Below are 57671 nucleotides of genomic sequence, written 5' to 3' on the forward strand. Positions count from 1 at the left end.
GATTGCACCAGAATATGATGGTGGAGTTGTACATGTTTTAGATGCTTCTCGTTCTGTACCTGTTACTAGTACTTTGATTGGTGAGGACAAAAAGATTTCACAAGCTTTTAAAGACAAAACCTATGCTGAATATGATAAAGTTCGTGAAGGATTTTTAAGTAGAGGTCGTAAAAAAGTATATTTACCTTTAGCAGAAGCTAGAGCAAACAACTATAAATTAGAGTTTAATACTGATACAGTTTATACTCCTAACAAAACCGGTGTACAAGTAATAAATGATTTACCATTAGAAGAATTACTTCCGTTTTTTGATTGGACACCCTTTTTCCAATCATGGGAATTACACGGTAAATTTCCTGCTATTTTAGAAGATGAAATTGTAGGAGAGCAATCGAAAGATTTGTACAAAGATGCAAAAGAAATGCTTGATAAAATAGTTAAGGAAAAATGGTTTGTAGCGAAGGCTGTTTATGGTTTATTTCCAGCCAATACCGTAAATTCTGATGATATAGAAATCTATACAGATAATTCTAGAGTAGAGACTATACAAACTATGTTGACGTTACGTCAGCAATCTAAAAAAGCAGCAGGTAAACCACATATTGCTTTGTCAGATTATGTAGCTCCTAAAGAAACTGGTATAGAAGATTATATTGGAGCTTTTTGTGTAACAGCAGGTTTTGGAGTAGAAGAAAAGGCAGAAGAGTACAAGCAAAATTTAGATGATTATAACAGTATTATGGTAAAAGCATTGGCAGATAGATTTGCCGAGGCATTTGCTGAATACTTACACGATAAGATTCGTAAACAAGATTGGGGATATGCCAAAGGAGAAGATTTATCTAATGAAGAATTGATAAAGGAGTCTTATCAAGGAATTCGTCCTGCTCCAGGCTATCCATCTTGTCCAGATCATACCGAAAAAACACAATTATGGGAGCTTTTAAGCGTTAAAGAAAATATTGGGGTAGAATTAACCGATAGTTTAGCGATGTTCCCAACAGCATCTGTTTCTGGTCATTATTTTGCGCATAAAGATGCTCGTTACTTTGGATTGGGTAAAATTACCAAAGAACAAGTACATGATTTTGCGAACAGACGTGGGTTAAGCAATGCTGAGGCTGAAAGATGGTTAAGTCCGAACATGGCAGAGGAATAAAATTTGTAAGTATAAAAACGATTGATAGACCTATAAGCAAAAGCGATTATATAAAACTTTGATTAGTTGAATAATTGTATATTTTTGTTAGAATAAAAGAATAAAGTAAAACTTAAAAAAATAAATTATGGCATTAGAAATTACAGATGCAACGTTTGAAGAAGTAGTATTGCAATCAGACAAGCCAGTATTGGTGGACTTTTGGGCAGCTTGGTGTGGACCATGTAGAATGGTAGCTCCTATTATTGATGAATTAACTGAAGAATATGAAGGAAAAGCTGTTATAGGGAAAGTAGATGTAGATGCAAACCAAGAATTTGCTGCAAAATATGGAGTCCGTAACATTCCTACTGTATTAGTTTTTAAAGGAGGAGAAGTAGTAGATAAGCAAGTAGGAGTAGCTCCAAAAGCGACTTATGCAGCTAAAATTGATGCAGCTATTTAATCTTTCTACATTTAGATATAAAAAAAGATTACCTACTGGTAATCTTTTTTTATATCTAAAATTCTGGTTTTAAGTAAACTATCATTTTTAATAAAAAAAACATTAAAAAAAGCTTAAAAACCCTTTGTGCAACTGTGATTTAGTTGTATATTTGCCACCGCTAACAGCAACGGTCTGGTAGTTCAGCTGGTTAGAATACCTGCCTGTCACGCAGGGGGTCGCGGGTTCGAGTCCCGTCCAGACCGCAAGAGAAAAGTCAATCTCTTCCAAAACCTTATAAACACTATGTTTATAAGGTTTTTTTATTTGTGTTGATTTGAATGAAAACCAAAATATTTCATATATTAGGTCAGTAATTCGGTTAGTACAAATATAGAACTTAAAATTACTAACCTCTTTACCTCGAAAAGATACTATTAGTTTGATTTGACTTTCGTCCAATGTTTAACCACAAAAGACGATTACTATGGTATCATCAAACACTTATTCATTACTTACCTGGTTATATACTCAAAAAGTAGAACCTGGTTTTGCAACTATTTATTTTAGAATTACTATCAATTCTAAACGAGCCAACATTAGTTTAAACAAGAAAGTTAAAATTGATTCATGGGATAATTCTAAGTCTAAATTCAAAGGAAATTCAAATGAAGCGAGAATTATAAACCAATATTTAAAAGAGGAAGAGTCTAAAATTGCAAAAGCATACCAGGAACTAGAATACGAAGAAAAACTAATTACAGCACAATTAGTAAAAGCAAGGTATCTAGGTACTGACCAAAAACACAAATCTTTACAAGATTTGATTACTTATCACAATCAATTTGTGGAGAAAAAAATTCATAAGGACACTTTACGTAGTTACAAAACATCTCAAAAGTATTTATGGTCCTATATTAATGAAAAGTTAAATACATCGAATATTTACCTAAAAGAATTAGACTATCAATTTCTTTTAGGCTTTGAAACTTATCTAAGAAGCTACCAACCTACAAACGGTCAGTTAAAAATTCAGAATAATACAGTCATGAAACACATTCAAAGACTTCGTAAAATGATAAAGATGGCGGTTGAATTGGAATGGATTAACAAAGACCCTTTTATTAGATTCTCTCCTACTATCGAAAAGAAACAAAGAGAATATTTAACGGAAAACGAATTGAATAAAATTCAAAACTATCATTCAAAAATAGAACGACTTCGTTTGGTAAAAGACCTGTTTTTATTTAGTTGCTATACAGGTTTATCTTATATCGATATCAGAAATTTATCTCCAGATAATATTGCAAAAGGAATTGATGGTAATAATTGGATTATCACCAAAAGACAAAAAACAGGAATTTCTGTAAAAGTACCTTTGTTAGAACCTGCTGAAAAGTTGATAAAATCATCTACCGAAAACTACCGAAAAATTGATTTCAATAAAATCTTTCCAACCATCTCTAATCAAAAGGTAAATAGCTACTTAAAAGAGATTGCAGATTGTTGTGGCATTACTAAAAATTTAACCTTTCACATGGCTAGACATACCTTTGCTACTACAGTTACTTTATCTAATGGTATTCCTATTGAAACCGTATCTAAAATGTTAGGACACACCAAGCTTACCACAACACAGATTTACGCAAAAATTATAGACAAAAAAGTGAGTGAAGACATGAGTATTCTTAGAAATAAATTCTCAGAAAACTCACATTTGGCACGAAAAAACAAAGTTTCATAACACTCAATTTGAGTGTTTTACATAAATTTTAATCATTTTTAACTGCGTGATTTCTCAGGCAGGATATTATTTATTTGATTAATAAAATAAATTCATAGTCTTTAAAAATTTAGATACTATGAAAAGGATTTTAGATTTAGTTAAAAATTATGAAAACACGATTAAGAAAATTGAAAGTAAACATCTTAAAAAAGAAGATGAACTAAAATTAAAACTCAAAGAAGCTAAGAAACACTTGCATCAAATAAGAGTTTACGTTAGGACTTTATCATTTAAAAACACTCAAGAAGAAATAAACTTTTTTAAAAACATCAAGCCTAGTATTTGTGGAGAGATTAAATTTTTAAAATTACAAATGGCTTATAAAACTGAAAAGCCATTTGTTTCCGTAGAAAAACAAAAGAAATACATCCACAGAGAGCTTAGGAGGTTAGAATCTAAAAAAAAGAAAAACATCAATTTTTATAGGTATATAAAACAAGGCCAAACAGCTTTGGATGATAAGTACTTTATTAGAGGAAATGAGCAATTGGCTTTGTTTTCACAAACAGATTATCCAGATATAGATCCTGAATTTACCACCTCTCATGATTTATTAGCAAGTGAGGTTGTTACTTATCATTTACTTTCAAATTATTTTAAACAAGAGCTTCATTGCTTGTCGAATCTTGAAGCGGGTTGTTATGATACATTATCAAATAACCTTATGACAAATAACTTCACTTGGACAGCTTCAAAAACAGACTTAGTTGAGCTTATATATGCTTTAAAAATTTCAGGTGTAATTAATAGTGGAGATACGCCTATAAAAGAAATTACTCAAGCCTTTGGAAAATTATTTAATATTGAATTAGGTAGTTATTACAAAACGTATTCTGATATTAAAAACAGAACTTCTAATCAAACGAAATTTTTAGACCAGTTGGCATTAAATCTAGTTAAAAAGCTTGAATTGGATAATATTTAAAAAACGTAAGTTTTTGGAACTTACGTTTTCACCTTTTTTTTTTTAAAATCTGCATTAGACAAAAACCTCAACCCTTATAAACGTTGAGGTTTTTTGTTTTAAAATAAATTTATAGTAAGTTCCAAAAACTACCGAATAAAATCCATCAAAGCTTTGCAATTTTGAAAAATGAAAGTCAAATCAAACTATTAGTGAACCATTAAAATTGCAAATTATGCCAAAAGAAATTATTACTACAGATGATTTAAGAGATTTTAAATTAGAAATGTTAGAAGAGTTTAAAAAAATATTTAAATCTCACGCTTCTACTAAAACCAAGAAGTATTTAAAGTCTAACGAAGTTATGGAACTACTTCAAGTGAGTCCAGGAACACTTCAAACATTACGCATCAACGGAACGTTACCCTACACCAAAATAGGCGGGATTATCTATTATGAAGCTGAAGAAATTCAGAAAGTCATGGACAAGAATAAAGTCAATCATTGAGATTATGTCAGAAGTCAATTACATAAAACACTTAAAAGTTTTTTATGATAAAATAATTGATGACCAACGCTTTAATCCAACTCACATTAGTCTCTACATGGCTTTGTTTCAATTATGGAATGTGAATAGGTTTCAAACTCCTTTTTATGTAAACAGAAATGAAGTCATGATTATGGCTAAAATAGGTTCAAAAACAACTTACCACAAATGTATTCGTGATCTAAATAAATGGAAATTCATAAAATACAAACCTTCACAAAATCCATTTAAAAGTAGCGAAGTCAACATGTACAATTTTTGGACTAGTAATGGACAAGTACTGGGACAAGATGTGGGACAGGTAGTGGAACAACCTGTGGGACAAGCACTGGTATCTTATTATAAACATAATAAACATATAAAACGTAATAAACATTATAAACAGGAAAATCAAAATTCTGATTATTTAAAAGTTGAAAATGACAAAGATTATAGCCAACCGTTATGAACTATTTTTCGGAGTTCTGAACTCGTTTCAGAAAACAAAAAATAAAAGTTCCGTCCGATTTAAGTAATCTAAATTTTTAATCAAAAGACAACAAAATTTTGTAAAAATGACATACAAGGTTATTTCGTAAAAATGGATTTGAAATTTTCGTAAAAGAAAAAGCTGTTTGAGCCCGAGTACTCGGGTGAGTTCTTTTTCTTTAGAAAATGAGAATAGCATTTTAGAAATGTTCTTGAAGTCTTGACTTTTTGGTTCGTTTTGTGTCAAGACAAAATGAACGTAGAGAAATAAAACTTTAAAAATTTTAAAAAGAACTCTATGCACCCACACATCATACACGAAAAAGAAACCCTATTCGAATTAGGAACCATAGAAAACAACATCATTCACTACGATTTCGATAAAATCGTAGGCTACCTCAACTACAAAGGAAGATTAACCTTTGGAAAAAACTTTAAAATCTACGAAGATGATATGTTTTTACTTTACAAGCTTTGCTTGTATTTTATCAGAGATTATAAAAACTGTGAAAAATACGGTTTAGATCCCCACAAAGGAATTTTACTTTCTGGTCCCGTAGGTTGTGGAAAAACAAGTTGGATGAAATTATTAAAACATATTTCTCCAAATGTAATTAACTATGAAGTCATTCCTAGCAGATTCTTAACCTTTCAATTCAATAGCAAAGGTTTTGAGGTTATTGAGAAATACGGTTCTGGATTTTCATTTTGTTTTGATGATTTAGGTGTTGAACCCGATGGAAAACACTTTGGACAAGATTGTAATGTCATGGGAGAAATATTACTCTCCAGGTATGATTTATTCATCCAAAACAAAAAATTAACCTTTGCTACTACAAACCTCAATGCAGAAGAAATTGATGAACGTTACGGTTCTAGAGTTCGTTCTAGAATGCGACAACTTTTTAATCTAGTGGCTTTTGATAAGAATTGTAGGGATAAAAGGTAACCTCAATTTAATGTTTAATAAAAAACGATACATCTAATAATTGATGTATCGTTTAATCTAATTAAAAATATTAAGAGGGTATCTTATTTTATTATTTTAGAAAAATAAGTTTTCTTAGAATCAGTGTCAGTCACTTTAAGAATATAAATACCATTTGCATAGTTGCTAAAGTTTATTTTTTTAGATGTGGTTGTTATAATTGCTCTTCCACTTAAATCGTATACATCAGCTTCAACTTTCCCTGTATAATTGATGTTTAAATCGTTCACAACAGGATTTGGGTAGACAGATATTTCATCAGAATTGTAAATGTTGTTTGATGATAAAGTAACACCTGTATCAACCAAACTCTTCAAGGTGTTTTCAGTTAGTAATTTAACATTATTGTTATTTCCTGTTCCAGGAGCATACCAATCATAAACACCAGACCCATACCAAACAATAGTTCCGTGTCCTCCTGTTCTTGGATTGAACTGAGCTCCTTGGATTTCGTTTCCATCACAATTGTCTAGTAATATTTCTGCATTTAAAGTACTTTCAAATTCAGTTCTACGATCAGCAATTGTTCCACCAATATCATCATAAATTCTTCCAAAATCTAAATTGTATTGACAAGCACGGTTTTTCTTTTCAGTGTCAGCTGATAAAAACTCAATCGATAGTGTAGAAAAAGAACAGGTAGCAACAGTAGTTGTAATATCTGAAATATATGAACTAGAAGAATCACCACTCCAATTAGCACCCCAAGCATCTGCGGTATTTGCAGCATTAACTGTAACATCTCCAAAAGTTTGGTTTGGTCTATATTCCCATGGATTAGTTAAACCATCAAAAGTTCCAATAACCTCTAAAGCTTTTCCTGCATAGTTTCCTAAAAAGATATTTCCTCCAGCTTCATAAAAAGAACGAATACTACTAATAAAAGCATCTTCTAAAGCAATACATGCAGCATCACCACCATTCCATTCAAAACCAGTTTCTTTAATTACACAATGTCTTGTTACACCATCTCCTTCAGTAGTTCCCCTAGGCCATTCATTTAAACGTTCAGGATAAGTTGCACCATCACTTTGTATCCAAATAGCATCATAACTACTGATGTCAGCACCTTCAGCTACATCTTGAAATGAAAAATATGTTCCACTAATATCTGCTTGAGACGGAATAAAAACATCCATAAACCATACAGCGGCAGCTCTATCGTCATCATAAGTGAATCCATCAGCAGCTGCAGGAATATTATCATTATAAGTAGGAGCTTGTCCTAAAAAAGCGATGCTCTTAGATTGTGCTTTTAAATTGTAGCATTGTAATAAAAAAGAGACAGCAATTAATTTTAAAGTAATTGTTTTCATTTTAGAATAATTTAAAGTTTATTAATAATAGTTTGTGTTATATTCTAAATTATTGACAAATAAATGATGATTGTTTTGTGTTTGTTTCAAACTAATAAGGATTTGATAAGTAGTTCAAAGAGATGTAAAGACTCCTTGTTTTATATAGGTTTCAACGGTGACTTAAATCGAATTTTATTTTTTTAATTATGATTATGTAACTAGTACTTATGGTATAGTTACAGTATATTTTATATGTTGGTACTAAGAGTAAATGGTTACATAATTAAGAGAGCAATAAAAAGATTACAAATGACAGATTTAATAAAGTAGCAGATGAAACATATTATTTTAAAACGCAGAAAAAGTTCTAATGATTAGGTGTTTAAACATAAAAAAAGCATCTAAGTTTATTTTTAGATGCCTTTTAATATTAAAACTTAACAATTGTTTTATTGTTTTTGAGGGTTTAAAAAGTGATAAATATCTTCTTCTTTGATTTCTGGGTTGGCCCCTTCGTGTCCTGCTACAATAGAACCTATGGCACAAGCAAAATCAATTGCTTTTTGTGGATTTCCATTACTTAGTAATTGTGTTATCAACGAAGCTAAAAAAGAATCTCCAGCACCTACTGTATCAATTACTTTTATTAAAAAACCAGCATTATAATACAAAATACCTTTCCATAACAATACTGCTCCATGTTTCCCTTTTGTAACACAAATAGAATCAGTATTTGTGTATTGAGAAATGAAGTGAATATTTTCTTCAATAGATTTTGAGGTTGAACCTAGTTCTGCAGAAATTTCTAACAATTCTTCATCATTAAACTTAATAAAATCAGCATGACTCATTAAGTTTTTTAAAGTATCTATTTTGTAATGTGAAGCTCTTAAGTTTACATCAAATACTTTATAAGATTTATTGTTTTTTAACAAGTTGTAAAGCGTTGTTCTGGAAACTTCATCACGACAAGCCAAACTTCCATACAAGAAAACATCAGAAGAGGAAACAATATTTTTTAGACTTTGGTTAATTTCTATTTTATCCCATGCTGATGGATGCTCAATAGTATAGGTAGCAGAACCACTCTTACTAAGTTCTACTGTAACAACTCCAGTGTCATAGTTGTTTTTTATAATAATTCCCGAAGTGTCTATTCCATGATTATTAATATAGTCGACAAGAGTACTTCCATCCTTATCATTACCCACAGCACTAATCATAGTTACAGGAAAACCAAAAGATTTAATTCTTAAGGCTAAATTTAAAGGGGCTCCACCAATTTTTTTAGCAGTTTTAAAAACATCAAACAATACTTCGCCGTAGCTAACAAATTTTAGGTCTTTATTATGAAACATATTAATAAGGATTTTTTATGGTTAAGTTTGAGAATACAGTTTGATTGTTTTCACTAAAAAAACTCCATTTTTTTCCTGTAACATCATATAATCTATTGCTAAATGCAACCTCATCGTTAATATAAAGCACACAAATATCTTCATTTGTGGTAATGCTGACTTTGTATTCAGTATTAGCAGTAAAATTAAAAGGGACATGGTTTAGATATAAATCATTTCCATCATTAACATTGTAAGCTGCTACTCTGTTAAAACCAGGTTCAAAAGCAATTTTAAAAGCAGTATTACTTTCTGTTTCATGATTTAATAATACTCCAAAATCTCCATTAGATTGCATCTCAATTTTAAATTCAATATGATTTGATTTTTTTAAGCTATTAAAAGAAATAATTGCATCACTAGAAGTTCCATCTAAAATAAAAGTATTATTGTTTTGAGTAACAGTACCCATTATATTTTCTACAGTTAATGTTGCATTGTTTGTGTAAACAGGAGCAATGCTTTCAAGTTGTTTAACACTTAAAGTACCATCGTTGTTTTGAATAAGTTCATGTGTAACAATATTACCTCCCCATTCTTTATTTCCTGTATTATTTTCTGGTGATTTTCTAGCAGTCCAACCAAATAAATAACGTTTGTTTCCATCTGAAGCAGTTTTGGCTGCATATAAATAGCTTCCATCAAAACGATCTAAAGTAGGAGTTGTCCATGGTCCGTTAGGAGAGTTTGCTATTCTATAATGTGTACCTGTATGACTACTCCAGTTTTCTGAAAAGATTAAATACCAATAGGCTCCCATTTTAAAGATATCAGCACACTCTAACATTAAATAGTTTTCTTGTGGTGTGGTAGTGTAAATAGGATTTTGTACTGTCCAATTGTTTGTTGCAGGATCATCAGAAGTAAATAATAAAACGACAGCTTTTCTGGCAGGGTCTGTTTGTGTAGACATCAACATCCAATATTTCCCATCTTCTTCATTATAGAATACATGTGGGTCTCTAAAATCAAAATCAGTATAACCAGTAGGAGCAGTTATCTTAAAATCGTCAATTTTAGTCCAATTTTCTAAATCTGTACTCGTAGCACACAAAACACTTTCTCTAGGGTTATTTTGAACAAAAGGAGTGTTTCCATTATGTCCTGTATAGTAAAAATAATAGGTGTCTCCAACTTTAACCACAGAACCTGTTCCTACTCCAAAGTCAGGCTCATCTGAAGCTCCATAAGGAATCATTCTACCTTTATAATTAAACTCTGTAAAATTAGTTGTTTCAAAATTATGTATGTCATGAAACCCTTTACCGGCAGGTTTTGTTTTGGCATCGTGTAAAAAGAATAAATTAAACTTACCATCATTATAATAAGGCATAATATCTCCTACATAACCAGAGGTGTAATATGGATCTGTTTCTCCCAACCATTGTTCTGGTGGTAGTGGATATACGTTTGTTTGAGTCTCTGGATCTACAGGGACTTGAGTAAATGCGTCATCATCATTTGAGCAAGCCAAAATGGTAAACACGGATAGGTATGTAAATATTTTATTAGTTAAGTTCATCTTTTTAAATTTTAATTATCTGCTAAATAGTTTAGACTATTTGCTGTTAAAAGTTTGATATTATCAATAAAACCATTGGCTTGACTTGGTGTTCCACTGCTGTCATCTTCATTATACCAATCATAAGCACCCATAGAAATAACAACTGTTTTAATATCAGAAGTACCTCCAGGGAATTCAGCAATGGTTACACGACCGTTTAATCCATCATCCCATGCTTCACTAGCTAGATTATTTCCTCCAGTTTGATCTCTCCATCCAGCACCATCATTATATCCTCCCCACTCTGGTAAAAACCACCATGCAGTATGGTTTAATCTAAATGTTCCTGCTTCTAATAAATTGGCTTTTCCTGTAGCAAAAGTGTCTAACCCCAAAAAGATAGGATGATCTTCATGACTTACAAATGACATTCCCCATGAATTACCATCTACAAACCCATTTGGCGGAAAATCTCCAAAAACATTATTAGGCCCTTTACCTGAAGGAACAATATTCAATGCTTCTACATATTGAGAGGCAAATGTGGTTAATAATAAGTTACCTCCATTAGTTTGATATGTTTTTAATGCAGTTGTAACACTAGCATCTAAAGCAATAGTTGGTAGACTAGTAGCTTCATCATAATGCCACCAAATAACATCAATACCTTCTAAAGAAGCTCCGTTTTTAATATCTGTAAAAGAAATGTACTGAGCTCCTGCGTAGTTGGCAAACAACCAGTTTGATGCAGCAATTTCGTCTAAATTTGAGATTGCTTGTTTAGAAGCTGATGTTCCTAAAAAGGCAATGACTGGTCCGCTAAGAGGAGTGGTGATATTTACTGTATATTCTTCTGTCAATCCTGTTGAAATGACATTGAATTTTACTGGACTAGAAAAATCAATAGTGCTACCAGAGGTAATACTGGCAGTCACTCCTTCAGATAATTCAAGGGTAGGTTGCAATGCTGTCAGGTCAGTACCTTCAGGCATGGTAAGCGCAATAACTTTGGAGTTGTGATTGATACTTGCTGAAAGTTCTCCAATCTTAAAACTTGTAATGGGTTTTTGAGTACTAACGTTAACCGCATATTTTTTAAAGATATTTCCACCATAAACATTATAAGTAACAGTATTGCTAAAATCAATACTAGTTCCTAGTTCAGGGATAATAGTAGTTCCGTTTGGAATAAAAATTTCTGGAGTAATAGCAGTAATATCTGTTCCATAAGGTAGCGTAGCTGTTATCTTACTTTCTTTATTATTGATTTCTGCACTGATATTATTTACAGTAAACGAATTAATGTTTACAGAAACATTGGTAACAAAAGCAGATTCATCAAAGTTGTCTTCACAAGCTGATAAAAGACTCACTAAAAATAGAAGGGCACATGACAGCAATCCTATTTGTTTATTTATTATTTTTTTCATCGTTTAGCTTTTTTAGAGTTAGTATCTTTTGTTTTGTTTGTATAGACCTTGGCTGAAATTAATTTGTGCCAATGGAATAGGGCAGAACTCTTCTTTGTTCTTGTCAAAACCAGCATCTAGGTAATATCCTCTTTTTGTTTTCTCTTCAGCATAGTATGCGTTTAATGTTTCTGAAGCAACTCCCCATCTAACCAAATCAAAAAATCGGTAACCTTCCATGGCAAATTCTAACCTACGTTCCCAACGTAAAGCTTTGCGAGCAAAATCTTGACTCCACACACAGTTTACCCCATCTTCATACTGACTAATTAAATTGTTTGAAGTATAGCTACTTGTTAAAGTTGTACTTGCAGCAGCTCTTGCTCTAATTTGGTTGATGATTGGTAAAGCATCATTGTGTTGTCCCATTTCTATCAACGCTTCAGCTCTAATTAATAATACATCAGCATAACGAATTAGGATTCTGTTTTTTGAATTCCCATAAAAAGGATCGATATTTACAAAACAACCACAGTCTGGTTGTACATTTTCTTTTAAAGAAGCAAAATATCCATAGGTTCCAGGAGATCTGTTCCAGCTTTCTTCATAGATATAATCCTCTGCATATTTAAAAGGCAATCCAGGAATGGCTACAGTGTGATATAATCTTGGATCTACATCAAAACTATTTAATTGATTATAATCTAAATCAGTATCATTAAAAGTGTCAAACATTGGCAATCCATCTGCAGTAGTTTTAAAGGCATTAACTAAATTTTGACTAGGTTTATGAAAATCACAACAACCCAAACCTTGTGGTACCGATAATACATCTCCAAAATTTAATCTTCCATGCAAAGTTCCATCATTATCTGAATACTGTACAGCAAACACAGATTCAGAACCATTTTCATAACTACCTGGTAAAAAGTTAAATCCAAAATCAGCTTCTAAAGAATAAGTTCCTATAACTTGATCTGTAGCATTAATTACTTTTTGTAATGTTTGTTGATTGATATTGGTTACATTGTAATCCTCATCTTGCTCATAAGCCTGGTACAATCTTGTTTTAGCCAAATAAGCATAAGCAGCATATTGGTTTACACGACCTACTTGTGATTGGGTAGGTGGAGTGTTGTTTGCTGCAAATTCAAAATCAGTAGCAATGTTTTCCCAAAGTTGATCGTCAGTTAATGCTCTGTTTGACACCAAACCATATTCTTCTGGGACTGTATCTTCAGTTACATAAGGAATGTTTTTAAACATAATTTTAAGCATAAAGTAAAAATGACCTCTTAGAAAATGCATTTCACCCAATCTTGATTTTTTTTGAGGGAATTCTTGTTCTGTAATCTGATTTAATGCTGCAATAGCTTTGTTTGCTCTAGAAATCCCTACATAGTAATTATACCATAGTTTGTCTAATTCGGCAAAGTCAGTACGAATATTATTTGAGATTTCAAAAAAGTGAAAAGCTTGAATATCGTTGGTTCCACTACCTCCTTTATAAGCATCATCTGCTCTAACATTTCCATATGGCCATAAACTAAATGGGGTGTCATAATGGTCGTTTCCTAAAGCAGCATAAGCTGAAGTAATAAAACCATCCACATTATCAGCATTAATAACATCTTCTTCAGACAATACGCCTTTTGGTTTAATTTCTAAAAAGTCCTCGCAGGACACAGTTGTGAATAATAATAAACAACTAAATATATATACAATCGTTTTCATGATTATTAAGTTTTAATTAAAGTGAAATGTTTAATCCTAAAGTAAATGTTAATGGTAATGGATAACCAAATCCTGGATTTTCAGGATCAATACCTGTAAAATTAGACGAACTAATGGTTAGTAAATTTTGTGCATTTACATATACTCTAAAGTTTTGGATTTTATAGGTTTCTATGATTTTTTTAGGAATTGTATACCCTAATTGTAATACACGCAGTTTTAAATAACTACCGTTTTCTATATAATAAGTTGAAAACCTTGATTCAGCATTACTATCAACAGTAGTTAATGCAGGAATAGTTGAGTTTGGATTTTGTGGAGACCAAGCGTTTAATAATCGGGTTCCTTTGTTTGATCCTACATCATCAACACTCCAAAAATCGGTTTGATACTTTGTTTGGTTAACTACATCTATATCACCTACACCTTGCCAAAAAGTTGTCAAGTCAAAATTCTTATAACCTAAAGAAACATTAAATCCATAGTTAAAACCAGGGTTTGGATTTCCTATCCACGTTCTGTCCTCACTGTCAATAGTTCCATCATTATTTAAATCTTTATACCTAATACGTCCTAAACCTTTTCCAGGTTGAATAGCAGAGTTTTCAACTTCTTGTTGTGATGTAAACAGTCCATCGGCTACATGTCCGTACATAGAATTAATAGGTCTTCCTAGAATATTATCATCTAGACCATTTCCTCCGTAATTGTTCTTTACTTCTTCAGGAAGTTTTGTGATTTGATTTCTGTTTGCAGAAAGGTTTGCCGACATTTCATATTTTAATCCCCAGTCAGTATTGTTTTTATAATTCAAAGCAAATTCAATTCCTTCATTTTCCATAGAAGCTCCATTAACCCATCTATTACCACCTTCACCAATGACTCCTAAATATGGAGGAAGTACTAAGATATCTTCAGTTACTTTTTTATAAACATCAACACTACCTGTTAATCTTTGATTAAAGAAACCAAAGTCAAGACCAATATTTGTTTGAGTGGTAGTTTCCCATTTTAAATCATCGTTTCCTGTTTGAGTGGCAATAAAACCAGAAGGTAACAACCCTGAACCTGCTCCTGATAAGTCATAAGCAGTTCCGTAAGAGGTGTTCCAAGTAGGATCCCCACCAGCATAATTGGCTAAGTATAAAGAATAAATAGCTTCGTTACTAATTTCTTGATTACCAGTTTGTCCCCAACCTGTACGTAGTTTTAAATCTGAAAAGAAGGCTAAATTATTTTTGGCAAATTCTTCTTTGTTAATTCTCCATCCTGCAGAAAAGGCAGGAAAGGTACCAAAGCGATTGTTTTTTCCAAATCTAGAAGAACCATCTCTTCTAATGGTTGCAGAAAATAAGTAACGACTATCATAATCATAAGTAGCTTTTCCAAAATAGGATAACAAACTATATGAACTAGCTGAACCATAGGTATAAGCTTCTCCTGTACCTGCATCCGGATACATATAATCAGGATCTTCTGTTATAAAATCTTCTTTTCTTAAAGTAGTGTTTCTCGCATCTTCTTTAAACATCTCTGTACCTGCTAATAAATTAATATTATGATTGTTCAATTTTAAATCATATTGTACAGTATTAGTCCATGTCCATTTTAGATTGTTTGACTGCTCAATAGAAACAGAGTTTTGATCATTCTTTAAATATCCAGATACATAACTACGTTGTAAAGATCTTTTGTGAAAATCACTAAGATCCAACCCAAAACTAGTTTTAAAAGTAAGGTTGTCTATTGGTCTTAACTCGGCATAAGTATTACCAAACAAGCGCATATAGCTATAACCATTGTCTTTATTGTATTCTAATAGTCTAACAGGGTTTTGTCTATCATTCATTCCTCCAACAGGACCTCCCCATCCTTTTCCATCTACAGTTCGAACTGGAATAATAGGTAAAGCTCTTAAAGCAGGGTCTAAAACTCCTGGATCTGAAACCTCGTTGGTTCTGTTGATAGTAAAGTTTTCTCCAATTTTTAATTTTCCATCAAAAAAATTATAAGAAGAATTGATACGAGAAGACAAGCGTTTAAAATTAGTAGTTTTTACAATTCCTACATTATCATAATATCCCAAAGAAAACATATAAGCTCCTTTTTCAGAACCATTAGACATAGATAGATTTACCGAATTAGCTTTTCCTAATTGAGAAATTTCATCATACCAATTGGTGTTTGAAGACTTAATGGTTTGCTCTGTGTTTAAATATTCTGGAACTAACACATTATTCAGTGTAGGTTTTCCATTATAAACTCCCCAGTTAAACTGATAACTTAAGTTGTTTGTATTAGGATCTATACCATCGTTTATATTTGCTTGCCATAATACTTGTCCATATTCTTTAGCGTTTAAAACGTCTAATTTATTAGCATAGTTAGATAGGGTTGAATAGTAATCTAGATTAAGTCTCATTTTTCCTTCTTTTCCCTGTTTGGTTGTAATAATAATAACACCATTAGAAGCTCTAGAACCGTAAATACTTGCCGAAGATGCATCTTTTAATACTTGTATAGATTGAATATCATTCGGGTTTAATTCATGCATACCTCCTTTGGTTGGTACTCCATCAATTACATACAAAGGATCGGTGTTGTTTAAAGTACCAATACCTCTAATATTTATTTTAGTATTTCCTCCACTAGGAGAACCATCGGTAGAAATATTTACTCCTGCTAAACGACCTTGTAAAGCTTTTATAGGGTTAGGTTCTGTTTGTTTGTTAAGTTCATCCATATCTACCACAGAAACAGCTCCAGTAATGTCTGCTTTTTTCTGTGAGGTATATCCGGTAACGATTACTTCATCTAATTGTTCGTTACTAGGGTTTAGTTTGATGTTTAGAGTAGCATTGTTATTTATAACTACTATTTTAGTTGTATATCCTAAATAACTAAGCTCTAAACTTTCACCTATTGAGATATTATTGATGATAAAATTTCCGTCAAAATCGGTAATGGTTCCAATTGATTTTCCCTTGATGACAATAGATACACCAGGTAGCGGCATATTATCTTCAGAAGATACAACAGTACCTTTCACTTCTATTTCTTGAGCCATTAAAACAGTGAGCTGAAGAAAGAATAAAAGAATTAATTTATACTTCATAATTTAGTTTTTATAGTTTAGTTTATGTTTAATTGGTTAGCCTTTAATATCGATATTTCTGCATCTTTCTCCGAAGATTCAATAGAAAGGTTCATATATGGTTGGTTTGTGAAAAATATTTCAGTCAATACCTCTTCTCCATTATTAAAGAAGATCTCTATAGATGTTTTATCTAATATGATTTTAAATGCTGCAGAGTTATGTCTCTTGTCTAAGTTTGCTTTTGATATTTTATTAGCAAAATCATTAGAAAAGTTAATAATTCCTGATTTCTTACGATCTATAAACAAGAAGTTTTCTTTATTGTTAATTCCAAATTTTAAAGTATCTCCAATAGTATTGTTTAAAGAAAAAGTATAAGTGTCAGTCTTCATGTTTCTTAAGCTAACATCAATTACTGATTTAGATAAATCTAATTCATCCCCTTTTAACAAAATGGTATTGTTTTTAAATACTATATTTTTTTTGGTAATGGTTTCTTTAAAATAATTACCCAATTGTGTTACAGGAGTTGATATTAACTTATATTCTGAACTAGAGTATGATAGTTTTAACTCTCGTGGTAGCGTCATACTACTTCTCCAGGTTTCAGTAGGAACATCTTGTGCATATTGCCAGTTAGACATCCATCCAATATAAGTAGGATTAGCACTAGGGCTGTTGTTCCAAGTAACACCTGCATAGTTGTCTTTTCCAGAATCTAACCACAAAGCTTCTTTTTTACTTAATTGATTTTTAAACAGAGGGTCTAACTTAAAAGTTTTTCCATCAAAATCTCCAATAAAATATTGAGTTGCAGAACCTCCATTAGGTCCCCCAGGATTTAAACTTTGCAACAGAACCCATTTTGTGTTTGCAGAGTCGTTTATCTTCATTGGAAAAAAATCAGGACATTCCCAAACACCTCCATGAGCACCAATATTTTGACCAAATTCTGATAAATATGTCCAATCTATTAAGTTTTTTGAACTATAAAATTGTGCTCGGTCATTGGCTGCTAAAGTCATAATCCATTGTTGATGAATGTCATCCCATGTAACTTTAGGGTCTCTAAAATTTTTAATACCTGGGTTTTTAAGAACTGGATTGTTTGAGTATTTTGTCCAAGTCATTCCGTTATCTAATGAATAGGCTATTCCTTGACTTTCAATATCAATTTTTCCTGCTTTTTCTTTAATAGGATCATGATAGGTATAAATAGCAACAACAGGAGTGCGGGTTTCATCTCCAAAACCAGAAGTATTGTGATGGTCTACCACTGCACTTCCTGAAAATATATATCCTAATTTATCTGGATACAAAGCAATAGGTTGTTGTTTCCAAGCTATTAAATCTGTACTAGTGGCATGCCCCCAGTGCATAGGTCCCCATTTGTTTCCGTTCGGATAATACTGAAAATACAAATGATAAGTTCCGTCTAAATAAAACATTCCATTAGGATCATTCATCCAATTTTCTTCAGGAGTGAAATGGAAATTAGGTCTATATAATTGCTCTTCCGTAAGAACAACCTTTTTTTCTAATGTAGGAGAACTCTTCTTCTCGTTTTTATGAATACTGTTACAGCCTATTATGGCTATAAGGAGTAGTCCTGTTAGTGTAAGTTTTTTCATTGATATTTATTTTCTAGTTTTTGACTTAATTTTTCTAGTGTAATTCCTTTGGTTTCAGGCATCATAAATTTTACAAAGATCAATTGAAACACCATAGCTATAGTAAAGATGAGAAACACTGTTCCTGCTCCAATAGAGGAGAATAAAAAGGGAATTAAAGAAGGGATTATAGCAGCGAGTACCCAATGAGTTGAGCTTCCAAATGCTTGTCCTGAAGCTCTTAAATGATTTGGAAATATTTCCGAAATAAAAACCCAAATAACAGCTCCTTGACCAATGGCATGAGAAGCTATAAATAGGAATAAAAAAATGGGAACCGCCATTCCAGTCCATCCTAAATAAAATGCAGCAGAGACTAATCCTAATGAAATAATATAGCCTATAGACCCAAAATACATAAGTGTTTTTCTTCCTAATTTATCTATTAAGAACACCCCTAATAAAGTAAAAATCATATTAACAATACCTACACCAATACTACTTAACAATGCAGTTCTTTCTCCTAAACCTGCTTCTTCAAAAATTCTAGGAGCATAGTATAGAAATGCATTGATTCCAGATAATTGATTAAAAAAGGCCATTAAAAAAGCAAGGATTAATGGAAATCTGTATTTTTTCATGAAAATGTTTTCATGTTTTAAATTATCATTACTATTATTAATTCCTTGAATGATTTTTTCCACATCCTGATTAGGATCGATGGTGTTTAAAATAACTTTAGCTTCGTTTATTCTTCCTTTAGAAATTAACCAACGTGGACTTTGTGGAATGGTAAGAACAAAGAGTGTATAGATAACCGCAGGAATGGCTTCAACTCCTACCATCCATCTCCAATCGTTTTCACTAATACCGTTTAATAAATAGTTAGATAAAAAAGCAACTAAGATTCCAAACACAATATTAAATTGGTAAAGAGATACCAATCGACCTCTATCTTTTGCTGGAGCAATTTCTGAAATATAAGTGGGAGCAGCAATAGTAGAAACCCCTACACCAAGTCCACCAATAAATCTAAAAACTGCAAAAGTAATTGGATCATTAGCCATTCCAGACCCAATGGCCGAGACTGCATAAAATATACCTATAATTAATAAGGTATGTTTTCTTCCTATTTTATTGGTTGGAATTCCTCCTAAAAGAGCACCTATAACTGTACCCCATAATGCCATAGCCATGACAACTGATCCATGAAATGCATCTGAGGTATTCCATAATAGTTGTAGTTTTTTATCAGCACCAGAAATAACAACGGTATCAAATCCAAAAAGGAAACCTGCTAGAGCTGCTGTGATAGACCACATTAAAATTTTTCTCATTTTCGTAAATATTTTAGTTGTCAACTAAATTATTAATGAAATTGAGAGTTTTATTTTAAAGATGTTTCAAAGTATTGTGGTTTTTTGAATTAATGCTATTAAATGTCTTAATCCTTTAGCAATAAAGAGGTTTAGGTTTTTTTTATATATCCTAAAGATTATAGAATTACAGTCATGTAACATCGTATTAAGAATATGTTACATGATTGATATTGTATGTAACATATATTTATTCATTATCTTTATTCATTATCTTTATTAGAATTGGATTTTCTATATGAATTTGGAGACATACCGAATTTATTTTTGAAAACTGTTGAAAAGTAATTAGGAGATGAGAATCCATTTTTATAGGCAATTTCGGAAATGGTTAAGGTAGATTTGTCTAACATTTCTTTTGCAATATCTAACTTAAAGTTGTTGATGTAATCACTTACATTAATGCCAAAAATAGCTTTTACTTTTCTATATAATTGCACACGTGAAATGTGTAATGATTCTGCTAAATTTTCAACAGAGAAATCAGAGTTGTCTATGTTTTTATTGATGTAACTATTTAATTTACTTACAAACTCTTGCTCTATGTTTCCAAAAGATTTGTTTGAAGTAAGTTTGTTAATATTATTAGTGTAATAATATCTTAACTTTTCTCTATTGTAAAGTAATGATTTGATGGATTGTGTTAAAATGGAATAATTAAAAGGTTTTGTAAGGAATAAATCTGCACCAGATTTTAATCCCTGCATATAAGATTCTTGATTACCTAAAGCCGTTAAAATAATAGTAGGTATGTGAGAGGTTCTTAAATCATTTTTTAATATTTCACAGATTTCAAAACCATTTTTAAGCGGTAAGTTTACGTCGCAAATAATAATATCTGGAATGTGCTCAAATGCTTGTTCTGTAGCATCAGTTCCATCTGACAACATAATTTGAAACTCATTTTGAAGTTTGTTTTTTAAGAAGAAAGACAAGTCTTTATTGTCTTCTATAATCAAAATAGAGGCTTTGTCTCCTGTAGATACTATTTCATCAGCATAGTCGTCCTCATCTGGTATTATTTCAGAAGTCATGTTTAAAAGATTTGCATCTATAACTTCAGGTTCTGTAATTATTTGATCTTCGTTAAAATGAGTGTTTCCTTTAAATAAAGTGATCGTAAACTCTGTTCCTTGAAAAGAACTTACTTCTATTTTTCCCAAATGTAATTCTATAAATTGTTTGCTTAAATGTAATCCAATTCCAGAGCTGTTTTTACGGTTATTTGATCCTTTAAAAAAGGCTTCAAAAACATTACTCATTTCATCTTCTGGAATTCCAATACCATTGTCTTTAAAAGTGATGGTTACATTATTCCCTTTTTTATTATCATGAATAATAATATCTATTTTACCATTATCAGGGGTGAATTTAAATGCATTTGAGAGTAAATTAAAGTAGACTTTATCCATTAAATTCCTGTCAAAAAACAATTCTAAATCTTGGTTGTTTGTTGTTAATTCAAACTTAATATTTCGCTTTTTTGCTTCACTTTCAAAATCTCTATAAAGTCCGTTAGAAAAATCATAAACGTTGGTTTTAGAAGCTCTCATGTTAAACATTTTGTCTTCAATTTTTCTAAAATCTAATAGGTTGTTTATGAGTCTTAAAAGTCTGTTTGAATTTTTATTAATTAATTCAATTTCATAACTAGGTTTACTCCCTTTGTTTTTTGAATTTTCTCTTAAAGATTCTATGGAACTCAATATTAATGTAATAGGAGTTTTAAATTCATGAGACAATCCTGTGAAAAAATTAAATTTAGCATCGTTACTTTCTTTAACTTCATTGGCTATTTTTTCAATTTGATTTCTTTGAATAGTTATTTTTTCGTTGTTTAAAGTTAATTGCCTATTCCTTTTTCTTACTGTAAAAATTAAATAAATACTATAGATGGTTAAACTTAAAATAACGATTAAAACAAACACAGATAGTTTTAATAGGTTGTTTTGAGAATAGTACAATTGTTTCTGTTTTTTAATGGCACTTACTTGATTTTCAATAATAGCTTGTTGTTCATCAATTTTATCAAATTGATTTCGCATAATATCTACATTAAAACGATCAATAATTGTAGTACCAAGTACTTGTCTTTTAGCTACAGTTTCTTTATGGTGTATTTTAATAGCTGTTTCAATAGCCTCTACTGCTCCGGTAGGATATAAAATAGTTGCACTAAACTTTCCATCAAGTATCATTTGAATTCCACCAACCGAACTATTTAGTCCATCTACACCAATAAATTTAAGTTGATTTTCTACTCCAGATTTTCTTGCAATTTCCCATGCTTTTCCTGCTAAGTCATCATTAAAAGCAAATAAATAATCAACCTTATTCTCTTTTAATGAGTCTAGTGTACGTTTAAAGTCATCAACAGGAAGTCCTTTAAAACTTTTAATAATATGAACATTTGGAAGTTTGTCTAAAACTTCATGGAATCCTTTGCTTCTTTCACGTGTAGGAGAAGAATTATCGTCTCCTTTTATTTCTAACACATTGATTTCTTTATTTGTTGAGGAAGCAATATATTGTGCAGCTTGTCTCCCAACCTCAATGTTGTCAGCACCTATATAAGTAGTGTATTTGTTAGAGTTAATTTTTCTGTCTAGTAAAATAATAGGAATTCCATAACTATAAGCTTTTTCAATAACAGGAACCAAGGCATCTGGATCTATTGGAGAAACAATAATAACATCAACCTTTTTATCAATAAATGTTTGAATGTTTTTAATTTGGTTTTCTACAACATCATCAGCTTTTAAAATAGTTAGCTCAACTTCTGAATGTAAAGAAGCCTGAATTTCCATAGAATAATTCATAGCAGTCCTCCATGGGTGTCCACCTAATCCTTGTGAAAAACCAATTTTAATACTTGAATCTTCATTATTTATTGTTTGATTACATGCCCAAAAAAGGATTGAACTTGTTACAATAATTATTTTAAATATTTTAGAAGTCATTGAGTTTATATTATATGATTTCAGAATAAATCTACCAAACATGAAAGAATTACAAAGTATAAAGAATTACAAAGTATATTAAATACTTATAGATACAATTATACTTATAAAATATAAGTAAATACAAAAAATAATTCTAATTAATTTAAATAAAGCTTGGATTATGGAATCATATTAAATCGTAATAAATTCGATTGTAGTCATGTATATTAAATACACAAGAAATTGATAAACGTTACGGTTCTAGAGTTCGTTCTAGAATGAGACAATTATTTAATTTAGTTGCTTTTGATAAAAATTGTAGGCATAAAAGGAATTAATTATATAATTTTATTAAATTATTTTAATCTTTCTTTCTGAATATTTATTATAATTATCTCCAATAATGTTTTTTATGAATAAAAATTACCTAATAAAAATTATTGAAATAAAATGCTTATTGATTGTAATTATCTTATTTCTTTTTCCCAACCCAATAGTAGCACAAAGTAAGTTATTGAATAATTTAAGGCAAACAATTGACTCATCTAGTGTGTATGATAAAGAAAAATTACAAGAAATTAGTTTTTTGAAAAAAAAACTTAGAGAAGTTAATATGTCTAATTTTTCTCAGAGCTTTGATTTAAATCTTAAACTATTTGATCAGTATAAAGTTTTTAAAAGTGATTCTGCTTACTATTTCAGTGTTAAAATGAAAGAAATTGCAGAGCTTTCAAAAGATTCAGTACTTATATCTAAAAGTTTATTAAAACTTGCGGATATTTCTACTTCAGTTGGAATGTATAAAGAAGCTATTGATTTTCTAGAATCTATTAAATTGAAGAATATTAGTAGAGAAGATAGGCCCTTTTATTATGGTGTTTTTGGTAGAAGCTACAGTGATATGGCTGAATATACAAGTATTCCCTATTATAAAAATAAATATCAAAACTTAGCAAAAGGATATAGAGAAAAAATATTAAATCTTACTACAGAAGGAAGTTTTTTTAATGTTTTTATGACTGGCTTTAATTTGTATAAATCCAACCAAATTAATAGCTCATTAGAAACTCTTATTCAACTTTTATCAAAAGATATTAGTATTTATGAGAGAGCCTTAACACATTATATTTTAGGTGAAATATATAATAGTCAACATAATATTGAACAAGCTGAATATCATTATATAAAATCTGCAATATGCGATATAAAAACATCTACTAAAGAGTCGTTAGCTATTATTAGATTATCTGAATTGCTTTTTAAAAAGAAAGAAATAGAACTTGCTGGATTTTTAATTCAAAAAGCCTATGAAGATGCTCAGTTTTATGGTGCTCAACAAAGAAAATTACAAGTTGGGGCTATACTTCCATTAATTGAAGATGAAATCCTTAAAAATACAGAGAATGAACGTAAAAGACTTTATTGGCAATATATAATTGCAATATCTTTTTCAGTAATACTATTAATTTTTATATTAATATTTTATGTTCAATTTAAAAGAATTAGGAAAGCTAAAAAGGATATATCTGTTGCTCATAAAAGATTGAAAAACAATAATTTAGAGCTTGTAAAAGTAAATAATGAAGTAAAAGAAAGGAATGTTATAATTGAAAAAGTAAATACAAAGCTTTTTGAATCTAACAAAATTAAAGAAGAGTATTTAGGTTTTTTCTTTACAGAATACGATGATATTTTTGAAAAATTTAATGATATAATTTCTAATATTAATAAAGGTTTAGAAGAAGAAGATTTAGTTAAAATTAAATTTCATACTTTAAAATATGACAAAAAGAAAGAAAAGGAAAAATTATTACACAATTTTGATACTGCTTTTATCAATCTCTTTCCAAATTTCATAAATGAGTTTAATGAATTGTTAAAAGATGAACATAAGATCAAATTAAAAAAGAATCAAATTTTAAATAAAGAATTGAGAATTTTTGCTTTGATAAGGTTAGGTATAAAGCATAATGAAAAAATAGCTCAGATTTTAGGGTATTCCGTTAATTCAATTTATGCATTTAAGTCTAAAGTCAGAAATAACTCTATGGTTGAAAATGAAAATTTTGATAAACTAATTATTGACAATACAACAATAAAGTCGTGATATTTTTGTGTTTAATATAATTTAAAGATGATTTTTTAAGGTTTTTAGTATTAAAATTCTATATATTATTTTAAATAGACTAAATCACAATCTCTTGTTTTTAAAGAGGTTGTGATTTTTTTTGTCTCTTTTTGTCTTGAAAAAATCTATACTGAATTTCAACTTTATTTTTTCAATATCAATTTTTTGTTCCTTTGGATTAGAGTCATAACTTCTTTCTGAAAAGTATGATTTTAAACTTATAACTAACTTAAATAAATACAAAATGATTAAAAAACACACATCTTATAAGTGGTTCCTTTTATGGAGTTTTTTGTTATTAATTTCCAATTTATCGTTTTCTCAAGATAGTGATGTAAAAGTTTCTGGAAAACTAACAGATGAATTTAATATACCTTTAGTGGGGGCTAAAGTTGTTGAAATAGGAACAAGTAATGGGGCCACATCAGACTTTGATGGTAATTTTCAAATAAATACTAAAAATAAAAGTTCCAAATTAGAAATTAGTTATCTAGGATATATAACTCAGATTATTAATGTGAGTTCAGATTTTATTAGTGTAAAAATGTCGTTAGATGTAGCAGCTCTAGATGAAGTCGTTATCATAGGTTATGGTCAATCAAAACAGAGTGATTTAACGGGATCTGTTTCTTCTGTTGATATGGAAGATGTTCAAGCACAACCAGCATCAAATATCGGAGATGCAATACAAGGTAGAGCTGCTGGGGTTAGCGTAATCACATCTGGTCAACCAGGCTCTAACCCTACATTTAGAATAAGGGGGACAGGAACAATAGGTAATAATGATCCATTAATAGTAGTTGATGGAATGCCTTTAAATGGTGGTTTAAATCAAGTTAATATGAAGGATGTAAAATCACTTCAAGTATTAAAAGATGCATCTGCTACAGCAATTTATGGTTCAAGAGGGTCTAACGGGGTAATTATTATTACTACTAAAAGAGGAAAAAAAGGGGTGTCTAATTTAGATATTGATACTTTCACAAGCCTACAGTTTGCAACAAATACATTAGATGTTTTAAATGCTAGTCAATTTGCTGCACTAAGTAATGAAATGTTAGTGAATGGGGGTTTTGTACCTAATCCAAATTTCACAAATCCAAATTTATTAGGTACAGGAACAAATTGGTTAGATGCTTTTTTAAGAAATGGCATGCAAAAAAACATTACCCTGTCATATTCACAAGGAACAGAAAAGACTAATCTTTATACTTCGTTTAATGTGTTTGATCAAGAAGGAATTTATATCAACTCAAAATACACAAGATATATAGCACAGTTTAATAGTGATACAAATATCAATGACAACTTAAAATTTGGTAATAGTTTTAAAGTAAATTATGACGTAAAATCCAATGGAGATAATAGTATTCAAAATGCGATTTTATCTTTACCAACTCAACCTATTTATGATGTAGATGGAAATTATACAGGACCTGTAGGGCAAGCTTTATATTCAGGAGATATTGATAACCCTATAGGAAAATCTAACATTGTTGAAAGTATAACCAAAGGATACAATCTTCAAGGGAATGTTTATGGTGAATTAACAGTTTTAGATAATTTTAAATTTAAGACAATATTTGGTGTTGAAGCTAACTTTTGGGATACTAGAACTTGGGCACCTTCATACAGTTGGGGCTCTAAAATTTCTCCAAACGCATTTTTGTCTGAAGGTTCAAACAAAAGCTTAACCATGTTATGGGATAATACATTAACTTATAATAAGGAATTTGACAATGGTTCATCTATTACAGGAATTATAGGTACTAGTGCACAAGAAAACACTTTTAAATATATAAGTGGGTCTATACAAGGATTTATCAGTGAACAAGCACAAACAATTAATAATGGGTTGATACAACCAACTATTAATGGAAGTGGTTCAGAATGGTCTATCTTTTCATATTTTGCTAGGGCTCAATATGATTTTGAAAATAAATACTATATTACTGCGACCGTTCGTAGAGATGGTTCTTCAAGATTTGGAAAAGGAAATAAGTATGGAACTTTTCCTTCAGCTTCTTTAGCTTGGAGATTGTCAAAAGAGGAATTTCTTAAAAACTATAATTCAATAAATGAGTTAAAATTAAGAGTTGGTTATGGTGTAACAGGTAACCAAAATATAGGGAACTATTCTTTTGCATCTTCATACAATACAAACCTTTACAATTTTAACAACTCGTTTGTTACGGCTGCTGTACCAACAGTGCTTCCTAATACAAATGTGCAATGGGAATCTCAAAAACAATTTAATGTTGGAGTTGATGCTACATTATTTGATAGATTTTTGGATTTAACAATAGATGGTTATGTTAAAAATACAGAAGATATGTTAGTTCCTCAATCCGTACCTGTAACATCAGGTTACTCAGATGTTTTTGTACCATATATCAATGCTGGGAAAATTCAGAATAAAGGAGTTGAAGTTGTTTTAACAACTCATAACATTGAGAGAGATAAATTCAACTGGTCAACAGATATCGTTTTTGCATATAATAAAAATAAAGTTATTTCAATTAATAGTGATACACCTCTAACAACTGGAAGTGTAGGATTAAATTATAGTTTGGCTAGAATTCAACCTAATTATCCTATAAACGTGTTTTATGGTTTTGTTCAAGATGGTGTTTTTCAAACTCAAACAGAAGTTGATAATGCTGCAATTCAAATAGCAGGAACAAATCCTCAAACAAGTACAGCTCCTGGTGATATTAGGTTTAAGGATTTGAATAATGATGGTATCATAAATGATGATGATCGTACTTTTATTGGAAATCCAAATCCAGCTTTTACTTATTCTGTAAACAACACATTTAATTTAGGGAACTTTGATTTAAGTGTTTTTATTCAAGGGATTCAAGGAAATGATATTTTCAATGCAAATAGATTGTATACCGAAAATATGTCCGTTACAACTAACCAATCTACAGCAGTATTAAATAGATGGACTGGAGCAGGTACAAGTAATTCCGTTCCTAGGGCAATTTTTGGAGATCCTAATAATAATAATAGACCTTCTAGTCGATATATTGAAGATGGGTCATATATAAGATTAAAAAACATAAACCTAGCATATAATATACCTTCTGAAATTCTAAATAAATCATTTTTCAATTCAATAAAAATATATGCTTCTGCACAGAATTTAATAACAGTAACAAATTATTCAGGCTTTGATCCAGAAGTTGGAACAAACGGAATAGATAATAATACATTTCCAATTACTAAATCCTTTACGTTAGGAGCAACTTTTGGATTCTAAAATAAACTACTATTATGAAAAAACAATTTAAATATATTACAGCAATTCTTGGTTTGTTATTCACTATAGGGTGTAGTGAAGATTTTTTAACTAAACAACCATTAGACACAATTAATTCATCTAATTATCCAAAAACAGCTGATGAATTAGTAACTGTTGTAAATGGTGCATATCAACCTTTACAATGGCCCAAGCTTTATAATTTAAGAATGTGGACAACTGATATCATGGCGGGTAATAGTATTGTTGGTGCCGGTGGTGGTACCGATGGTATTGAAACACAAAACATGTCTAATTTTGTTACACAACCCAATAACGCGGGGGTGTTAGATTTATGGAGAGGACCTTGGCCAGGGATTTTGATGACAAATATTGTTCTAGAAACCGCTCCAAATTTAGAGATTGATGAAAATATTAAGAATCGTTCTATGGGAGAGGCTTACTTTTTAAGAGCCCATTATTATTTTCTTTTAGCTCGTTTCTTTGGAGATGTACCGTTAATTACAGAGCCATTAAGTTCAGACGATGAATTATTTTTACCCAGAGATCCTGTTAATGAAATATATGATTTAATTCTAAGCGATTTAACAAATGCAGTACAATTACTACCTGCTAAATCATCTTATTCTCAAGAAAATATAGGTAGAGCATCTAAAGGAGCTGCTTATGGATTACTGACAAAATTTCATCTTACTTTAGGGAATTATCAAGAGGCGATAGACATGGCAACTGAATTAGAAACTTTAGGTTATGATTTAAATCCAAATTACCAAGATAATTTTAATCCCGACAATGAAAATTCTCAAGAATCAATTTTTGAAGTGCAATATGCTTCTAATGGCGGTTATGATTTCTGGGGGAATGAAAATCAAGCATCTTGGGCAAGTCCATTTATGGGGCCAAGAGGTGCAAACTTTGTTGGTGGTGGTTTTGGTTGGAATCAACCAACCCAAGAGTTTGTTGATCAATATGAAGTAGGAGACTTACGTAAAGACGTTACTGTGTTTTATGATGGTTGTCCTGATTATGATGGGAAACAATATCAATCTTCATATTCATATACTGGGTATAATGTTAGAAAGTTTCTAGTACCTATTAGCTTGGTTCCTGCTTATGACAATAGTCCATTAAATTTTCCAATACTAAGATATGCAGATGTTTTATTAATGAGGGCTGAAGCATTAAACGAATTAGATGATACTTCTAGTGCTGAAATTTATTTAAACAAAGTTAGAAATAGAGCAGGACTTCCTGATATCCAAACAGGATTAAGTAAAGTTGATTTTAGAGATGCTGTTTTAAAGGAAAGAAGAATTGAGCTAGCATTTGAGGGGCAAAGATGGTTTGACTTAATAAGAGTGAATAATGGACAATATGGTTTAGACTTTTTACAATCAATAGGAAAGACCAACGCAAGTACAAAACACCTATTGTTTCCAGTTCCTCAAATTGAAATTGATAGAAATCCAAAATTGAAACCAAACAACTTTGGTTATTAAAAATATGATATTATGAAATCAAATAAACTATATAAAATATTAGGAATTATATTAGTGATAATTTCGTTTTTTTCGTGTGAAAATGTATTAAAAGATGACTCTTTTATTACAGATAATGAATTAGAAATAACTATTTCTAATGATGAAATAGTGTTAAACGAATTGTATTTTAACAACACTGTAAATTTTAATTGGACAACAGGCTCTAATCAAAATACTGGTTCGGCAATAAAATATACCTTGAAAATAGATGTAGCTCAAGGTGATTTTTCCAACCCCATAACTACTCTTTTAGACCAAGTTAAAAATACTTTCTCATATAGTATAACCTTTGGAGATTTAAACAATTTATTATTAACAAATGGCTTAGATATTAATCAGGCTTATGATTTAAAAGCACAAATAATAGCTACTGTTTCTAATGAATTGGTAAAAGAACAAGTTAGTACAGTCTCCTTTATTGCAACAACTTTTAAACCAGTTAGCAATCAATTATTTATTGTTGGAGATGCAACTCCTAATGGTTGGGATATAGAAAACGCTATAGAATTAAATTCATCAACCAATAAAAGAGGGGTTTATATCTATAGAGGTAAATTGTCAACGGGTAAATTTAAGTTTCCTGTCTCTAACGATGGCTGTTTTTGTCAAGACTTTTATACTCAAGACCCTAATGACAGTACAAAAATAGTATATAATCAGTCAGGAAGTGGAGATGATTTACAATGGGCTATTGATACAGACTTAGAGGAAGATAAGGAATACTTAATTACCGTTGATTTATTAAACTTAACAATTAATATTCAAATAGTAAATGCAATTGCAAGTACGCCTCCTTTTTCTTCTTTATGGATCGTTGGGGATGCCTCAGAAAGTGGATGGGATGTTAATAACCCAGCTGCTTTTACCCAAAACAGCAATAATCCTTTTGAGTTTTATTATGAGGGGCATTTAAACCCAGGAAATTTTAAAATCTTAGCTGGTTCAACAGGTGATTTTTGTGGAGATTGGTACAGACCAAGCATAGATAATCAATTATTAGAAGAGGGTGTAGTCATACAAAATTCAGGTTGTGATGTTGATGATAACAAATGGTTAGTATCTGAAGCTACAAAAGGACGTTACAAAATAACTATTGATACTCAGAATAATACAATATCATTTAACCTAATAAACTTATATATAATTGGTGATGGTGGACCTAATGGATGGAATATTAACACACCAACACCTATGGATTACATTAATAGAGAATATGTGTTTATTGGTGAATTAGGGGCTGATAATGCCACAGGGGAATTTAAAATTTCAAAATTTAAAGGTGATTGGTGTGATGGTGATTGGATCAATCCAGAGAATCCTTCTCAGTCAATAGTTAATACTAGTTTCATTACTACAATTAGTTGTGATGGTCCTGATAACAAATGGAAATTGATTGATGGTCAGGCAGGTACTTATGAAGTTAGAATAAATCTTGATACTGAAATGATGTCATTTACTAAACAATAAAATCAAGCAAAAATGAAATATATATTTAACATATTAAAAGTAACAGTTTTAACAACTAGTTTATTTATTAGTTCTTGCGAAAACACTAATGAGAATACTCCTGGTTTTTATGAAGCCGGAGAAGCGAATGACTTTACTGAAATATTAGATTTTAAGAAAGATAAAGCTAAATATAATCTTAACCAGAAAGTTAATTTTTCAGTTAATAAAATTGAGCCAAATACAACTATCAGATACAAATATTTAGGAGAAGTAATTAATGAAGAAGCTCTAAGTTCTACAACATGGACTTGGATGCCTCCTTCTGAAGATTATAGAGGATATATGGTGGAATTGGTTACCAAAAATGACAATAAAGAGACCATCGTAGGAACTATAGGAATCGATGTTTCTTCTGATTGGACAAAATTTCCTAGATATGGTTTTTTGTCAGACTTTAATGTAGATGCTTCTCAAAGAATATCTGTGTTAAATAACTTAAAAGATTTTCATATTAACGGATTACAGTATTATGATTGGCATAGTAAACATCATATTCCATTACCAATGGATAATAATGGAAATCCAGAGTCATCATGGTCTGATTTGTTTAATAGACCCATAGATTATCATACAGTCGAAGGTTATATTAACGAAGGACATGATTTAAATATATCATCAATGTTTTATAATTTATTATTTGGAGCATGGCATCCCGAGGAAGGTGATGGTTTTTCAAATAAATGGTTAATCTACAATGATCAATTCCATAACAATGTAAACAAACACCAATTAGGTGATTTTGGAGATATTTTAGTTACTAATCCAGCAAATGATAATTGGCAAGATTATATTTTCCAAAAAACATCTGATGTTTATGATAATTTAGAGTTTGATGGTTGGCACTTAGATCAATTAGGAGATAGGGGAACTGTTTATGACTACAATGGTTACAAGGTTGATTTAAAAAAATCTTTTAATGATTTTATGGTAGCTCTTATTCAAAAATTTCCAAATAAGAAACATGCTTTAAATGCAGTAGATCAATTTGGACAGAATAATATATTATCAACTCCTGTAGATTTTGCTTATTCTGAAGTATGGTCTAGAGTTCAGTTTGCTGATTTAGCACAAGTAATTATTGAAAATAACAAAATGTCTAATCATCAATTAAACACAGTTTTAGCTGCGTACATGAATTATGACTCTTCAGAAGGATCTTTTAATACACCTTCTGTGTTAATGTCTGATGCTGTGATATTTGCATTTGGTGGTGATCATTTAGAATTAGGTGAGCATATGTTGTCTAAAGAATATTTCCCATATAGCAATTTATCTATGGAAGAAGAATTAGAATTTTCTCTAAAGGAATATTATGATTTTATGGTTGCTTATGAAAATTTGCTAAGGGATGGTGGTGATTTTATCACAACTGAGGTTAGCTCAAAGGACATAGGTGTTAATATGTGGCCTCCTGTATTTGGAAAAGCATCTCTGATTACTAAACAATTAGATAACAAACAAGTTGTTCAGCTATTAAACTATAACGGAGCATCTACACTAGACTGGAGAGATAATACCAAATCTCAAACAAAACCAAACATAGCAACTAATTTTAATTTAGAAATTAAATCTAATAATTCAATTTCTAAGGTATGGTTTGCTTCACCTGATTTTAACGGTGGAGCTTCACAAGAATTAGAATTTACAATGAAAAATGATCACATTAATGTTATTGTTCCTTATTTGGAATATTGGAGTATGATTGTTTTGGAATATTAAAATTAAAATAAAATTATTAAATAAAATGAAAAAAATAAAATTATTAATAGTGTTAGTTTGTGTTTTCGGAATGAAAACAATAAGTGCACAAAATTATGTAGGAATTGTAGGAGATGCAACAACTTTAGGGTATGCTCCAGAGGGTATACCTTTGATTCAAGATTCTCAAAATCCTAATATTTTTACATATGAAGGAGTTTTAAAACCAGGAAAATTTAAATTTCATTTAAAAGAAGATGATTGGTGTATCGGCAGCTGGATAAATGCAGCAGTAGTAGATCAAGATTTAAGTGCTAAAGATTATATAACAACTACAGGTTGTAATGGTCCCGATAACCAATGGGTGGTTTCAGTCTCTGGGAGTTATTCAATTGTAATTGATTTAGGACTTGAGTCTATTACCATTTCAACGCTAGATTATTTTCCAAATTTATATTTAGTGGGAGATGCTACGCCAAATGGATGGGATATTAATAACGCTACTCCTCTTGTCAAAGATACCGAGAATCCAGCTGTATTTACATGGACTGGTAATCTTATACCAGGTGAGTTTAAAATTACAACAGCTAAATCATTTGATGGGGGGTGGAATTGGATTCATCCAGTAACACAAGGACAAGATTTGGCTTTAACTAATTACGAGGTTTTAGTTTCGGGTGTTGGTAATGATTATAAATGGGTAATAGGTACTGCAGGTAGTTATACAATCAATTTAAACCTACAAAATGAAGTAATAAGTATAGAACCAAATACAACATTAGGAGTAGATGATATTTTACAATATAATTTATCAAAGAATTTTTTAAATTTTGAATTAGAAAATATTAAGAATGCAAGTATTTCAGTTTTTGACTCTAAAGGAATGTTACTAACTCACAAAAAAATTAATAAAACAAACAACAGTATAAATTTATCAGAAATTAATGCAAGTGGTGTTTTAATTTTTAGGTTATTAAATAACAATATAATTAAAACATGTAAGGTTTTAAAGCAATAAATAAGTATATGAAAACAATTAATTTAGCATCAATATTACTTTTTTTTTATGGGTTTATATGGTCTCAGGATAATATAAATGTAAGTGATGCTTATGTTCAAAGTAATAATGTTCTCATTAATTTGAATAATAACTCAAAAATGAGTTTGAAGTTTTTAGATTCAAAAAATATTAAGTTTTGGTTTTCAAAAGACGGGGAGTTTAAAAGAAATAATAAATCTTTTGCCATAATAAACGAAGTTTTTGAAAAAGATTTCAAGGTAAATATTGAAGAGTCAACATCCATGTATGAAGTTTTTACTGGTGATTTAAGAATAATGATTTATAAATCTCCATTTAAGATTCAGATTTACAATAAGTATCAGAGATTAATAATGGGGGATGACAATTATAGTCCATATCAAGTTCAGGGAACTCAAATAAAAACAAATAAAATATTAAGGGAAGATGAACATTTTTTTGGATTGGGTGAAAAAACAGGAACGTTAGATAGGAGAGGTAATAGTTATACCATGTGGAATAGTGACAAGCCTTGTTATTCTGAATTGGAAGATCCTTTGTATAAAAGCATTCCTTTTTTTATGAGTAGTTATAAATATGGAATTTTTTTAGACAATACTTATAAAACTAAATTTGACTTTGGAAAGGAGAATAAAAAAACATTTTCTTTTTCGGCTCCAAATGGCCCTTTTATTTATTATTTCATGTACGGAAAAGATTACAAAGAAATCATTAAAAGTTATATAAAACTAACAGGAAAACCTATTATGCCTCCAAAATGGGCTTTAGGTTGGTCACAAAGTAGAGGTGTTTTAACTACAGAGGAATTAACAAGAAATATTGCTGAAGAATATCGCAAACGCAATATTCCTTGTGATATTATATATCAGGATATAGGTTGGGTAGAAGGTCTTCAAAATTTTGAATGGAGAAAAGAAAATTATAACAATCCCAAACAAATGCTTTCTGATTTAAAAACGAAAGGATTTAAAGTTATTGTGTCTCAAGATCCAGTAGTGTCTCAGGCAACAAATAAACAATGGAGTGAAGCGAATGCTAATGGATATTTTGTAAAAGATAAAAGAACGAATAAATCGTATGACATGCCTTGGCCTTGGGGAGGTAATGCTGGAGTTGTTGATTTTACATTACCAGAAGTAGCTAATTGGTGGGGGAATTTACAACAAAAACCAATTAATGATGGAGTTAAAGGTTTTTGGACAGATATGGGAGAACCTGCATGGAGTAATGAAGAAAGTACAGATAGACTAAATATGGTACACCATTTAGGATTTCATAATGAAATTCATAATGTTTATGGTTTAACTTGGGATAAAATAGTGACTGAACAATTTGAAAAGCACAATCCTAATCAGAGAATTTTTCAAATGACTAGAGCGGCTTATGCGGGTTTACAAAGATATACATTTGGTTGGTCAGGTGATAGTGGTAATGGGGAAGATGTGAATGCGGGATGGAAAAATTTAGCCAATCAAATTCCTTTAGGTTTATCAGCTGGTTTAGGATTAATTCCGTTTTGGACAACTGATATTTCAGGATATTGTGGTGATATTAAGGACTATAATGAATTCTCGGAATTATATGTCAGATGGCTACAGTTTGGAGTGTTTAATCCATTAAGCAGAGCTCATCATGAGGGTAATAATGCTGTAGAACCTTGGTTATTTGGTGCTGAAGCTGAAAAATTAGCAAGACAAGCAATTGAGTTAAAATACAAACTCCATCCTTATATATATACTTATGCTCGTACAGCCTACGATACAGGTTTACCTATAATGAGGGCATTAGTGTTAGAATATCCAAATGATGAAAAAACTTTCAGTATTGATGATCAATTTTTATTAGGTAAAGAACTTTTGATTGCTCCTGTTGTAAAACAAGGTGCAAAGTATAGAGATGTTTATTTACCAAAAGGAGAGTGGATAGATTATCATACAGGTGATGAGTATTCAGGAGAGCAGCTTATAAAATATCCTGTTGAGTTATCAACAATTCCAATATTCGCAATCAAAGGAGCTATTATTACTAAATCTCCTGTAATGCAGTTTATTGATGAAATAAAAAATGCTCCAGTTAATATTGAAATTTTCCCATCTGAAAAGAAAACCTCATTTGAATTATATGAAGATGATGGATTGACCAATGACTATAAAATCAATAAATTCTCAAAAACATTGATTGAAGCTCAAAAAAATGAAAACACAATCAGAATTGATATAAATAAACCTTTATCTACTGGTTATAAAAGCGAGATAAGAAATTATTTACTTGAGATTCATGTATCAAATAAAGTGAAAAAAATAATGTTGAATGGAAAGAAAGTAAAAACAAAGAGTAAAGAAAAGTTGGAACAATCGATAGATACCAAGTTTGACGAAGCTACTTGTAGTTTTTCAAAAAAAGAAAAAGTCATATGGATAAAAATACCTGATAATAAACAAAATAATTCAATCGAAATCTTATTATAAAAACAGAAAGATGAAAATAAATAAATCAATATTAATAATAAGCTTTTTTTCAGTATTAAGTTTATTCTCACAAAAAATTAAATCTCCAGATAAAAATACTTTTTTAACATTTTCACTAACAGAAGAAGGAGTCCCATCTTATAGTGTTATGTATAAAAATCAAGAAGCTATCAAGTTTAGTAAATTAGGGTTTGAATTAAAAAATGACAATCAAAATCTAATGGATGGATTCTCAATTTTGAATTCTGTAAACACTTCGTTTAACGAAACATGGAATCCTGTATGGGGGGAAGAAAGTGAAATTCAAAATCAATACAATGAGTTATTAGTAAACTTAGAACAAAATGAGTCTCATAGAAAAATGAACATACGTTTTCGTGTATTTAATAATGCTGTTGGTTTTAGATATGAATTTCCAGTTCAAGATAATTTAGGGCATTTTGTTATTAAAGATGAAAAAACTCAATTTGCAATGACTGGTGATCATACTGCTTTTTGGATTCCGGGTGATTATGATACACAAGAATATGATTATATAGAATCTCGACTTTCTGAAATCAGAGGGTTGATGGCCAGTTCTATTACAGATAATCTTGCGCAAACTTCATTCTCATCTACTGGAGTGCAAACTTCTTTAATGTTAAAAACGGATAATGGTTTGTATATCAATCTTCATGAAGCAGCTTTGATAGATTATTCTGTAATGCATTTAAATTTAGATGATAAAAATATGATTTTTGAGGCATGGTTAACGCCTGATGCAAAAGGAGATAGACCATATATGATTACTCCAGCAAATACGCCTTGGAGAACTATTATTGTAAGTGATGATGCACGTGATGTTCTCGCTTCAAGAATCACCTATAATTTAAATGAACCTTCTAATATAGAGGATACATCATGGATTAAGCCAGTTAAATATGTGGGTGTATGGTGGGAAATGATTGCAGGAAAGAGCTCGTGGTCATATACAGATGATTTTAAAGCTGTAAAATTAGGGTTCACAGATTATAACAATGCAAGTCCTAATGGTAAACATGGAGCGACTACTGAGCATGTTAAAGAGTATGTAGACTTTGCTGCTAAACATGGATTTGATGCCGTATTAGTAGAAGGATGGAATGTTGGTTGGGAAGATTGGTTTGGACATTCAAAAGATTATGTGTTTGATTTTGTAACTCCATATCCTGATTTTAATGTGGAAGAAGTACATAATTATGCAAAATCAAAAGGAATTAAAATGATTATGCATCATGAGACCTCTGGTTCGGTTAGAAATTATGAAAGACATATCGATAAGGCTTATCAATTTATGAAAGACAATGGTTATGATGCTGTAAAAAGTGGATATGTAGGAAATATTTTACCTAGAGGTGAAAACCATTACAGTCAATGGATGGTAAATCATTATCAATATGCTTTAGAAAAAGCAGCAGATTATCAAATCATGTTAAATGCTCATGAGGCAGTTAGACCAACAGGTATAGCAAGAACATATCCTAATTTAATTGGAAATGAATCTGCAAGAGGTACAGAATATCAGGCGTTTGGTGGTTCTAATGCTAACCATGTAACCATACTTCCGTTTACAAGATTAATAGGTGGTCCAATGGATTATACACCAGGTATTTTTGAAATGGATTTAAGTAAGGTGAATCCACAAAACAACTCTCATGTAAATAGTACACTTGCAAATCAATTGGCCTTATATGTTACCATGTATAGCCCTTTGCAAATGGCAGCAGATTTACCTGAAAATTATAATAGGTTTTTAGATGCTTTTCAATTTATTAAAGATGTAGGAATTGATTGGGAAAAGAGTATTTATTTAGAAGCAGAACCAGGTAGTTATATAACTATCGCTCGTAAAGAAAAAGGCACTAATAATTGGTTTGTTGGAAATGTAAATGGAAAATCAAATCGGAACTCAAAAGTTTCATTAGATTTTCTCGATAAAGATAAAGTGTATATAGCGACTATTTATGCAGACGCTAAAAATGCAAATTACAAAACAAATCCTCAGGCATATATTATTAAAAAGTACAAAGTAACCAATAAATCCAAGTTGTCTCAGCTTAGTGTTAAAGGAGGTGGATATGCTATAAGTATTATTGAAAGTAATAAAAGAGAAGCTAATAAATATAGTGAGTTATAGAAAAAACAATTATAGATTACTACCTCGAAAACTATAATAAAAACCTCTTAGTCACATAGTGATATAAGAGGTTTTTTATTTCATTAACTAATAGAGATTTAAAAAAACTATAATATTAGGGAGTTTAAACCAGGACCAAAAAGAAGAGCAAAAACAACAGGTAAACCAGATAGATGTTAGCGTGACAATAAAGAAACACCCGGAAATACTCCTTCGTTAAAACCACATAAGCATAAAAAAGGAGATTAGTTTTAAATGAACAATAGAATTCCTTATCTTAAAGAAAATTTTAAAAAATATTGTTATGGCTGTTAAGCATTTACCAACAGGAATTATCCACTTAGGACAAAAAGGAGGTACTACAGGATGTGGTACAAACACAAACCAAGAATCAGATCATTGGTCTAATACATCGTCAAGCATTACTTGTAACAAGAATGGATGTAAAAATTAGGTAAAGTACTAGAACTTCCTTTTTCTAATAAAACAAAAGTCACTTTAAAATTAAAGTGACTTTTGTTTTACTATAATAGTATAATTCTAACTTTTTAATCCCTTTAACTACTTTTAATACATTAATTGTTTTAAATAAAGCATACCATTTCTCATCAAATCATATCAAATAGCATTTTGTATGCACCTCAACAACACATAACAATATTAATTTTATCCAAAAAATAGCAATATGTGTGATTTAACCAGCGAGTTTAAACTTTGTACGTGTGATTTTGAATCTTCAAAAGCAAAATACACTTGGAAAATATTTAGAAAAAAATCTACAGTTATTCAAGTTATTGAAGGAGAATATTACATACCATATCTAGATTGGGAAAATAGTACATTACCTGAAAAAGTTGAATATTATCTTAATAAAGCACAAGATGAGGAAAGACTATTTGACAAAAAGATAGATTTATATGACAATGATAGATTGGTGTTTTATAAGGAAGGTAAAATACTTTTTCAGTATAATTATGAGATGTATAGATGGTGGCTAAATAATTCTATAAAAGAGCCTAAGCATGCAGTTGTTAAAAATGGCAATATTGTGGTGTCAAGTAAAAAATAACCAACCCTAATGTTTGGGTAAATTATAAAAACATCAAGAAAATCTTTATAGACATGAGTAACCACAAAATTCAAATAAAAACAAAAAATCAAACTGTTTTATACGAGTTAGAATCATCAGAAATGTTTCCTGATTACAGTAGTGTTTTAAAAGAAGCCATTACGTTTAATATAAACTTAAAAGGTCTTTGTGTAGTTGCTGAAAATATTGATGGGGTTATCTGGAAAGAAACGGATTTATCAAATGTATCATTTTACAATTGCTCTATGAAAAACAATGTTTTTTATAAATGTAAAGGAAATGTATGGATAACTGATTGTGACTTAACTAACGCTAAAATTAAAGAATCTGATTTTACAGATATTCATATTGAAAATACGTTGATGAAAAAAATGAGTATTCGTAATTCTACCATTTCAAATCCTATGCTAATGAGTTGTAATTTGGAAAAAACTATATTCTGGAAGGTAATAATGCCCAATGCAGCTTTTTGGGATTGCAATCTAAGTCATGTCAATTTTTATGAATGTGTGATTGACTTTTCTCAAATTTCAAACAAAAATAATCATGACAATTGGTATCAAGATTTAACTTTTTTAGGTGGTGATATCAGTGGTTCTAATTTTACAACCATAAAAGATTTAAAACAATTATTGTTGTGGAATATAGATTTAGATAATATTGAGTTTTTTGGTAATGAAGAATTCACAATAGTAGAAAATAAAAATAGCAAAGTAATCTATGCTTTAAACAATGATGTAGTTTGGTGGATACCATACCCAAAAGACAAAAATCCATCTATGATCCCTTTTAGGCATAGCTTAAAGGAGTTCTATAATGAAATTCAACAAGAGTTTCCTAACACAGAATTATATCCCTCAATGGAAGATTTTGTAGTTAAGGATGAACTTATTACTGTTTGTGAATATTTAAAAGCAAGAAGCAAATATCAATAAAAGGGAGAGACTAACAATTAGGTAAATAACAAACTAAAAAAAGAACTAAGAATCTTAATTTATAAAAATGGGAACAAGTTTATATCTAATAACAAATACAAAACTTACAGGAGAGGAAACAAAAAAAGACTGGAATCTAATTCTTGAAAAATTAAAGGAATTAAACTTAGAATATACTTCTTTAATAAAAGCAGATGGAACGATCCTAAAAGAGTCTGGGGATTGGAACTATAAAGTTAACAACTATAAAGATGAACCTTTTTCTGTAGAGTTTTTAGGTCCCTTTAACATAGAGCCTATTTTATATCAGGATATTGGTATCATAGATACAATACACAGATATAGTGTTTTGTATAAATTATCTGATTTAGATTGGTTTCATACATTTAGAAAAAACCTATTTGATATTGTAAAGGTAATAGGTGGAACGGAAGTAATCTATGTAGCAGATAACTCGTGTGATAAATTAGCGAATTACTTATATAACATGGCTTGGGAAAATGTTCCTTATGAAGTAATCAAAAATAAAATGATACAAGATTTAGGTACACCAGTAACAGATTACTCAAAACTAAACTATGATAAGTTAGATTACAGAAATATCACAGAATTCTTTTTAGATGATTTTTCTGATATCAATTAGAATTTCTATGAATATAGAATGGCTATAAGGGTCTTGTTTGTATATTTAACAACTCAAATCAAATAATTGCAAATGTCAGAAGAACAAAAAAGAATATTAGAAAAACAATTATGGGCCATTGCCAACCTATTAAGAGGTAAAATGGATGCCGATGATTATAGAAATTATATCTTAGGTTTTATATTCTTCAAGTATTTATCAGAAAAACTACACTTGTATGCTGATAATATTTTAAAACCTGACAACCTTAAATACGAAACATTAGATGAAAATTCTGAGGAGGGAAAATTATATGTAGAACACGTAAAAAAAGCTTGTATCAAAAATTTAGGATACTTCTTAAAACCTTCAGAATTATTTACAAGTATTGCCAACAAAGGAGAAAACTTAAATAATTTAGAAACCAACGAAAATGATGAGGCGGTAAACTATTTTATTATAGAAGATTTAGAGCGTATTCTTAATAATATTGAACAAAGTACCATGGGGACAGATTCTGAGGATGATTTTGTACGTTTGTTCGAAGATTTAGATTTAACCTCTTCTAAGTTAGGAAGAACCGTAAAAGCTCAAAATGAAATCATAGCTAAAATATTAAGTCACTTAAACCAAATTGATTTTAAATTAGAAGATACAGAAAGTGATTTATTAGGTGATGCTTATGAATATTTAATTGGTGAGTTTGCAGCAGGTGCTGGTAAAAAAGCTGGGGAATTTTACACACCTCAACAAGTGTCTACCATTTTAGCTAAAATTGTAACTTCTCGTAAAACACGTATTAGGTCTGTTTACGATCCTACATGTGGTTCGGGGTCTTTATTGCTAAGAGTAAAAAAGGAAGTTAAAGATGTAGGTTTTTTCTACGGTCAGGAGTTAAACAGAACTACCTACAACTTAGCGCGTATGAACATGATTTTACACGATGTTCATTTTTCTAAATTCGACCTTAAACAAGAGGACACCTTAGAAGAACCTCAGCACATGGAAATGGAATTAAAAGCGGAGGCTATAGTAGCCAACCCTCCATTTTCTGCAGCATGGTCTGCCAAACCTATTTTTGCTTCGGATGATAGATTTAGCCAATATGGAAAATTAGCCCCAAAAACAAAGGCCGATTTTGCTTTTGTGCAACACATGATACATCATTTAGATGAAAACGGAATCATGGCCTGTGTATTACCTCATGGTGTTTTGTTTAGAGGAGCAGCAGAAGGACATATTCGTAAATACTTAATAGAAGATAGAAACTATATTGATGCGGTGATTGGTTTACCTGCCAATATCTTTTTTGGGACCAGTATTCCAACTTGTATTTTGGTCGTCAAAAAATGTAGAGAAGTAAACGAAGATGTTTTGTTTATTGATGCTTCTAAAGAGTTCGAAAAACAAGGAAATCAAAACAAACTGCTAAACAAACACATTGCTAAAATTGTAGATACCTATAAAGAGCGTACTGAAATTGATAAATTTAGTTACAGAGCTCCATTGTCTGAAATTGCAGAGAACGATTACAACCTTAACATCCCTAGGTATGTAGATACCTTTGAAGAGGAAGAGCCTGTAGATATACATGCGGTAATGGCAAACATAAAGGAACTAGAAGCCCAAAGAGCAGCATTAGATACCGAAATTGATGGTTATTTTAAAGAACTAGGATTGAATTTTTCAGCCCTATAAAAATCCTTAATCCTAATTTATTAAGTAAAATAACAATCAAGATGGCAAAAAATAATAAGACTGTAGCTAATGTTCCAAATTTGAGATTTCCAAATTTTAAAGGAGATTGGAAAACGGATAAAATGGGGGAAATTTCACAGTTTTCAAAAGGAAAAGGAATTTCAAAGTTGGATATAGTAGAAAATGGAACTACCGAATGTATTAGATATGGAGAGTTATATACACACTATTCAGAAATCATTGATGAAGTTCTGTCAACTACAAATATTGAAAAATCTAAATTAATAATAAGCACAGAAAATGATGTCATTATTCCATCATCTGGAGAAACACCTTTAGATATTGCTAAAGCTTCTTGTGTAATTAAATCTGGAATTGCTTTAGGAGGAGATTTAAATATTATAAAAACAGATATAAATGGTGTCTTTTTATCTTATTACTTAAATTCTAAAAAAAGAAATGAAATAGCAAGTTTAGCACAAGGCTCTTCTGTTGTTCATTTATACTCAAAACAACTTTCTAAATTAAATATATACACACCTCTAGAAAATGAACAAAATAAGTTGGCTTATTTTCTGACAACTATTGACAAACGCATCTCTACCCAAAACAAAATAATTGAGGATTACCAATTGTTAAAAAAGGGAACGATGCAAAAACTTTTTAAACAAAAACTTAGGTTTAAGGATAGAAAAGGTGCTTTGTATTCAGAATGGGAGAAAAAAAAGATGTCTCAGATAGCAATATTTTTTTCGGGAGGTACACCAAAAAGTAGTAATACTCATTTTTATAATGGTGATATTCCATTTATAGGATCTGGTGATATCTCTAAAGAAAAAGTAGAAAATTTTATTACTAAACAAGCATACAAAAATTCTTCAGCAAAAATGGTTGAGGGCGGAGATATATTGTATGCTTTATATGGAGCTACAAGTGGTGAGGTTGCTTTATCAAAGATAAAAGGAGCTATTAATCAGGCTGTCCTTTGTATAAAAACAGAAGAAGTAAAATATTTTATTGTTGAATTATTAAAATATAACAAGAGTAAAATTGTTAGTAAGTACTTACAAGGAGGACAAGGTAATTTGTCTGCAAAAATAGTGAAAGATTTAAAGTTTTATATACCTTCAGTTTCTGAACAACAAAAAATAGCAAACACATTATCCGCAATAGATGCTAAAATAGCCTTAGAAACCAAATTGTTGGAGCAACATAAAAGTCAAAAAAAATATTTATTACAGAACCTATTTATATAAATAAATTTTGGAGTAGATATTTCTTTTGTTGTTCATATTCTTTTAATAGTACTTTTTCTTTTTCTATCTTTTTATTAATAGATGATAGAAAATTTGAAATTTTAGTTTGTTCCTCTATGCAAGGAATACTAATTTTTAATTTAGAATAATCTTTAAAATATATATGAGGTATTGTACTCCCAATTATATATTTATCAAACTTTATTGTTTTGAATAACATGTACAAAAAATATATGTTAACGCTATTATTAGGAATTATTTTATCTAATGTGCCTAAAACAGATGATTTCGAATCACATAGCATTGTTCTACCTACTCCAGCTCCATCTTTTACAATGGAAATATAAGATTTGTCTTCTTGATAAAAATCTACAAATTGTAGAAAACCAATAGCCCCGTAAATTTTAAATTTCCCACCTTTAGATTCTAATGTGTTAGCAGATATATTAGATGATTTTTTAACACATATTTCCCCTAGTTTTTTACTTTCCCAATCCGGAAACTCATTTCCATCATCATTTTTAAATCGTAATTTTTGAGAAAAAATATCTTGAACCAAACCAGACATTAGGGACTCTAAGGATTGAATTATTTTGTTTTGGGCGTCAATTCGTTTGTTTATTAACTTTAAAAATCGGGAGACCTTATTTTGTTCTTTAATACTAGGGAAATATATATTAAAGCTCTTTATACTTTGAAAGTTTAATCCTTCTCGTCCACTTCCAGTCTGACCTTGATAAATTAATTTCTGACCTACTGAAGAGCTTAAAATAGCTTGTAAAAAATTAGAATTAAATTTTTTTAATCTAATAATTGAAACATGTTGATTTACATTTCCTTCAATAAAATCATTGGGAACAACACAACTCCTACCTATAGAACCTCCTGTAATATTTAATAATATATCATTTGCTAAAACAGTACTACTTTTCATGCTTTTGTGCATTTCAAAAGTAATATGTGTCTTGTCTAATATAAGAGAGTTATTAATTACATTCTGACTTCTAACAAATGGTATTCCTGTAGTTTTATAAACATCTTCACCTCCTTTGGGAGTTTTACCACTACCAATTTTAGTACAAATTCTTCCTAGTTTTTGAGGCTTCCATTCATCTTGAAATTCTTTAAATCTCAAATTTGGAACAATGCTCCAAAAAAAACTCTTATGTTAGATTAAGGATGTTTTTTTTCCTTTAGCTTATTTAAAGAGAATTAATCTTTTAGGCTTTAGATTTGAATTTTTAATCAAATAAATAATAATGCAAAATCAAAAAAACATTCAAGAGATCAGTAAACTGTGGATAACAGACAAAAAACAATACGTAAAAAAATCTACCATTTCGGCATATGTATTACTTACAGAAAATCATATACTTCCTGTGTTTGGGAATCATAAAGTAATAGAAGAATCAGAAGTACAAACTTTTGTATTACAAAAAATAGAACAAGGCTTAAGTCATAAAACCATTAGAGATATTTTAATTGTGTTAAAAATGATATTAAAATACGGAGCTAAACACAAGTACACTATCTACACGCCTTTTGAATTGCAGTTTCCTACAGCACGTACCAATCAAAAACTAGAAATCTTATCACGTTCAGAACAAGTAAAAATCATGAATCACATTCAGGAACACTTTACCTTTAAGAATTTTGGAGTGTATTTATGTTTAAGTACAGGTTTGCGAATAGGAGAAATATGTGCTTTACAATGGAAAGACATTGATGAACTAGATGGTTTAATATCGGTAAACAAAACCATTCAACGCATTTATACCATAGAAAACGGAATCAGAAAAACAGAGCTATTAATAGACACCCCAAAAACAAAAAACTCCATAAGAGAAATCCCTATAAACAGATCTTTAATTAGCAAAATAAAATCTCTTAAAAAGGTGGTAAATCCTAATTATTATGTGCTTACCAATGAAGCCAAACCTACAGAACCTAGAACCTATAGGAACTATTATAAAAATTTAATGACAGACCTAAACATGCCCAATCTAAAATTTCATGGTTTAAGACATAGTTTTGCAACTCGTTGCATAGAAAGTAAATGTGATTATAAAACAGTAAGTGTACTTTTAGGACATTCCAACATAAGCACTACACTTAATTTATATGTACACCCTAACACAGAACAAAAGAAAAAAGCCATCAATCAAATGTTTCGTGCTTTAAAATGATAAGTGTCAGTTCGGAGTGTCCCAAACTCATTTCGGGATGTATCGAGAACACATTTTAGACACATAAAATTAAATTCGATATTATTAATAATATTCAAGGTTCATTAAATTTAATCGTAATTTAGAGGATAAACGTTATAATTTCCAGCAACAGTACGCACCTCAATACATCATAAGAACAACGTCAAAGGCGGGGCTTTTGCTTTTATAGTCTTTAGTTTTTTCAACTTTACTTACAAATTTTAATCCACTTGGAATAAAACCAAACTGGCAAGACGAACCTCTTTGGAAAAAATAAAAACCACTAAAAACCCCGAGATTCTTTTAAAATATCGGAGTTTTTAGTAGTTTAGTAATCCTTAACAGGATTATGATGTTAGAAAAATCACCCGAATTTAGTTTTAGTGCAAAACTACTCAAATATGTTACAGACCCAGATCTAGAAAAGTTGTTAAAAAAAATTAACGATCATTACTATTATTGGGATAAAATTAAATATCAAAAAACCACATTATCAAGTGTAGAGTTATGGTCTGTAGTTAAGTTTAGCAGAATGGCAAAAAGAAGTGCCATTACTTTTGGAGATGCTATATTTACTTATACAATCACAGATTATATACAAAGAGTGCTACATCAGTTTGATATGAATATTGGAGGATATATGGGGGCAACTAGTGTGGTGCCAGAAAAAGATAAAACACGTTATTTGGTAAGTTCTATTATGGAAGAGGCTATTTCTAGTAGTCAAATGGAAGGTGCTAATACGACTAGAAAACGTGCTAAAGAAATGTTAAGAAAGGAACAAAAACCTAATAACAAATCTGAACAAATGATTGTGAACAATTACATCACAATTAAACACATTGTTGCGAATAAAAATGATGAATTAACTCCTGAAAACTTACTGTATTTACATCAATTAGTAGCGAACAAAACATTAGATAAAAAAGAAGATGAAGGTGCTTTTAGAAGTTCAAACGATATTTATATTGTAAATCATGTAAATAGTGAAGTAGTACACACTCCTCCTGAGGATAAAAAAATAGAAAAATATATAAATGATTTGTGTGTGTTTTTTAATCATGATCATGAAAACGATTTTGTACACCCTCTACTAAAAGGGATCATTATTCATTTTATGATTGGATGGATCCATCCGTTTGTCGATGGTAACGGAAGAACAGCAAGAGCATTGTTTTACTGGTATTTATTAAAAAAAGGATATTGGTTAACAGAGTATATGTCAATTTCTAAAATTATTCAGACCTCTAAAGCTCAGTATGAAAAAGCATATTTGTATACAGAGGAAGATGAAAATGATTTATCTTATTTTATTACTTATAATTTACAAGTAATGGAAAAAGCATTTGAAGCCTTAAAGAATTATATACAATCTAAACAGCAAGAAAATTTACAGATAGCTCACTTTGTAAAGATACCTTTTGTAAATGAAAGACAAGCACAAATTTTAAAAGCTGTTTATGATAATGCTGAGATTGTGTTTAATACAAAAGAAATTCAGAATAGATTTACGGTTTCAGATTATACAGCAAGAACAGACTTAAATGGATTGGTAGATTTGGGTTATTTAACTGTTGTACAGGTAAATAAAGTAAAACGTAATTATGTGAAATCTGAACAGTTTAATGCTTTGTTAAAAGAAAATAAAATAGATTAAAACTCAGAGATTCAAGTAGAATCTTTGAGTTTTCAAAGGAAAAGAAAGAATGACAATACAGCCAGAACAAGTATTAGAAAATAACTTAATAAATCAATTAATAGCACTAGGTCATAAATCGGTGATTATTAAAACTGAAGACGACTTGTTAAAAAATCTAAAATTACAGTTAGAAAAACACAACAATACAATCTTTACAACTTCAGAATTTGATAGAATAGTTATACACTTATCTAAAGGGAATATCTTCGATAAAGCAAAAACCTTACGAGATAAATATGTACTACAAAAAGACAATGGAGAGAAAGCTTATATAGAGTTTATCAATCAGGATTTCTGGTGTCAAAATCAATTTCAAGTAACCCATCAAGTAACCATTAACGGTAAAAGAGAGAACCGTTATGATGTAACCATTCTTATCAACGGATTGCCATTAGTACAAATTGAATTAAAGCGTAGAGGTATTGAGCTTAAAGAAGCTTTTAATCAAATACAACGTTATCAAAAAGAATCGTTTGCTTCTAATAATGCATTATTTAATTACGTACAAATATTTGTCATAAGTAATGGTGTAGATACCAAGTATTATGCAAATAGCCAAAAGCAAAGTTTTAAGTTTACTTCGTTCTGGGGAGATGAAAAGAATAAAAAAATCACACAATTAGAGTCTTTTGCAAACATCTTTTTAGAGCCTTGTCATATCGCTAAAATGATAACTAAGTATATTGTGTTACATGAAAGTGATAAAACATTAATGGTGTTAAGACCCTATCAATTTTTTGCAGTAGAATCAATTATTGATAGGGTAAAAAATTCTGATAAAAATGGTTATATATGGCATACTACAGGTTCGGGTAAAACACTTACTTCGTTTAAAGCAAGTCAAATATTAACACATAATCCTAAAATTAAAAAAGTTGTATTTGTTGTAGATAGACAAGATTTAGATGACCAAACCGTAAGAGAGTTTAAAGCATTTGATAAAGACAGTATTGATGGTACTGAGAACACCAAAATGTTAATCAATCAATTTTTAGACAACAACAGACCTTTATTAGTGACTACTATTCAGAAACTTAATAGTGCAATATCAAAGGCTAAGTTTAGAAAACAAATTGAAATCTTAAAAGATGAAAAAATAGTGTTTATTTTCGATGAATGCCATCGTTCTCAATTCGGAGATACACACAAGCGTATTGTAAATTTCTTTACAAATCATCAATTATTTGGTTTTACGGGAACACCAATATTTGTAAAAAATGCCATTAGTAAAAAGAGCATTAAGCAAACTACTGTAAACCTATTCCACGACTGTTTACATAAATATGTAATTACAGATGCCATTCGAGATGAAAATGTATTAAAATTCTCCATAGAGTATTATAATGTTTTTAAATCTAAAAATGGAGTAGAAGATACCAAAGTAGAAGATATAAATAAACAAGAGGTTTATGAAAGTGATGAGTATATAAATACCATTACAAACTATATTATTGCAAACCACAACCGTAAAACACATCACAGAACGTTTACAGCAATGTTTTGTGTAAGCAGTGTAGATATTCTTATTAAATATTACGAGCTATTTAAATTAAAAAAACAAGCTGGAGAACATCGTTTAAATTTGGCGACTATTTTTTCATATGCCCCCAATCCCGATGATGTCTCGGCAAATGGAGAAATACTAGAAGAGGATTTTCCCGAGGTGTCTATGGCGGCTGAACCATCAGATTTTTACGGTAAAATACCACATAAAGATAAATTAGATGAGTATATAGCAGATTACAATCATCAATTCAAATCTAAACATTCCGCCAAGGATGGAGTTGCTTTTCTAAACTATAAAAAGGATATTTCTAAAAGAGTTAAGAATAAACAAATTGATATATTATTAGTGGTAAATATGTTCCTTACAGGATTTGATAGCAAGTCATTAAATACACTTTATGTAGATAAAAATTTAAATTATCATGGATTAATTCAAGCCTATTCTCGTACCAATCGAATATTAAATGAAAAGAAATCACAAGGAAATATATTAGCCTTCCGTAACCTAAAGCAAAACACAGATGATGCCATTGCATTGTTTTCAGATAAAAACGCTATTGAAACTATAATAATAGAACCATATGAAGAACAAGTAAAGAAGTTTAATGAAGCTTATAAGGTGTTAATGAGTATTGCTCCAACAATAGATAGCGTTAACGATTTGGTTACTGAAGAAGATGAATTAGAGTTTGCAAAAGCTTTTAGAGAACTCATGCGATTAAAAAATATACTATCATCATTTATCGAATTTAAATTTGAGGATACTTATATGAAAGAGCAAGAATTTGCAGACTATACAAGTAAATACTTAGATCTTTACGATAAGATAAAAACAAATCATCAAAAAGAGTCGGTATCTATTTTAGATGAAATTGATTTTGAACTAGAGTTAATACATCATGATGAAATTAATGTAACGTACATCATGAAGCTTTTAGCACAATTAAAAGATGCAAAACCAAAAGACCAAGCAAAACAGAAAAAACAGATTATAGATTTAATAGCTGGAGAATCTGAATTAAGAAGTAAGAAAGATTTAATCGAAAAATTCATCCAAAATAATCTTCCAAAAATAAACGATAGTGAAATAATTGAAGAAGAGTTTAAAAAATACTGGAAGTTAGAAACCCAAAAAGCCTTACAAGAATTAAGTACTACTGAAGATTTAAAACACGATAAAGTAGAAAACATTATAAACGATTTTTTGTTTACAGGTAGAATGGCTACAGAAGATGAGGTCATTGATGCTTTAGAAAAACAACCTAGCGTGCTCCAACGCGAATCAATAAGCAACAGGATTACATTAAAAATTAAGGACTTTATCAAAACCTTTATCAATGGTATTGATAGTTAAAAAGTAGAAAATGAATTTATACGCGGTAAATAAAAAGAATGAGTTACATAGCTTTAAAGAAATTCCTTTTAAACTAGAAAGTGAAATACAGCATGTTTTTGAGCAAAACCTTTACGCAGTAACAAAATTACAATTGGTGAAATCGGAGTTTTCTATTAAAAACAAACGAATTGATACACTAGCTTTTGATAAGGAGTCCAACGCTTTTATTATTATAGAATACAAAAGGAGTAAAAACAGCAGCGTGGTAGATCAAGGTTTTACCTATTTAAGTTTAATGCTAGAAAACAAAGCAGATTTTATTGTAGAATACAATGAAACTTTAAAATCTAACTTAAAACGTAATGAGGTTGATTGGAGTCAAACTAGAGTGATCTTTCTGTCTACAAGTTTTACAGAGAATCAAAAAGCAGCTACCAATTTTAAAGACATTGCTATAGAACTATGGGAAGTTAAAAAATATGAAAACAATCTCATTAGCATCAATCCTGTAAAAAAATCAAAATCAGCAGAAAGCATAAAACCTATTACTGCTAGTAACAATCAACTAGCATCTGTAACCAAAGAAATAAAAGTATACACAGAAGAAGACCACTTAGAAGCAAAACCAGAAGAAATAATTGAGTTATATGAAACCTTTAAAGAAGCTATTTTAAACCTTTCAGATGATATAGAAGTAAAAGCAAATAAATTATATATAGCCTTTAAAAAAGAGAAAAACCTTTGTGATATTGTAGTACTTAAAAAAGGATTAAAATTGTTCATCAACTTAAACAAAGGACAATTAGACGATGCAAGAGGAATCATGCGTGATGTATCCAATACAGGACATTGGGGAAATGGAGATTATGAAATTGTAATAACAAATACAAATGATTTAGAATATTTGATGAGTTTAATAAAACAAGCTCTTTAAATTTAAAATTATTATACTTTTTGATTATAAAGGTAAAGCGGTGTTCCTCCTTCAATCGTCAGCAAACAACCCCGCCAAACCTATAACACACTTTTTTTAAGCTTTCCTATTATTTTTAAAGTTCAAAAAAAGAGTGTTATTGCCCTTTGGGTTTCCGCTACGCTCCAAGTTTGTCACGGTTGTTGCGTTCCTCAATCAGTCCTCACGGCAATTCCTTTGTCTGCTTTTGTCACTTCACTGCATTCACACTCATGGCTTCGGTTCATTTCGTTCAGCCACAACACATCCAACCATTGCCATAATTTTAGCTCGCCTTGCAGGTCGCTACGGGCTGCAGGTTCTTGATTGTGTTGCCTCCGCCTTTTTGCCAACCACATCATCCAACACACAGGCTCTAGCAATTAAATCGGCACCCTTGTGTATTGTTCCGTTTCTCTCTAGGTTTTTGTTTGAAAAAATACAAAAACCTGCCGTTCAACTCCACACATAGCTGCAAACCACATTCGTTCCTCATGCTTTTCTTTGCAACACCCGTTGCTCCACTCGCAAGGCGGCTCGCTAGCGCTTGGTCTGTGTCCGCAAACCGTTCCACTATTTGCACACTCAGCCCACCGTTTGGCTCAAGGCTGTTTTACCTCATTTCAGTCCATCGATACATTTTATAAAAAAGAAAACATTTAGTTTATCATCATAAGAAATTTTACAATTCCAATTTGCCATGTGCTTGCGGTCGGTAATAATTTTTATTCTAATCTGATTGTTTAAAATATACCCACCTCAGCACCGTACAGCAAGAGGTTTTCCATTCCACTACGTTACATTACAAACCACTTGCTTTAAGCCTTTGAAAAAGAAAGAAATTATTTAAATAAAAAAGGTTGCCAATTTCGTTGCTTCCCTTCATCCAACGCTCAATGCTATCAAGTTCAAGCCCTCCGGGTTTTGATAAAAACTTTGATAAGTATTTCAAAAAACTATGCATTCTTTCTCCAAACTTTTTTCCAAAAAGCTTGACAGCATCTGCCACAGCAACAATGTTATAGGCATCTTTTTTCTCCAAAAAAATATTGTTGCGGAACGCAGTGTAGCAACTTTAATTGGATAGCTATGCACTTTTTTGAAATCAAAACCCACCGAGTAGGGATGACCTACGACCAACCACACTTTTTTATTTTAAACAAAGGATTGAACAGCGGTAAACCGCTGTACAATCCTTGTCCGAACTGCTTTGTGGTGACCACCACAACAGAAGAGGATAAAAACACTTTATTTCATTTATCAATGATGCTTCAAATAGGCGGTTTTTTCGCCTATTATTTGAAAGGGAGTGTCATTCCATTTATTACTATAAATGATTGTTCTAAGACTTTAAAAGAAGGTTTGTCTTTAAATGCTGAGGTTGTGAAACATATACAAATCATTAAAAGATTAAACCAGGAGCAAATAAGGCTAACACAAGTACTTTCTAAAATAGAGCAATTAAAACAAGCCTATATACAATCTTGTTTTGGTCAAAAGAAAAATAAAATCAACGCATAAAAAAATCTCCTGATCAAAAGACCAGGAGATTTTAATATTTTGCCAACAGCTAATAGCTAAAGGCTAACAACTAGAAGTTACTTCAAAAAAATCTTACGTAAAAGGAGCGAAACAAAGAAGCTGACCACAGCACCAATGACCGCCATGATGATAGTGAAGTAAACATCGTGTAGTTTGATATTTGCTAGGGTGGTAAACAATGTACCTCCAAACACGGTTGATTTTAATTGAAGATTTCCCATAGCTTTTTTAGTTTTTATCAGACACCACAGCTTGACTGACCGCAGTAGCCACCGTTCCGGCAACTGCTACATATCCGGCAATACTAATCACAGCAGTAGGCAAAGCAATTGGGGCAGCCAAGATGGCCCCGCTTGCAGCTGCAAGAGCCAAACCAATGTTTCTAAGTTTTCTAAAAAATGAAGGTGTCGGTTGTGTTAATCGTTCTTGAATATTCATAAGTTCTAAGATTTAATAATGAGTTTAACGGTTTCATTTCTGTCAAAAGCTTGATAACATTTAGAAACCAATTTGTTTAATAAATTTTTGGAAGAAGTACCTTTTCCAATACCTGATAAACAAGTTACAGGAGCGATACAGCCTTTAAGTTCTTTCAAAGCATCATTGGCAGGATGAATCAAAATAAGTGTCCTATTTTTAACATTTTCCAAAATCAAATGATGTCCGAATTTTTGAGAATACCTAGCTTTTAAGATGTAAGTTCCCTCTGGAATACAAGAAACATTTCTACGATTATTTAACCAGGGCAACTCGATACAGAATCCAAAAAAAGAATCACGGATAAAGAGAGCACCGTTGGTACTCTCTTTAAAATAAGTTCTATGTAAATGGATATCCATGTACTTACACTTTTTCAGCAATCTTGATTGCTAAAGCATTGTAAGAACCATTTTTCAACGGGTACATTTCACCATTTACTTCTTGATAAAACTCAACACCTAAGACCTGTACAATTGGAAGTACTGAGTTTGCAGGAGCAGAAGCAGTCAAGTCAATGATAGCAGTATCATTACCATCATAAGGTAAAATAGCTGTTTCATCATTGTCAAAAGCAAAAGCTTCATTTTCAAAGTCCAACTCAGCAACCCCAGTCACAATTTTAAAATGCGTAGTTCCAGCAGGAGCAGCAATTTGCACGTTTGGTTTAAACACTGGAATGTTTACCGTTGCATCCCCAGTTACACGATCAAAAGCATGCGTGTACAAAGCAAAAAGAGTAGACGCTAGTTTACCATTGATGTTGAATTCAAAGTTTGCTAACAAACCAAAAGTTCCTCCTTGAATGGTTCTTTGTCCACGTGGATTTCCTGCATCCGTTTTTACTACTTTTAATACTTGAGTAGTCAATCTACTAGTCACACGTTTGTCTTTAGCATTCTGTAAAAGAATACGAATCGCATTACGTAAAAGCTTCCCACCCTTACCAGCAGTTCCAAATTCAGAACCGTTTTCACGGGTTCTTTGAAACGCAGGATCGTTTTTGATTCTCTCTGGGTCAATTCCCCCTTTACCACGAGCCAAATGTCCGTCAGTAGTTTTGTAAAAAGAAATATCTCCGATAGTTCCTTTTAATTTGATAATACCTGTTTGTTTTGCCATAATAATATGATTTTAAGATTTATAGCAAAAGAATTATTATCTTATATAGAAATCAAAAACAAGGTGTTATACAGGCCGTTAAAAGCTTTTCTTTCCGAAATGGTGTATATTTACCCCATGGATAAAGTATAGATAAAGCATAGTTAAAGTATAAAATCATGAAAATTACCAGAGCATGTATTTATCCAAAAGACATTCAGTGTATTACTGGAAGAAGTGAACGTTATGGTAGGAGACTTTTAAAAGAGATTAGAGAACATTTTGATAAGCAACCCCACCAATTTATTACCTCTGAAGAATTCGCTGAATATAGCGGGATAAATATCGAAATTATCAATCAATATTTGAAACAGGTTTCATAAAATTTAACATCATTTATGTTGATTTATAGAGTGTTAAGTCGTAAATTTGTAGAGACGATTGAAAGTCAATTGATAACAAATAGTATCAATTTAGAAGGTTAGTAAATCGGTTAGTATACTAAACATAAAGTACTACTTAGTACTGTTTTATAAGGCATAGCGTAAATGGTTCGAGTCCCGTCCAGACCGCCAAAGCCCTCAAATTTATTTGAGGGCTTTTTTATTTGTATAACTTTTTACTCCTTAGTGTTTTCTATTCGTATTAGTTATAATCAACAAAAAAATCATAAAAAAAACAAAAGTCATTAAACTTTATAACACTCTTATAGTCATAGTATCGTTCTTATTATTATAAAAAAGAAAAATAAATACTATGAAATACATTTTATTCATTATCTCAATTATGTTCATTCAGCACACGAATGCACAATCAATTGATTTTGAAATTACAGGAACTTTAGTGTCAAATGATGATAAACATCCTCTTGAATCTGCAACTGTTTACTTAGAACGTAAGAGAGATAGTACTGTAGTTAGTTATACAATTACAGACAATAAAGGAAAATTCTCATTAGAAGGAAGTACAAAAGATAATGAGCTGAATTTTAATATTACTTATGTTGGTTATAAATCATATCATAAAGATATAGATTTAAAAAAAGTAGCGGTTTTAGATATGAAGGAAGTTTTATTAAAACCCGATGCAAGTGAGTTAAATGAAGTTGTTCTTAAATTATCCCCCCCAATTACTGTTAAAAAAGATACACTTGAATTTAATGTAAAATCTTTTAAAACTAAGAAAGACGCTAATGTAGAAGATTTAATAAAAGTGTTACCTGGAGCTGAAGTTGATGCTGAGGGAAATATTACCATTAATGGAAAGCCTGTTAATAAAGTTTTAATTAATGGAAAACCGTTTTTTGGAAGTGACCCTACCATTGCAACTAGAAATTTTCCGAAAGATATTATAGAAAAAGTTCAAGTTTTAGATACCAAAAGTAAATCACAAGCATTTACGGGTGAAGATAGTGATGGAGAAAACAAAACAGTAAATCTTGTTATTAAAAAAGAAAATAACAAAGGAGTTTTTGGAAGAACAGCAGCAGGATTAGGAACGGATGATAGATATGAATATGCGGGAATGTATAACCGTTTTGATAACGATCAAAAATTTAGTGCCTTGTTAGGAGGAAACAACCTAAATTCACCAGGATTTAGTTTTGGAGAAATTAGAGAAATGTTTGGAGGAGATGTCAATTCTAGATCTTTTAGTGGGGGGCAAGGAATTACAACTTCAAATAATGTAGGATTAAATTATGCAGATGATTATGGGAAAAATGTAGAGTTTAGCTCTAATTACTTTTACTCAAGTAGTGATTCTGAAAATGAGTCATCGAGTGAAAAAGAGAATCTTTACCCTACTTTTAGTAACTTTTCTACTTCTAACAATAAATCATCAACAAGTAACGATAACCATTCTGCAAATTTTGAGGTAGATATTAAAAAAGACTCTACTTGGTTGATTAATATATCTCCGTCGTTTAGATTTTCAAAAAGTAATACTGTTTTTGAAAATGATGGAACCATTGTAGATGAAAATCAAAACCTAATTAGAGAGTCTAATTCTTCGTCTAATGTAGAAAGTAATAATAGAAGTGTAAGTACTGATATTGATGTAACAAGAAGATATGGTTCTAAAGGAGGGTTTTTTAGAGTTGGAGCAGATGTAAGTGTTAGTGCTTCGGACAGTGAGGAATTTGACAAAACAAAAGCTAATGTTATCAATGACCCTTCTAAAAATATTGATAGAGATTTGTATGCTGATATAGACAATACTTCACAAAACATTGGAACTTCTTTTACGTATAGGTTGCCAATTCTTCCAAAAGAGTTATTTGTTGATTTTGGATATTCATACAATAGAAATCAAAATTCATCTGATAAAAAATCATATGATCGGGCTAATAATAATTTGTTTATAGATAGTTTAAGTACAGATTATATAAATATTGACCAAAGTCACATCCCAAGAATAGGATTTAATTACTCAACAGAAAAAATAAGATTAAGATTTAATAGTTCATATCGTTTTAGAACTATGGAAAACCAAGATGATCTAAGGCCTATTTTTAGTATTAAAAGACAGTTTAATAATTTTGAACAAAATGTAAACTTTAGATATCGTTTTAGTGAAAAATCATCATTTAATTTTAGATATAATCTAAGAAACAATCCACCGAGTTTATCCAATTTACAAGCGTTTGAAAATGTTAATGACCCAGACAATACGGTACAAGGTAACCCCAATCTTAAACCTCAGAAAGATCATGACTTTAATATGTTTTTTAATAATTTTGATTTTCAAAACCAAACGGGTTTTTATGGTTATGTTAACGGGAATTTAACCCAAAATCAAACAGT

At 30.5% G+C, this 57671-nt stretch carries 42 protein-coding genes, 1 tRNA gene and 1 pseudogene (2 of these 44 cut by a window edge); 30 read left to right on the forward strand and 14 right to left on the reverse strand.

Annotation, left to right across the window (positions count from 1 at the left end; translation table 11 throughout):
* The 8 genes from metH to BUB70_RS08265 form a co-directional block, all read left to right on the forward strand.
* Window positions 1-1159, forward strand: partial view of a methionine synthase gene (gene metH, locus BUB70_RS08230; protein ID WP_229742977.1) — the final stretch only. The gene continues 1577 nt to the left of window position 1, outside the view; 1159 of the gene's 2736 nt are visible here — the last part of the coding sequence; its start codon lies off the left edge, out of view; the stop codon is at window positions 1157-1159.
* A 127-nt stretch (window positions 1160-1286) separates the two neighbouring features.
* Window positions 1287-1604: a thioredoxin gene (gene trxA, locus BUB70_RS08235; protein ID WP_073120423.1), complete on the forward strand. Its 318-nt coding sequence runs from the start codon at window positions 1287-1289 to the stop codon at window positions 1602-1604.
* Window positions 1605-1775: 171 nt separating this feature from the next.
* Window positions 1776-1849: transfer RNA gene (locus BUB70_RS08240), tRNA-Asp, on the forward strand.
* 221 nt (window positions 1850-2070) lie between these two features.
* Window positions 2071-3327 carry a site-specific integrase gene (locus BUB70_RS08245; protein ID WP_073120425.1) on the forward strand — a complete coding sequence of 419 codons (1257 nt, stop codon included), beginning with the start codon at window positions 2071-2073 and terminating at the stop codon, window positions 3325-3327.
* Window positions 3328-3445: 118 nt separating this feature from the next.
* Window positions 3446-4294 carry an RteC domain-containing protein gene (locus tag BUB70_RS08250; protein ID WP_073120427.1) on the forward strand — a complete coding sequence of 283 codons (849 nt, stop codon included), beginning with the start codon at window positions 3446-3448 and terminating at the stop codon, window positions 4292-4294.
* 214 nt (window positions 4295-4508) lie between these two features.
* The gene (locus tag BUB70_RS08255) at window positions 4509-4781 is read left to right on the forward strand and encodes a helix-turn-helix domain-containing protein (RefSeq protein ID WP_073120430.1); all 273 of its coding nucleotides are present in this window, start codon (window positions 4509-4511) and stop codon (window positions 4779-4781) included.
* A gap of 4 nt (window positions 4782-4785) precedes the next feature.
* The gene (locus tag BUB70_RS08260) at window positions 4786-5268 is read left to right on the forward strand and encodes a hypothetical protein (RefSeq protein ID WP_073117782.1); all 483 of its coding nucleotides are present in this window, start codon (window positions 4786-4788) and stop codon (window positions 5266-5268) included.
* A 318-nt stretch (window positions 5269-5586) separates the two neighbouring features.
* Entirely contained in the window at window positions 5587-6237 is a 651-nt protein-coding gene (locus BUB70_RS08265) for a P-loop NTPase family protein (RefSeq protein WP_073120432.1), read from the forward strand.
* A gap of 83 nt (window positions 6238-6320) precedes the next feature.
* Here the strand turns inward: BUB70_RS08265 and BUB70_RS08270 are convergent, their stop codons facing one another.
* The 9 genes from BUB70_RS08270 to BUB70_RS08310 form a co-directional block, all read right to left on the reverse strand.
* A complete protein-coding gene (locus BUB70_RS08270) occupies window positions 6321-7592 on the reverse strand; it encodes a DUF4960 domain-containing protein (protein WP_073120435.1) in 1272 nt (423 codons plus the stop codon).
* Between the two features lie 431 nt (window positions 7593-8023).
* Window positions 8024-8932: a carbohydrate kinase family protein gene (locus BUB70_RS08275; RefSeq protein WP_073120436.1), complete on the reverse strand. Its 909-nt coding sequence runs from the start codon at window positions 8930-8932 to the stop codon at window positions 8024-8026.
* A 1-nt stretch (window position 8933) separates the two neighbouring features.
* On the reverse strand, window positions 8934-10493 hold the full coding sequence (locus BUB70_RS08280; RefSeq protein ID WP_073120439.1) for a glycoside hydrolase family 32 protein: 1560 nt from the start codon (window positions 10491-10493) through the stop codon (window positions 8934-8936).
* Window positions 10494-10504: 11 nt separating this feature from the next.
* Window positions 10505-11905: a DUF4960 domain-containing protein gene (locus BUB70_RS08285; protein WP_084730228.1), complete on the reverse strand. Its 1401-nt coding sequence runs from the start codon at window positions 11903-11905 to the stop codon at window positions 10505-10507.
* A gap of 18 nt (window positions 11906-11923) precedes the next feature.
* Window positions 11924-13618 carry a RagB/SusD family nutrient uptake outer membrane protein gene (locus BUB70_RS08290; protein ID WP_073120444.1) on the reverse strand — a complete coding sequence of 565 codons (1695 nt, stop codon included), beginning with the start codon at window positions 13616-13618 and terminating at the stop codon, window positions 11924-11926.
* A 16-nt stretch (window positions 13619-13634) separates the two neighbouring features.
* Complete coding sequence (locus BUB70_RS08295; RefSeq protein WP_073120446.1) at window positions 13635-16733, reverse strand: SusC/RagA family TonB-linked outer membrane protein; 3099 nt, start codon at window positions 16731-16733, stop codon at window positions 13635-13637.
* Between the two features lie 17 nt (window positions 16734-16750).
* Window positions 16751-18346, reverse strand: a complete 1596-nt coding sequence (locus tag BUB70_RS08300) for a glycoside hydrolase family 32 protein (protein WP_073120448.1) — start codon at window positions 18344-18346, stop codon at window positions 16751-16753.
* Window positions 18343-19662, reverse strand: coding sequence for a sugar porter family MFS transporter (locus BUB70_RS08305; protein WP_073120450.1), 1320 nt, complete (start codon window positions 19660-19662; stop codon window positions 18343-18345). Before BUB70_RS08305 ends, BUB70_RS08300 begins: the two co-directional genes overlap by 4 nt.
* 242 nt (window positions 19663-19904) lie before the next feature.
* Window positions 19905-22661: a hybrid sensor histidine kinase/response regulator transcription factor gene (locus BUB70_RS08310; protein ID WP_073120452.1), complete on the reverse strand. Its 2757-nt coding sequence runs from the start codon at window positions 22659-22661 to the stop codon at window positions 19905-19907.
* Window positions 22662-22870: 209 nt separating this feature from the next.
* Here BUB70_RS08310 and BUB70_RS14260 point away from each other — a divergent pair.
* The 15 genes and pseudogenes from BUB70_RS14260 to BUB70_RS08375 all read left to right on the forward strand — a co-directional run.
* Window positions 22871-22981, forward strand: a pseudogene (locus BUB70_RS14260) (ATPase); the annotation flags it as partial.
* A 74-nt stretch (window positions 22982-23055) separates the two neighbouring features.
* Window positions 23056-24750 (forward strand): DUF6377 domain-containing protein, encoded by a 1695-nt coding sequence (locus BUB70_RS08315; RefSeq protein WP_143155270.1) that lies wholly within the window; start codon window positions 23056-23058, stop codon window positions 24748-24750.
* A gap of 265 nt (window positions 24751-25015) precedes the next feature.
* Window positions 25016-28036, forward strand: coding sequence for a SusC/RagA family TonB-linked outer membrane protein (locus BUB70_RS08320; protein WP_073120456.1), 3021 nt, complete (start codon window positions 25016-25018; stop codon window positions 28034-28036).
* Between the two features lie 14 nt (window positions 28037-28050).
* A complete protein-coding gene (locus BUB70_RS08325) occupies window positions 28051-29535 on the forward strand; it encodes a RagB/SusD family nutrient uptake outer membrane protein (RefSeq protein WP_073120458.1) in 1485 nt (494 codons plus the stop codon).
* Between the two features lie 12 nt (window positions 29536-29547).
* A complete protein-coding gene (locus tag BUB70_RS08330) occupies window positions 29548-31044 on the forward strand; it encodes a SusE domain-containing protein (protein WP_073120460.1) in 1497 nt (498 codons plus the stop codon).
* Window positions 31045-31056: 12 nt separating this feature from the next.
* Window positions 31057-32805 (forward strand): glycoside hydrolase family 66 protein, encoded by a 1749-nt coding sequence (locus BUB70_RS08335; protein ID WP_073120462.1) that lies wholly within the window; start codon window positions 31057-31059, stop codon window positions 32803-32805.
* 25 nt (window positions 32806-32830) lie between these two features.
* Entirely contained in the window at window positions 32831-33802 is a 972-nt protein-coding gene (locus BUB70_RS08340; RefSeq protein ID WP_143155271.1) for a T9SS type A sorting domain-containing protein, read from the forward strand.
* Window positions 33803-33810: 8 nt separating this feature from the next.
* The gene (locus BUB70_RS08345) at window positions 33811-36291 is read left to right on the forward strand and encodes a glycoside hydrolase family 31 protein (RefSeq protein ID WP_084730229.1); all 2481 of its coding nucleotides are present in this window, start codon (window positions 33811-33813) and stop codon (window positions 36289-36291) included.
* Between the two features lie 10 nt (window positions 36292-36301).
* Window positions 36302-38446 (forward strand): glycoside hydrolase family 97 protein, encoded by a 2145-nt coding sequence (locus BUB70_RS08350; RefSeq protein ID WP_073120469.1) that lies wholly within the window; start codon window positions 36302-36304, stop codon window positions 38444-38446.
* A 304-nt stretch (window positions 38447-38750) separates the two neighbouring features.
* Complete coding sequence (locus BUB70_RS14170; RefSeq protein WP_188351956.1) at window positions 38751-38900, forward strand: hypothetical protein; 150 nt, start codon at window positions 38751-38753, stop codon at window positions 38898-38900.
* A 231-nt stretch (window positions 38901-39131) separates the two neighbouring features.
* Window positions 39132-39515, forward strand: a complete 384-nt coding sequence (locus BUB70_RS08355; protein WP_073120471.1) for a hypothetical protein — start codon at window positions 39132-39134, stop codon at window positions 39513-39515.
* Window positions 39516-39568: 53 nt separating this feature from the next.
* Window positions 39569-40471 carry a pentapeptide repeat-containing protein gene (locus BUB70_RS08360; protein WP_073120473.1) on the forward strand — a complete coding sequence of 301 codons (903 nt, stop codon included), beginning with the start codon at window positions 39569-39571 and terminating at the stop codon, window positions 40469-40471.
* Window positions 40472-40538: 67 nt separating this feature from the next.
* Entirely contained in the window at window positions 40539-41114 is a 576-nt protein-coding gene (locus BUB70_RS08365; RefSeq protein ID WP_073120476.1) for a hypothetical protein, read from the forward strand.
* A gap of 72 nt (window positions 41115-41186) precedes the next feature.
* Complete coding sequence (locus tag BUB70_RS08370) at window positions 41187-42791, forward strand: type I restriction-modification system subunit M (protein ID WP_073120478.1); 1605 nt, start codon at window positions 41187-41189, stop codon at window positions 42789-42791.
* Between the two features lie 41 nt (window positions 42792-42832).
* Window positions 42833-44047 (forward strand): restriction endonuclease subunit S, encoded by a 1215-nt coding sequence (locus tag BUB70_RS08375; RefSeq protein ID WP_073120480.1) that lies wholly within the window; start codon window positions 42833-42835, stop codon window positions 44045-44047.
* Here BUB70_RS08375 and BUB70_RS08380 read toward each other — a convergent pair.
* Window positions 44040-45182 carry a restriction endonuclease subunit S gene (locus BUB70_RS08380; RefSeq protein WP_073120482.1) on the reverse strand — a complete coding sequence of 381 codons (1143 nt, stop codon included), beginning with the start codon at window positions 45180-45182 and terminating at the stop codon, window positions 44040-44042. The two genes, BUB70_RS08375 and BUB70_RS08380, sit on opposite strands and share 8 nt — an antisense overlap.
* Before the next feature lie 124 nt (window positions 45183-45306).
* On the opposite strand from BUB70_RS08380, the gene BUB70_RS08385 reads away from it, so the two are divergent.
* From BUB70_RS08385 to BUB70_RS08400, 4 genes are all read left to right on the forward strand, one after another.
* Window positions 45307-46233: a tyrosine-type recombinase/integrase gene (locus BUB70_RS08385; RefSeq protein WP_073120484.1), complete on the forward strand. Its 927-nt coding sequence runs from the start codon at window positions 45307-45309 to the stop codon at window positions 46231-46233.
* 373 nt (window positions 46234-46606) lie between these two features.
* Window positions 46607-47911, forward strand: coding sequence for a Fic family protein (locus BUB70_RS08390; protein WP_073120926.1), 1305 nt, complete (start codon window positions 46607-46609; stop codon window positions 47909-47911).
* A gap of 49 nt (window positions 47912-47960) precedes the next feature.
* Complete coding sequence (locus BUB70_RS08395) at window positions 47961-50813, forward strand: type I restriction endonuclease subunit R (RefSeq protein WP_073120486.1); 2853 nt, start codon at window positions 47961-47963, stop codon at window positions 50811-50813.
* 10 nt (window positions 50814-50823) lie between these two features.
* Entirely contained in the window at window positions 50824-51729 is a 906-nt protein-coding gene (locus BUB70_RS08400; RefSeq protein WP_073120488.1) for a DUF5655 domain-containing protein, read from the forward strand.
* A gap of 820 nt (window positions 51730-52549) precedes the next feature.
* Here the strand turns inward: BUB70_RS08400 and BUB70_RS08410 are convergent.
* Window positions 52550-52789, reverse strand: a complete 240-nt coding sequence (locus BUB70_RS08410) for a hypothetical protein (RefSeq protein ID WP_010136808.1) — start codon at window positions 52787-52789, stop codon at window positions 52550-52552.
* Between the two features lie 47 nt (window positions 52790-52836).
* Between BUB70_RS08410 and BUB70_RS08415 the strand changes: the two genes are divergently transcribed.
* The gene (locus tag BUB70_RS08415; RefSeq protein WP_029489481.1) at window positions 52837-53268 is read left to right on the forward strand and encodes a DUF6943 family protein; all 432 of its coding nucleotides are present in this window, start codon (window positions 52837-52839) and stop codon (window positions 53266-53268) included.
* A gap of 249 nt (window positions 53269-53517) precedes the next feature.
* Here BUB70_RS08415 and BUB70_RS08420 read toward each other — a convergent pair whose 3' ends face one another.
* The 3 genes from BUB70_RS08420 to BUB70_RS08430 all read right to left on the reverse strand — a co-directional run bounded on the left by BUB70_RS08420 (window position 53518) and on the right by BUB70_RS08430 (window position 54888).
* Complete coding sequence (locus BUB70_RS08420; RefSeq protein ID WP_308691366.1) at window positions 53518-53661, reverse strand: hypothetical protein; 144 nt, start codon at window positions 53659-53661, stop codon at window positions 53518-53520.
* Window positions 53662-53732: 71 nt separating this feature from the next.
* Complete coding sequence (locus BUB70_RS08425) at window positions 53733-54128, reverse strand: DUF5675 family protein (protein WP_073120490.1); 396 nt, start codon at window positions 54126-54128, stop codon at window positions 53733-53735.
* Between the two features lie 4 nt (window positions 54129-54132).
* On the reverse strand, window positions 54133-54888 hold the full coding sequence (locus tag BUB70_RS08430; protein ID WP_010136812.1) for a hypothetical protein: 756 nt from the start codon (window positions 54886-54888) through the stop codon (window positions 54133-54135).
* A 158-nt stretch (window positions 54889-55046) separates the two neighbouring features.
* Here BUB70_RS08430 and BUB70_RS08435 point away from each other — a divergent pair, with 158 nt between their 5' ends.
* Together BUB70_RS08435 and BUB70_RS08440 are read left to right on the forward strand one after the other, a co-directional pair.
* Window positions 55047-55250, forward strand: a complete 204-nt coding sequence (locus BUB70_RS08435; protein ID WP_010136813.1) for a hypothetical protein — start codon at window positions 55047-55049, stop codon at window positions 55248-55250.
* A gap of 373 nt (window positions 55251-55623) precedes the next feature.
* Window positions 55624-57671, forward strand: the 5' portion of a protein-coding gene (locus BUB70_RS08440; RefSeq protein ID WP_084730230.1) for a carboxypeptidase-like regulatory domain-containing protein. It continues 310 nt past the right edge of the window; only the first 2048 of its 2358 coding nucleotides appear in the window; it begins with the start codon at window positions 55624-55626; its stop codon lies off the right edge, out of view.

The organism is Wenyingzhuangia marina (genome assembly GCF_900130035.1).
GTDB classification, from domain to species: domain Bacteria; phylum Bacteroidota; class Bacteroidia; order Flavobacteriales; family Flavobacteriaceae; genus Wenyingzhuangia; species Wenyingzhuangia marina.

Bases quoted from the DNA above. Each gene is read 5' to 3' on its own strand.
- trxA (WP_073120423.1), top strand. From the start codon at position 1,287: ATGGCATTAGAAATTACAGATGCAACGTTTGAAGAAGTAGTATTGCAA.
- BUB70_RS08245 (WP_073120425.1), top strand. From the start codon at position 2,071: ATGGTATCATCAAACACTTATTCATTACTTACCTGGTTATATACTCAA.
- BUB70_RS08250 (WP_073120427.1), top strand. From the start codon at position 3,446: ATGAAAAGGATTTTAGATTTAGTTAAAAATTATGAAAACACGATTAAG.
- BUB70_RS08255 (WP_073120430.1), top strand. From the start codon at position 4,509: ATGCCAAAAGAAATTATTACTACAGATGATTTAAGAGATTTTAAATTA.
- BUB70_RS08260 (WP_073117782.1), top strand. From the start codon at position 4,786: ATGTCAGAAGTCAATTACATAAAACACTTAAAAGTTTTTTATGATAAA.
- BUB70_RS08265 (WP_073120432.1), top strand. From the start codon at position 5,587: ATGCACCCACACATCATACACGAAAAAGAAACCCTATTCGAATTAGGA.
- BUB70_RS08270 (WP_073120435.1), bottom strand. From the start codon at position 7,592: ATGAAAACAATTACTTTAAAATTAATTGCTGTCTCTTTTTTATTACAA.
- BUB70_RS08275 (WP_073120436.1), bottom strand. From the start codon at position 8,932: ATGTTTCATAATAAAGACCTAAAATTTGTTAGCTACGGCGAAGTATTG.
- BUB70_RS08280 (WP_073120439.1), bottom strand. From the start codon at position 10,493: ATGAACTTAACTAATAAAATATTTACATACCTATCCGTGTTTACCATT.
- BUB70_RS08285 (WP_084730228.1), bottom strand. From the start codon at position 11,905: ATGAAAAAAATAATAAATAAACAAATAGGATTGCTGTCATGTGCCCTT.
- BUB70_RS08290 (WP_073120444.1), bottom strand. From the start codon at position 13,618: ATGAAAACGATTGTATATATATTTAGTTGTTTATTATTATTCACAACT.
- BUB70_RS08295 (WP_073120446.1), bottom strand. From the start codon at position 16,733: ATGAAGTATAAATTAATTCTTTTATTCTTTCTTCAGCTCACTGTTTTA.
- BUB70_RS08300 (WP_073120448.1), bottom strand. From the start codon at position 18,346: ATGAAAAAACTTACACTAACAGGACTACTCCTTATAGCCATAATAGGC.
- BUB70_RS08305 (WP_073120450.1), bottom strand. From the start codon at position 19,662: ATGAGAAAAATTTTAATGTGGTCTATCACAGCAGCTCTAGCAGGTTTC.
- BUB70_RS08310 (WP_073120452.1), bottom strand. From the start codon at position 22,661: ATGACTTCTAAAATATTTAAAATAATTATTGTAACAAGTTCAATCCTT.
- BUB70_RS08315 (WP_143155270.1), top strand. From the start codon at position 23,056: ATGAATAAAAATTACCTAATAAAAATTATTGAAATAAAATGCTTATTG.
- BUB70_RS08320 (WP_073120456.1), top strand. From the start codon at position 25,016: ATGATTAAAAAACACACATCTTATAAGTGGTTCCTTTTATGGAGTTTT.
- BUB70_RS08325 (WP_073120458.1), top strand. From the start codon at position 28,051: ATGAAAAAACAATTTAAATATATTACAGCAATTCTTGGTTTGTTATTC.
- BUB70_RS08330 (WP_073120460.1), top strand. From the start codon at position 29,548: ATGAAATCAAATAAACTATATAAAATATTAGGAATTATATTAGTGATA.
- BUB70_RS08335 (WP_073120462.1), top strand. From the start codon at position 31,057: ATGAAATATATATTTAACATATTAAAAGTAACAGTTTTAACAACTAGT.
- BUB70_RS08340 (WP_143155271.1), top strand. From the start codon at position 32,831: ATGAAAAAAATAAAATTATTAATAGTGTTAGTTTGTGTTTTCGGAATG.
- BUB70_RS08345 (WP_084730229.1), top strand. From the start codon at position 33,811: ATGAAAACAATTAATTTAGCATCAATATTACTTTTTTTTTATGGGTTT.
- BUB70_RS08350 (WP_073120469.1), top strand. From the start codon at position 36,302: ATGAAAATAAATAAATCAATATTAATAATAAGCTTTTTTTCAGTATTA.
- BUB70_RS14170 (WP_188351956.1), top strand. From the start codon at position 38,751: ATGGCTGTTAAGCATTTACCAACAGGAATTATCCACTTAGGACAAAAA.
- BUB70_RS08355 (WP_073120471.1), top strand. From the start codon at position 39,132: ATGTGTGATTTAACCAGCGAGTTTAAACTTTGTACGTGTGATTTTGAA.
- BUB70_RS08360 (WP_073120473.1), top strand. From the start codon at position 39,569: ATGAGTAACCACAAAATTCAAATAAAAACAAAAAATCAAACTGTTTTA.
- BUB70_RS08365 (WP_073120476.1), top strand. From the start codon at position 40,539: ATGGGAACAAGTTTATATCTAATAACAAATACAAAACTTACAGGAGAG.
- BUB70_RS08370 (WP_073120478.1), top strand. From the start codon at position 41,187: ATGTCAGAAGAACAAAAAAGAATATTAGAAAAACAATTATGGGCCATT.
- BUB70_RS08375 (WP_073120480.1), top strand. From the start codon at position 42,833: ATGGCAAAAAATAATAAGACTGTAGCTAATGTTCCAAATTTGAGATTT.
- BUB70_RS08385 (WP_073120484.1), top strand. From the start codon at position 45,307: ATGCAAAATCAAAAAAACATTCAAGAGATCAGTAAACTGTGGATAACA.
- BUB70_RS08390 (WP_073120926.1), top strand. From the start codon at position 46,607: ATGTTAGAAAAATCACCCGAATTTAGTTTTAGTGCAAAACTACTCAAA.
- BUB70_RS08395 (WP_073120486.1), top strand. From the start codon at position 47,961: ATGACAATACAGCCAGAACAAGTATTAGAAAATAACTTAATAAATCAA.
- BUB70_RS08400 (WP_073120488.1), top strand. From the start codon at position 50,824: ATGAATTTATACGCGGTAAATAAAAAGAATGAGTTACATAGCTTTAAA.
- BUB70_RS08415 (WP_029489481.1), top strand. From the start codon at position 52,837: ATGCACTTTTTTGAAATCAAAACCCACCGAGTAGGGATGACCTACGAC.
- BUB70_RS08425 (WP_073120490.1), bottom strand. From the start codon at position 54,128: ATGGATATCCATTTACATAGAACTTATTTTAAAGAGAGTACCAACGGT.
- BUB70_RS08430 (WP_010136812.1), bottom strand. From the start codon at position 54,888: ATGGCAAAACAAACAGGTATTATCAAATTAAAAGGAACTATCGGAGAT.
- BUB70_RS08435 (WP_010136813.1), top strand. From the start codon at position 55,047: ATGAAAATTACCAGAGCATGTATTTATCCAAAAGACATTCAGTGTATT.